Genomic DNA, 57,671 nt, shown 5'->3' on the forward strand with positions numbered 1-57,671 from the left:
TTATCTTTGATAAGTTTTTATATAGAATACTTAAAAAACAATGTTAAGAGCAAGTTCTAATACAAACTCTACTTGAAAGATTTCTATGAAACTCTAAATATTATCTATATTCAAAGTCTTCTTAAAAACCTTAACAAGGAAGTGATGCTTTATTAAAGATAAGCCAAACGCTCTATTAGTACTGGTCAGCTAAAGGACTTTCATCCATTACACACCCAGCCTATCAAACTAGTAGTCTTCTAGAGAGCTTAGAGAAGATTCATCTTAGAGTTGGCTTCACGCTTAGATGCTTTCAGCGTTTATCCTTTCCAAACTTAGCTACGCTGCGATGCTCTTGGCAGAACAACAGCTACACCAGTGGTTTGTTCAACCCGGTCCTCTCGTACTAGGGTCAAATCTCTTCAATCTTCTTACGCCCACGGCAGATAGGGACCGAACTGTCTCACGACGTTCTGAACCCAGCTCGCGTACCGCTTTAAATGGCGAACAGCCATACCCTTGGGACCTGCTCCAGCCCCAGGATGCGATGAGCCGACATCGAGGTGCCAAACCTCCCCGTCGATGTGAGCTCTTGGGGGAGATCAGCCTGTTATCCCCGGGGTACCTTTTATCCTTTGAGCGATGGCCCTTCCACACAGAACCACCGGATCACTAAGACCGACTTTCGTCTCTGCTTGACTTGTATGTCTTGCAGTTAAGCTGGCTTATACCTTTATACTCTACGAACGATTTCCAACCGTTCTGAGCCAACCTTTGTAAGCCTCCGTTATTATTTGGGAGGCGACCGCCCCAGTCAAACTACCCACCAGACATTGTCCCACTTGAGGATAACTCAAGCTGGTTAGCTACCCAAATAAGAAAGAGTGGTATCTCAACAACGGCTCATATACAACTGGCGTCATATACTCAAAGCCTCCCACCTATCCTGCACATTCTTATCCAAGTAGCAGTGTCAAGCTGTAGTAAAGGTCCACGGGGTCTTTCCGTCTTGCCGCGGGTAGGAGGAATTTTCACCTCCACTACAATTTCACTGGATCCCTCTTTGAGACAGCTCCCATCTCGTTACGCCATTCATGCAGGTCGGTATTTAACCGACAAGGAATTTCGCTACCTTAGGACCGTTATAGTTACGGCCGCCGTTTACTCGGGCTTCGATCAAGAGCTTCGCTAATGCTAACCCCATCAATTAACCTTCGAGCACCGGGCAGGCGTCACACCCTATACATCCTCTTACGAGTTAGCAGAGTGCTGTGTTTTTGGTAAACAGTCGGGAGGGACTCTTTGTTGTAAGTTTCTTCGCTTTCGGAGTAAATCCTAGTACGAAGCTAACCACACCTTATACCGAAGATACGGTGCTATTTTGCAGAGTTCCTTAAAGAGAGTTCTTCCACGCGCCTTAGAATACTCATCCCACCCACCTGTGTCGGTTTACGGTACGGGCAACATTAGCTAAACTTAGAAACTTTTCTTGGCTCGACGGCATCAGGGGTTCTTCTATCCATCCGAAGACTTCAAAAAGCCTTTCAGTTCTCGGAGTGTTCTTATACGGATTTGCCTATATAAGCTCCTACGACCTTAGACTAGCACTTCCATCCGCTAGCCCCCTTAGCCCTAAGCGTCCTTCCATCGCACACTAATGTTGGTATTGGAATATTAACCAATTTGCCATCGTCTACCCCTTTCGGACTCGACTTAGGACCCGACTAACCCTACGATGACGAGCATCGCGTAGGAAACCTTGGGTTTACGGCGTTAATGATTCTCACATTAATTATCGCTACTCATGCCTGCATGCTCACTTCTATTCGCTCCAGCACTCCTTACCGGTATACCTTCGACGCAAATAGAACGCTCTCCTACCACTTGCACACAACTTAAACTACTTAAACTTTAAACCAAGAATATTTTTACTGATTTTACTAAGTTTTGTTTCTATCTTTACTCTATAAAAATCAGTAAAAATATAACTTAAAACATATAACTTAGTTTTTTATATTCTAAACTTAAATAATCTAAGTTGTGTGCAAGTCTACAGCTTCGGTACTTACTTTAGCCCCGTTATATTTTCCGCGCAAAATCACTAGACCAGTGAGCTATTACGCTTTCTTTAAAGGATGGCTGCTTCTAAGCCAACCTCCTGGTTGTTTAAGTAACTTCACATCGTTTTCCACTTAAGTAAGATTTAGGGACCTTAGCTGGTAGTCTGGGTTGTTTCCCTCTTGACGACGGATTTTATCACTCGCCGCCTGACTGCTGTGATTACATATAAGGTATTCGGAGTTTGATAGGGTTTGGTACATTGGTGTATGCCCTAGCCCATTCAGTGCTCTACCCCCTTATATTACGACACAACGCTATACCTAAATATATTTCGGAGAGAACCAGCTATCACGAAGTTTGATTGGCCTTTCACCCCTATCCACAAGTCATCCCGGGGCTTTTCAACGCCTATGGGTTCAGTCCTCCACTAGTTCTTACACTAGCTTCAACTTGCTCATGGATAGATCACTTCGTTTCGGGTCTGCAGCATCTGACTAAGCGCCCTATTCAGACTCGCTTTCGCTACGGCTTCGCGTTTGCTTAACCTTGCCAGACACCACAACTCGCAGGCTCATTATGCAAAAGGCAGTCCATCACACTGTATTGCTACATAGTGCTCTGAATGATTGTAAGCAAATGGTTTCAGGTTCTATTTCACTCTGATCACCTCAGTTCTTTTCACCTTTCCCTCACGGTACTTGTGCACTATCGATCTGGTATTAGTATTTAGGGTTGGATCGTGGTCGACCCGGATTCAGACAGGATTCCTCGTGTCCCGCCCTACTCAGGATACTGCTAGCTAAGCTTTGTTTTTCGCATACGGGACTATCACCCTCTATGGCTATACTTTCCAGAATGTTCTGCTAAACTCAGCTCTTGCACATTGCAGTCCTACAACCCCCAGTGCAAGCACTGGGTTTGCCCTCTTGCGCTTTCGCTCGCCGCTACTGACGCAATCTCTATTGATTTCTTTTCCTGAGGGTACTAAGATGTTTCAATTCCCCTCGTTCGCTCCTATATAGGTAATGTATATCTCTATACATTGGGTTGCCCCATTCGGAAATCTACGGATCAAAGCTTCTTGACAGCTCCCCGTAGCTTATCGCAGTCTAGTACGTCCTTCATCGCCTTTACCAGTCAAGGCATCCACCATTCGCTCTTAGTAGCTTACCTTTTGATGTTCTTTTAGCAGATGAGCAAAGCTCATCTTAAAGAACCAAAGCTAAAGGCCTACCCCGCCAACCTAAAAGATATTAGGCTTAAAACGAAATAAACTAAACATTCATTAAAAAATTAATGTAGATAAAGCTTCAATTCTTAATCACTAAAAAAACAATTTGCATAAAAGTTAGATATAACCTAACTTCTACCTTTTTTATTGATTCTAAAACGCATCACTTCCTTGTTAAAGTTTTTATGATAAGACTTCTTTATCTTAAGACGGAAAGCATTCAAACCTTAATATAGAAACTAAATGATTTAGTCTTAACTAAGCTGTGAGTTTGAAACTTGTCTTTAATTTATAAATCTTAAATCTAATATTCTCTTTATTTTAAAGATAAAGATAATTAAAAGATATAAGTTAAACCAAAGAAAAGATAAATAGGTTTTATCCTTTAACAAGTCCTGTAAAATTGTTTTTATTAAAACTTGCTTGTGACTCTTAACAATGATAATTAAAAAGAACATTTAGGTTTAAAACCTAAAGGAAGTATATATATTAATATAATCATTATAAATATAAATACATAATGTATATGCTACTTATATCTATTAAAGTATATTCTTTTATAGTTAAAGATAAAAAAATAAATCTAAGTATAGAGTTTATATTTTATATTTAATCTACTTTATATACTTGCTTTAGATTTTAAAGCTTTTTTATTCAAATCTTTTTTATGGTGGGCCTAACAAGACTTGAACTTGTGACCTCACCCTTATCAGGGGTGCACTCTAACCAGCTGAGCTATAGGCCCTTAATAAATGGTGGAGAATAGCGGGATCGAACCGCTGACCTCCTGCGTGCAAAGCAGGCGCTCTCCCAGCTGAGCTAATTCCCCATAAACAATTAGCTTTATCATCAATCTTTGAAATCTAAACAAGAATCAATTGAGTTTATATATTTGAAGTAATAGTGGTGAGACTTATTACTTTGTACTCTAGAAAGGAGGTGATCCAACCGCAGGTTCTCCTACGGTTACCTTGTTACGACTTCACCCCAGTCGCTGATTCCACTGTGGACGGTAACTAGTTTAGTATTCCGGCTTCGAGTGAAATCAACTCCCATGGTGTGACGGGCGGTGAGTACAAGACCCGGGAACGTATTCACCGTAGCATGGCTGATCTACGATTACTAGCGATTCCGGCTTCATGCTCTCGAGTTGCAGAGAACAATCCGAACTGGGACATATTTTATAGATTTGCTCCACCTCGCGGTATTGCGTCTCATTGTATATGCCATTGTAGCACGTGTGTCGCCCTGGGCATAAGGGCCATGATGACTTGACGTCGTCCACACCTTCCTCCTCCTTACGAAGGCAGTCTATTTAGAGTGCTCGGCCGAACCGTTAGCAACTAAATACGTGGGTTGCGCTCGTTGCGGGACTTAACCCAACATCTCACGACACGAGCTGACGACAGCCGTGCAGCACCTGTCTCTAAGTTCTAGCAAGCTAGCACCCTCATATCTCTATAAGGTTCTTAGGATATCAAGCCCAGGTAAGGTTCTTCGCGTATCTTCGAATTAAACCACATGCTCCACCGCTTGTGCGGGTCCCCGTCTATTCCTTTGAGTTTTAATCTTGCGACCGTACTCCCCAGGCGGTACACTTAATGCGTTAGCTGCATTACTGAGATGACTAGCATCCCAACAACTAGTGTACATCGTTTAGGGCGTGGACTACCAGGGTATCTAATCCTGTTTGCTCCCCACGCTTTCGCGCCTTAGCGTCAGTTGAGTTCCAGCAGATCGCCTTCGCAATGGGTATTCTTGGTGATATCTACGGATTTTACCCCTACACCACCAATTCCATCTGCCTCTCCCTCACTCTAGACTATCAGTTTCCCAAGCAGTTTAATGGTTAAGCCATTAGATTTCACAAGAGACTTGATAATCCGCCTACGCGCCCTTTACGCCCAGTGATTCCGAGTAACGCTTGCACCCTCCGTATTACCGCGGCTGCTGGCACGGAGTTAGCCGGTGCTTATTCCTTAGGTACCGTCAGAATTCTTCCCTAAGAAAAGGAGTTTACGCTCCGAAAAGTGTCATCCTCCACGCGGCGTTGCTGCGTCAGGGTTTCCCCCATTGCGCAATATTCCCTACTGCTGCCTCCCGTAGGAGTCTGGACCGTGTCTCAGTTCCAGTGTGACTGATCATCCTCTCAGACCAGTTAAGCGTCATAGCCTTGGTAAGCCATTACCTTACCAACTAGCTGATACTATATAGTCTCATCCTACACCGAAAAACTTTCCCTACTCAACTTGTGTTAAGCAGGAGTATAGAGTATTAGCAGTCGTTTCCAACTGTTGTCCTCTTGTGTAGGGCAGATTAACTATACCTTACTCACCCGTGCGCCACTAATCCACTTCTAGCAAGCTAGAAGCTTCATCGTTCGACTTGCATGTATTAGGCACGCCGCCAGCGTTCACTCTGAGCCAGGATCAAACTCTCCATAATAAACCTTCTTTAGCATCAAGGCAAAGCCTTGACTAAGAAGCAAGCTAAAGGCCTACCCCGCCAACCTAATATAGATAAACTACTTAGATTACATTAAAGAGATAAACCTTATTACTTTTATAGATAGTTTAATCTTTTTCTTCAAAGAAAAAGTTATAAAAGATTAAAAGAAAAGCTTTTAATCTTTTTAAATTAGATTGAATAGATTTTACATAATTGCTTATGCCTAAATCTTTCTGGCTCAATCGATCACTTATTTAGATTTCAAAGATTGACTAATAAGATTTGAATAACAATACTAAGTTAAAAGAACAAAACAAAAAATCATTTTTAAAAGAAAAGTTTTTAAATTAAAAACAAGATTTATAAAAAAGCTTTTTAGTTTTAAATTAAAAAATTAAGAAAGTTAAAAACTCAAATAATTTAAAAACTTAAAAAATCTAAAATAAAGTTAATTTATAAAATCTACTCAGTTAGTGAAACTTTATAATTTAAAAGATTTTAAGTCCTTTTTTCAAAAAAAGGAAATGAAAGTATAACCAATTAAACTTAAAAGGGGATTAAATAAAGGATTAAATAGTATAAATATTTGTGTAAGTATTTATATAAGTATTTGATGGGTTAAAAAATGGGGGCTATATTTTAGAGCACTCGTAATTTTTATTTTTTATATTAACAAATTGACTTTTAAGTGTTTTAAAATCTGGAATATAAGCATAACCGCTAAGCGTATCTATAACGATACAAAGAGCATGCTTTTTTGATAACAAACGTATAATGCAATCTGAATTATTCTTTGCTAAAGTTTTTTCATATGCATAATTGGCATTTTTTAACGGAGAATACACTCTGCCCATTTCATCAAATACTAATCTAGTAAATCCTGAACAAGATCCTTTGAATTCAACCTTTTCTATTCCAAATCTTTTTGTAAGATTAAATCTTTGTGTAGTTTTTTCATCATCTTTACTAATAACTCCACTTTGACCTGAATTCATTAATTTGTTATGATTGATTACATCAACAGCAATTTCTCTATCTATATTGATTTCAGTTTTACCTAAATTAGCATTTCCATCGCCATTTTTATCCAAGAAAATAGTATATGTTTGATCATAACCCGTGGCAGCTGATTTTATAAAATAAATCTGCCATTTACTTTTAAACCACTCTCTTTTTGCGATAGCCAACTCATCAACTCTTATACCTTCTTGCATCATGGCTAAATTTTGGGTGTATTGGATATCATTAAGAATTTGTATTGCACCTTCTAGTAGATTGTCTTTTTTTAAGTAAAGACTGCCTAAATTAAAAACTATACCTAAAATGAGAATTATAAACACAAATTCCAACAAACTGAAAGCTTTAATCATAGTTTAAAATCTGATATACTTTTTCATATTTTCCAAGTTTTACTTTAACAATTTTTTTGTCCATATCATGCTTATCGGCTTGTTTTAAAGCTTTTAAATAAAACTTATTGCTATTTTTTATTCCATAAAATCGCAATCTTTTTTGCAAACTTGGAGCTGTTGCAAGCTCTAAAACATCTTGTTTTTTTAATTCTAGCGCCAATTCTTTAGCAAAATGATAATTATTGGCAAAATGACGATTTGGATTGTTTATAAAATAATACAATAATTGATTAGCGACGATTAAAAAGTAACAAAATATCAAAAAAATTATAGAACATTCTATAAAGATTTTATACCTTAATCGAAAAACTGGCAATCTCACTCTATAACTTTGCATTAAAGTTTTTATAAGCAAAGGAGTGCAAATAACACAAAAAGGTAAAAAATCATCTAAAAAAAGTTTTTGTCTTAAAGAAAGCAACAAACAAAATACAAATGTTACGCTCATTAAAAACCATAATAAATTTTTATATTTTTGAAAAGTCAAACGATAAATAGTATAAAAAAAATACACAAAAACCAAAGGAGAAAAACATGCAGCAAAAATTCCTAAAGTATCTAAAAAATAACCTCTTGGGCGACCACCTGTATCAAAACCATAAAAACTGATACTCGCTCCAAACAAAACAAGAGATAAGGTAAATAAAATAACATTTCTTTTATAAATCCCAAAAAAGAAAAAAGTTAAAAATAAAATATTAAAAGATTTATCAACAAATAATACTATAATCAATAATATATAAAAAAGCCATTTTTTTTCATATTCGTAAGCACATAATATAGCAAGGGTTAAAAAAATCACCAAAGATGCGGCATTAACCAGTAAAGCACTTGCAACAGTACCCGGCAATAAAACAAATAACAATAAAGCAAAAAAAGCATCGATTTTAGTTTTAGTATATTTTAAAGCTAGCAAATACAAAAGTAAACAACTTAAAAAATGAAAAAATAAAAAAGGAAGCCTTAAGCCAAAATCATTTTGCCCAAAAATAAAAGTTCCAAAATGAGATATATAATAAAGCAAACTATGGGAAAAAATAAGTGATTTACCCTGCTCGCCAAAATAAATATCAGCTTCATCAGTACTAATACTCAGTGTTGAAATTCCATAAAGTAAAGCCAACAAATCAAGACTAAGTAAAATGATGATAAGTTTATAATTTTTGATTTTTTCCATAATGAAAATTTTACAAAATTAAACTTAAAATATCAATGCAAATCATATAAATATCAAATATCTTAAAAATTAACATCAAATTGATTTTAGTTTTTATAAGTATAATGTTAAACAAAAAAGGCAAAAATGCAAACTATTGATCAAATTTTTCAAACGCAAATCGATATTAAAAAATCTACTTTCTTATCTTTTCTTTGCCCTTTTAAAGATTTTAAATTTTTAATAGAAACGCTAAAAAAAGAGCATCCAAAAGCTATTCATTTTGTCTATGCTTATCGTGTTTTAAATGATTTTAATCAAATTGTAGAAGATAAAAGCGATGATGGAGAACCTAAAGGAACTTCTGGAATGCCAACTTTAAATGTTCTAAGGGGCTATGATCTTATCAATGCGGCTTTAATCACTGTAAGATATTTTGGCGGCATAAAACTTGGTACAGGGGGACTTGTAAGAGCCTATAGCGATGCGGCAAATGCCGTGATCAATAATTCTTCTTTACTTTCATTCGAATTGAAGCAAAATATAACCATTGCTATTGATTTAAAAAATTTAAATCGTTTTGAACATTTTTTAAAAACTTATTCTTTTAATTTCACAAAAGATTTTAAGGATTGCAAAGCTATATTACATATCAAATTAAATGAAAAAGAGGAGCAAGAATTTAAAATTTTTTGTAAAAATTTTACACCTTTTGAAATAGAGAAATTATAAATTCTTGCAAGTAAATACAAAAGCTCCAAAATGGAGCTTTTGATTAAATTGCGTTCAATAAATCATTTAACAAAGTATTATTCTTACTTTGTTCATTTGCACCTTGTTGCGCAAGATCATTGTGAACGCTAGCACTTTGGGCTCTCATAGACAACTCGCCTTCATTTTGTCTAAAACGATAAGCGTAAACATTTGACATTTGAGCATAATTACTTAAATTTGAATTTGAGTTTTGCGCATTGCTTTGAAAACTACTGCTAGAATTTAAAGCATCTCCGCTTGACTTCTCATCCGCCTTATTTAATATATCCATAAAATCAGAATTTCCAGATGAAGAATAATCTTCAACCTGCTTATCCACCTGTTTATACTGACCACTAATAGTATCGTATTCATACGAGCTGATCGTTCTATAATTTACCTGCATAGTTTTCTCCTTTCAAAATATGCAAAAACTATACAAGCAAAAAGTGTTCCTTTTTATGCAAAAATTAATGTTTTTCAATCATGATGAGTAGGCAAATGCTCCACATCAAGCTCATTGTTGGCTATAAATTCCTCCTTGGCTTTTTTACAGTTTTCATCACGCATTTTGCGGTATTCATTGCGAATGGTGATTTCTTTATCGCTTAGAGGTCTATCTTCTAAAAAACTGATATGAAAATAAGTATCATCGCTCTTTGAATAAGTTTTATAAAAATCTATATAATCAAAATAATCCTTGCCATTATCAAACTCTACCACTTCTTCTATATAAATCGTAGGCCCAAAACCCTTGTGATTTTGTGTATAATGCCCAAAACCTGCGCTGTATTGAATTCTAAATTTAGCCATCATTTTCTCCTAAAAATTCTTGATAAGTTCCACGAAAATCTGTAAGCTTACCATTTTCTAAATGCCAAATTCTATTAGCAAAAGCAGAAACTAATTCCCTATCGTGGCTGATACAAAGCACTACACCTTTGAAATTATACAAAGCCTCACCTAGTGCAATAATACTTTCAAGATCTAAATGGTTATCAGGCTCATCTAAAAGCAAGAAATTTGGACGCTCTAGCATTAAACGAGAAAGCATTAAACGGTGTTTTTCACCCCCACTTAAACTTGTTGCCATTTTTTCTTGATCACTGCCACTAAAAAGCATTCTACCTAAACACTTGCGGATTTCATCTAGATCTTTAAATTTTTCACTCATAAGCCATTCGTAAAGTTTCAAATTTTCACAAATTAAATTACTTGTATCTTGAGGAAAATATCCAAGCTCTATAGTTGCCCCAAGGTGCATAGATCCACTATCTGGACTTATAGCATGGGCGATGATTTTTGCCAAAGTACTTTTGCCCACACCATTTGCCCCGATCAAAGCGATTTTATCATTTTTTTCTATTTTTAGCTCCAAATTTGAAAACAATTGTTTATCATAAGCCTTGCCTATACCTTTAAATTCTAAAACTTCATTACCTATTTCACGATTGGTTCTAAAAACTATGCTAGGATCTCTACGGCTTGAAATTTTAATCTCTTCAAGCTCTAGTTTTTCAAGTGCCTTAGCACGGCTTGTGGCTTGTTTTGCCTTAGAAGCATTTGCGCTAAAACGGCGAATGAAATTTTCTAATTCTTCTCTTTCTTTTAAGGTTTTATCGCGTTTAAGCTCAGCTTGTTTTGCCAAAAGCGTTGAAGCCATATACCAATCATCATAATTTCCCGAAAAATCACGAATTTGTTTAAAATCCACATCCAAAATTCTTGTGCAAATTTTATTTAAAAAATGCCTATCGTGAGAGATGACAACTAAAGTTCCTTCATGTCTTAAAAGTTCATTTTCAAGCCAAGAAATCGCCTCTAAATCAAGGTTATTTGTAGGCTCATCCAAGAAAAGCACATCCGCACCTAAAAACAAAACTTGAGCTAACAAAACTTTAAATTTATCCGCACTTTGCAAGGTGCTCATTAAAGCATCAAAATCTTTAATCTTTAAAGAACTTAAAATTTTTTCACAACGTGTTTCACAATCATAATTTGGATCTTCTTCAGCCGTTATTATCTCAAGCTCACCTAAACGCTCATTGATCTCATCTGTAAATTCCTCGCTCATATAAAGCTTTTCTTTTTCTTTTAAGGCCTCATATAAACGCTTATTTGCACACATCACTGCATCTTTGATGGTGTAGTTTTCAAAAGCAAATTGATCCTGTCCTAAAACTGCGATTTTTAAACCTTCATCAAATACTATTTCACCACTACTTGACTCAATTTCTCCTGAAAGAATTTTTAAAAAAGTCGATTTTCCCGCACCATTAGCACCAATAAGTCCGTATCTTTGTCCTCTAACAAGCTTTAAATTAACATTTTCAAATAAAAGCTGATTTGCAAAACGCATAGTAAGATTTTTTACTTCAACCATGATTTTCCTTAAATTTTTTATTTATAAAAATTTTTAAGAAATTGTATCAAAAAAAGACTTGAAATTAATTGAGTATAAAATATTAGTAAGCCATGAAATTAATTCTATTGACTTACTTTAATAAAAATATTATTGGAAATCTCCATTGATATAAGTTATATCTGTAATTTTCACTTGATTTATGTTAGAAACCTTATAAACAACACTCCAAAGACCTTTTCTCTGTTCCCCTTTTAAGACAGCATTAATCGTAGCCATACAAGAATCAAAATTAAGATCAAAATTTGAAATGGAATTAATTTCGATCATATCAGTGTAATTTACCATTCCATCATGCTTGGCCATTTCTTTGAGGCCTTTTGCATAATCTTCATAATCAATCCCTTGGGCTTTAAGTCCGGATAATTCATAAAGATTTTTAAAAATTTCACTAGGAATTTTTTCTTTAAGATTTAAAACAACTGCCGTATTATCACATTTGTCTAATGAGTTGGCTTGAAGCAAGGCAAACCCCATTAAGAAAAATAAAATTACTTTTTTAAACATATCTAAACTCCTCTAATTTTTAGGTTTTGCTACTAAAATACCATTTTTATATTCTTCTTCTCTTACAATCTCTCCTTTTTTATATTCTCTAAAGACTCCATTTTTAAGTCCATTTTTATAATTTTCTTCGTCTTCTAAGGCACCATTTTCATCATAACGCTTTTGTACTCCATCAAATTTACCTTTATTATCAAAATTATAATCACACATTAAAGTTCCATTTTCATAATATTCCTTGTAATTACCTTCAAATTCTGGCATACCATCTTCATTATAGCCAAGTAGTTTTCCCTTTGCTCTCATATTTCCATTCTCATAATAGCTTGCAAAATCACCATATCCGCGATTATCTTTAAAATGCACCTCCTCAAGCAATTGCCCATTTCTAGAATATTCCCTGCTAATTCCATCTTTTTTTCCATTTTTATAATTTTCTTCAGCTCTTAGCTGACCATTGTCATAAAAAGCTCTTTTTAACCCATGTATTCTTGAATCTTTATTATAGGGAATTTCTTCTTTTAAATTTCCATTTGGATATTTGTTTTGCTGAACTCTAGCCACATCGCTAGGTTGTCCAGGAAAATCACTTCCACAACCACTTAACAACATCGCAATTAAACTACAAATGCTTAAAAATTTTGTCATTTTTTCTCCTATTTCTCATTTTTTTCTTTAATAATAATAGTTTGCTTAAAACTTCCCGTAAAAGACCATATTAAACAAACAAGCCAAACAATAATAGTCCAACCAAAAAACAAATTTAGCAAAGAAATTATCAGCCAATTAGAATGCTTTCTGCTCAAACCAATAATAGCGGGCAACATGTATAATACAAACAATAATATTGTTACAAAAATAGACCCGCCACTTGCACCTTCCATGTAATTCTCCTTAAATAAAAATTTTATAAAAACTATTATTCCATACTATAACTTAATTAATATTGAAATATTAAATATATTTTATATAAAAGATTGAATATTTCAAGTGTTTTTAATAAAGAAATTTTAATGTAAAATTTTTCAAAGGCTAAATTTTTAAGGTAAAAAATGACAAAAAAGAGCAAGCGTGATATGGCATATGAACTAGACATTGATGTTAGCACTTTATATAATTGGAGAAAATATAAACCCAATTTATATCGTATTGTTATGCTTGGCTTTAAATTTGATGAACTTTTAGAAAATAGTAAAAAAACTCATGAAGAATTGCTTCATATAGAACAAACTATACAAGATGAAATTGCTAAATTTAAATAAAGTCCACTTTTAAGCTTTTTTCTATACAATTATCACTTTTATTAAAATCAAGGATTTGAAATGTTTTTATTAGATTTTTTAATATCATTGAGTTTTATTTTTGAAATTTCAGCACTTGTATTATCCTTTTACTTTAAAAATTCAAGAATTTTCTTTTTAACTTTAGTGCTATTAGGAGCTAAGTTGCCTTATTTTTATACAAGTTTTTTTCAAGCTAATTTATTTGTGGCCTTGTTTTTACCTATGATTTTTACTCTATTTTGCCTTGGAAAACACCATGCTTTAATTTTAAGTAAAAAAAATATCGCTTCAATTACAACCCTTATTTTTATAGGCGTTTTAAGCATCATTTTACCTAGAAATACTACTTTTAATAGCGCTGGTTTAGAATTCCATTTTATTGCATTAGATTTTTTTAAGCCTGTGAGTGAATTAGGATTTTTATTTTTTTTAGTCGGCTTAATACTCATTTTTATCAAAACCTTTAAAACTAAAGAATATTATCTTATTATCGCATTTTTTGCTGCATATTTTCAGTTTTTATTCCAAGAAGGAGCAGGAATAAGGTATTTTGAATTTGCAAGTTTAGTTTTTTGTTTTTATCTTTTAAATCACGCTTATAGATTGGCTTTTTTTGACACCTTAACAAAACTACCTAATGAAAAAAGCCTTACACGCTTTACAAAGGGAAAAAACAACTATATCATTGCCTTGCTTCATTTTAATGAACTAAAAGACACTAAAGAAAGCTATGCCAAACTCATCTTAAAACAAATTGCAAAAATTTTAAAACGCTTTAGAGCAAAAATTTTCATCGTAGACAATGATTTTATTTTAATTTTTAATGATAAAAATCAAGCTTTAAATCATCTTGCTTTTTTAGAATCCACCTTAAAAAATACGGAATTTAATTTAGAAAATGAAAATTTTAAACCAGATTTTAAATTGATTTGGCAAGAAAGTGAAGAAAATTTGGATAAAAATTTACAAAGTCTAAGAGCAAGACTCTTAGACTAAAAAATTATTTTTCGTTTGCTTCAACTTCGATATTTAAATTAATATCATCACTTAAAGTAATAGTTGAAGTACTTGCTGCAAATTTAAAATCAGAGCGTTTGATTTTTCCATTTAAAGAAAAGCCTATTTTTTCTTTTCCATCTTTGCCTTTAGCTACACCGCCGATTTCAGTATCTAAAACGATATCTTTAGAAACTCCAGCTATAGTTAAAGTTCCTGTCATTTTGCCTTTTTCATTATCGATTTTTTCATATTTTTTCATTGTAAAAGTCATATCAGGATATTTTTTTGCTTTGAAAAAATCATCTTGTTGTAAGTGATTATCTCTTGTTTGATTTTCTGTATTTACAGATGCGATTTTTACAGTTGCATCAAGCTTTTTAAATTCAGCACTCGCAGGATCAAAATCAATCATCGCAGAATAATCTTTGAAATTTCCTTTTACATTGCTAATTTGTAAATGTTTGATTTTAAAACCTACATCTGTATGTGCTTTATCTAAAGTATATTCTTTAGCAAACAAACCTGTGCTTAACAAAGACACCGCAACCAATGAACTTAATAAAACTTTTTTCATTTTTTTCCTTTTTTATAGTAATTTTCAATATAAAAATTTTATTAGATAAAACATAACAAATCATTAATAAAAATTAAAAAATTTTACTATTTAAAAATTTTACAAATTCTTCAAATTTAGGCAAATCAAGCTTTATTGCTTCTCTTTGCTGTTCTCCCCACATACACTCTGGAAAAAACGCATCTTCTTTAAATCTTGCCATAACATGAAAATGCACCCTTGGCACATAATTTGCAAAAGAGGCGATATTGATTTTTTCAGGTTTGTAAAATTCTATCATAGCCTTTTCACAAAGTAAAATTTTTTCAAAAAGTTCCTTTTGCAACTCTAAAGGACAATCGCTAAATTCTTTATAAATTTCTTTAGTAAAAATTTTAAGCCAAGGCACTTGAGCCTCCTCTTTCTCTATGTAAATCAAATCATTTTCATAAATCATTACATTCCTTTGAAATTGTATTTATGATTATTTTACAAAATTTATCAAATTTTTAAGTCAAAATGCGTTAAAATTCCTAAAATTTAAAAAACAAAAAGGAGGATAAATGCAAATTAGTTCAAGTTATAACTCTTATGATTACTACTCTAGCAAACCTTCTTTTGATAAAACAAATCAATCTGATTCCACTCAAAAAGATGAAAAAAATCTTAGTGAAAATAAAGATGATAAAGAAAAAAATGGCGAACAAACCCAAATGGTTAATGGCGTAGAGCTAAGCCAAAAAGAAGTAGCTCAAGTTCGCGAACTCCAAAGTATCGATAGAAATGTAAAAGCTCATGAAGCTGCACATCAAGCAGCGGGCGGCGGCTTAGCAGGTGCTGCAAGTTTTACTTACACAAGAGGCCCTGATAATCAAATGTATGCTACAGCGGGCGAAGTTCCTATCAGCATGCAAAAAGGAAACACACCAGAAGAAACTATAGCCAATGCAAGACAAATCGCAGCAGCAGCTATGGCTCCTGCTGATCCTAGCCCACAAGACTATAAAGTTGCAGCAAATGCTGCAAAAATGGAATTTGAAGCAAGAGCTGAAGCAATGAAGCTTAAAGCCCAAGAAGCCAAAGAAAAAGAAGAAGAAAATAAAGAAAAAGATGACAAAAATTCAGAAAATAGCTTAGAAAAAACAAATAAAGATTCAAAAAACAACGATAAAAATTCAAATTTTGATAAAGATTTTAAAAATTTCATAGCCAAAACTTATCAACAAAACTCGCAAAATAACGACATTAAATTCAATATCGCATCTTAAAATTCTTAATTTAAATAAAAAATTTATGCCAATCTTCCTTATAAATAAAGCTTTTTTAAAACTAAACGGACATGTCTAAAAATTTATCTTTTTTATTATCTGCTTTATCCACATTTGTAGTATTACTTTGCTCTTCTTTTTTGGCTTCTACTTTTTTGTATCTTCTTGCTGTTCCATAAGCTTTAAAGTATCATATATTTGATGAACTTCCTTGGGCATACATTTATGGAAACGATGACTTGAATTTGCATGTAAAATATTTAACATTTTTTATCCTTTTTATAATTTAAATTTTTGCATTTTCAATACTTTCATCTCTAATTTTAGTAAGTGTCTGCAGGGGATTATTTCCAAAATATCTATTAAAAGAACTTAAAGTAATCATCTTGCATACCACCCTCCAAGAGCAGACTCCATTTGCCTTTTTGTATAATTATAGTTTGAATAAGAATTTATACCATTAATCATTTTTGCCTTCCTTGATATTATATACTATATCGGAAGAAAATTAAAAATTTATAATCTTGAGAGTTTTCAAAAACTCTCAAGTTATTATCAAGCTAAGCTTTTTCCACTTTTATGATATTTTAAAATACCTTCAGCACAGCGATAAGCCAAAGCTCCTACAGTATCAGTTGGATTATATCCACTATTGTGTTGGAAATTTCCTGCTCCTACAACAAAAAGATTATCCGCATCCCAGTGTTGTAAATAAGTATTAACCACACTAGTTTCTCTATCTGCGCCCATGGTTGTTCCACCTGTGTTATGAGTAGATTGATAAGGCACAACGCTATAATCCTTAAGATAAACACCTTTTTTGATTGATTTTACTCCTTGCATTCTTTTTGCTACCTCAGCTGTTTTATCTGTAATAAATTTATGCAAAGCTCTATCTTGATCGGTGAAATTATAAGTTAAGCGTAAAAGTGGCATACCAAATGCATCTTTATAAGTTGGATCAAGACTTAAATAATTATTCTTATGAGGCAAAGAAGCACCTTGCCCTCCTACTGTAATAGCTCTTGTGAAATTATAGTTTAATGCTTTTTTAAATTCGGCACCCCAAGTTGGAGCTCCTGCTGGAAGTGGGGCTGATTGTATAGGGCGAGTTCCAAGCTGAACGCTATAAATCATAGCTCCATGAAGGAATTTTTCCTTAGAATGATCAAAATTATCTCCGTTAAAATCATCACTCGTAGTTCCTAAAGCACCTGAACCCATAAAGGTGTTAAATTGCTCATCAAAGAAAGCTGTTGTGCCCATATTCATTTGGTAACAATAATTTCTACCTAAAGTTCCTTTACCTGTTTTTGGATCGTATTGCTCACCTATGTTGCTTACCATTAAAAGCTTAGCATTGTTAAACATATAACTTGTAAGTACAACTATATCAGCAGGCTGAATATACTCTTTCATCGTTCTAGTATCGACAAATTTTACCCCCGTTACTTTTCCGTCTTTTTTAAGAATTTGCGTTACATTACTATAAGTGCGTATGGTGTATTTACCTGTGCTCATAGCCTTTGGAATTACTGTGTTTAAAGGACTTGCTTTTGCGCCATACTCACAACCAAAACGCTCACAATACGCACAGTATTGACAAGGAGCTAAATCTTGACCATCAGGGTTTGTATAGCTACCTTTAGAATTTGAAGCTGGCAAACGATAAGTGTGTAAATTTGAACTTTTTGCTGCACTTTCAAATCGTTTAAGCATTTTAGTATTTTCAAGAGGTTCTTGTGGATAAGGACTGGATCTAAAAGCTCCCATTTTTTCCGCTAAAGGATTTGGCTCACCTGATACCCCACAGGTTTTTTCAAATCTATCATAATAAGGCTCCATATCCTTATAAGTCACGCCCCAATCTTGCAAGGTATAATCATTACCTAATTTATTACCATATCTTTGTTTGCTTAGGGTTTGAATTTCAAAGTCATAAGGCATAAACCTAAAAGTCCAACCATTCCAATGCACCCCTGCACCGCCAACATTATTACCCAATAAAAACGAACCCATTTTACGATAAGGTAAGGCTAAACCACTAGGATCATGGCGAAAAGTCACAGTGTCTTTTGAGCAATCTTGCATCAAACCATAATTAATCCCATATCTCCACTCATCATGGATAAAATTAAAATTTTCAGTACTTTGCATATGTCCGCGTTCTAAACTAAGTACATTCAAACCTGCTTTAGTAAGCTCTGCAGCCACTATACCTCCAGTCCATCCTGCTCCAACTGTTACCACATCTACTTTTTTTAATACTTCAGCCATTTTAACTCTCCATATCTGCTAAACCCATAGGTTCAATGTTAAAAAATTCATCACTTGCAATTTTATCCACATAGCTCATTTGTGCGCCTGGATATTGCATCATTCTCCAACCATTTTTATTATCATTTCCGCCATAAATTGGATCAGCTAAAACTCCAGCTACTGTCATATCTCTTAAAAGTGTGAAAAAATAAGAAGATTTAAAACCTGTAGTTTGAATTTTTCCTTTTTCAAAATCGCTTAAAATTTTATCCTGATCTCCACCTTTAAGCAAAGAAAAAGATTTTTTATAACGCTTTTGAGCATTTTCTTCAAGAGCATGCACGCCTTCTAAAAAAATATCTTTGCGTTGCATAGGGGTTTGATAACCTTGTTCGGCTTTGCCCTCCATGAAAGGCCCTTGCATATATTCTCTATCATTATAACCATAAGCACTAGCTAGCTGATTATCGATAAAATAAGGCACGCCTAAACCTATAGCTCCTTCTCCTTGCTCATCTTTAGGATAAATTCTTTCACAGGCTGCACTTAAGGTATCAAATTCAGTTTGAGTTTGAAAAAACATTCTACCTCTAATTTTATTTGATTTTCCTTGTGAAGCTTGATGCGAATGCGTAAGTTCTGCTGCCTTTAAAACAGCACCGCCACCTATAGTGCTAGCTGCTACTACAGAACCACCTAGAAGCCCTAGTTTAAAAAAGCTTCTGCGATCAATAATATTGTCTTGCATTACTTCTCCTTGATAATAATTTAAACAAGACTATATTAGTCCTATTAATATAAATTTAACTTTAAAAAGCGATAAATTTTGTGTTATTCTTAATTTTATTTAAGTATATCTTTGAAAGTAATGAAAATAGAACTTTTAATAAAGCTCTATATCTTTAGAATTAAGTTCTTTATAAGCTGCACAAGCTTCTTGATGTTTTTGATCACAAGCCATACCAAAATATCTTTTTGCCTTTGTTAGATCTTGTTTTTCTAGTTGATTATAGCGTCCTAACAAATAACAAGCCTCACTAAAACCTAAAGTGCAAGATTTAGAATAAAAAGCAAGGGCAGATTTTACACTTGCCTTAACAAGCTCTCCTTTATCATATAAAGATCCTAACTGATAACAAGCTCTTGCATTTTTTAAATCACAAGATCTTTTATAAAAACTTGAAGCCATTTGTCCATCTTTTTCTTTTTCATAAAATAAAGCTATATTATTACAACTTAACGATTCTCCTAAAGCACAAGCTTTATTAAAAGCCAAAAGAGCTTCATTTTTATAACCTTGATTTTGCAAAAGCAAAGCCATATTAGAACACGCATTTGCTAAACCCAATTTACAAGCTTTATCATAAAATTTATAAGCTTGATTTAAATCCTTACTCACACCCTTAGCACTCTCATGCATAAAAGCTAAAGAAAAACAAGCTTTAGAAATATCTTTTTCGCAAAGATTCTTAAAAATTTCATAAGCTTTATCAAATTTATTTGCCTCGTAAAGTTTTAAACCCTCTTCTAGCTCACTTAATGCAAATAATGAATTAAAAAATAAAAATAAAGCTAAAAATATTCTCATCAATCTTCCTTTATATTTTCTCTAACATTTAAAATCTGTGCTCTTCTTTTTTGAAGTTCTGCTTTTTTAAGATCTAAAAATTTATTTTTTTCTTGGATTAAATTTTGACTTTGTTCTAAGAAATTTTTTGCAATTTTTATCAGAATAGGCTTATTAATAAGCAAAGCTTCAAACTCATAAACATTTAATTCATTTAAAACTCTTTCATAAATTTCGCTTTTTTTAGGATAAAAAAGTACAAATTCAGAACTATCAAGCTCATAAAGAACACGGCTTTCATTGATTTTACGACTAAAAAATGCAAGGCTTAGTTTTGTAGCATTTTCATAATTTGTAAAAGCCTTAAGATTTAATTTTTCAAAAAATAAATCAAGCTCTAAAATACTTTTAAATAAAAGCTCTTTAAAATCTTTCAAAAAGTACTCATCGCTTGCATTACAAAAAGCTCTTAATTCACTAAAATTTTTATCACTTTGGAAAATGTGATCTTTTTGTATGTTTGAAAATTCTGCTTTAAAAAGCAAAATTTCTCTTTCAAGTATGTTTATAAAATCTTTTAATTTCATCTTGATTTCTTCAAAAGATTTATAAAGTTCATTTTTGATTTTTTTAAACTCTTTACTCATCACATCACTATTATAAAACATCGCCAAAAAAGCATCGTCGCTTGAAATATAAGGCGCTTTATAATCATATCTTGTGTATAAATCTTTCTTTAAAAATCCTTTGCTTTCTTTGTAAAAATAAGCATCTTTTTCCTTAACACTTGCAAAAATTTCACTAGAAATTCTTTCGCTAATGCTTTTAAGCTGTTCTAAAATCTGATGGTTTAAAATTTCAATCTCTTTTAAAAAATTTTCATACGCTAAAAGTAAATGCTTTTCATAACTTTGAAATTGATTTAATAAACGATCAAAAATACCTACAAAAAGTTGGTTTTCATCTTCTAAAATTTCGCATAAATTTAAAATTTTTCTTTTAACAAATTTTTCTTTTAAAGCTGTTGTATCTAGCTGAGTTAAAAAATCAAGCAAAGATTGAAAATTAGATTTTTCATAGCTTTGCTCATCTTTGGCTTCTTTGCAAGAAATAGCAATAAGCTCATTAAAATATTTTAAAAACACACTTTTTGCATAATTTAAAACATTATCTAGCTCTTCTGTGTTTAATTTATCTTTTTGATTTAATACACAAATGCTATTTTCTCCTAAAAGTTCTAAATTTGCTTTTATGGCATCTTCTTCACTTTTTTTACCCGCATTATCAATCAAACTTAACCAAATCGCCCCATGAATATTTTTAAGCTCATCAAGAGTTGTTAAAGTATCATTTTCATTTGCATTTAAACCTGGAGTATCTACAAGAGTGATTTTTTCAAGTAAAGGAATGGGTGCAAAAATATGCAAACTTTTTGCTTGTTTTACTTCATTTCTTTGATCCGTATAAAAGGCTAATTTTTCTATATTTGTGATAATATCACTTCCATCTTCAAATTCTACTCTTAAAAAATATTCTTTTGCATAGCGTAAAAAAGTAGGTTTAAAAGTAACAGGAACAACACCCGTAGGCAAACAATCACACCCTAAGATCAAATTTAGCAAACTTGATTTACCACTTGAAAACTGCCCTATAATAGCGATATTAACATTCTTATCCAAAGAAAACACAAGCTCTTTTAATTCATTTTCTAAAGCATAACTTGCGTGCATAAAAGGCTCGTTAAGTTCCTTGCAAAGCTCTTGAATACGCCCTTTAAAGCTATCATCAAAACTCACACTATAAGTATTTTCATAGGCTTTTATAAAATCATTTAAAAGATTAATCTGCATTTAAAAGCCCCATTTCAAGTTGTTTTAATTTTTCAATTTTTTCTAAATTTTCTTCAAAAGAATTTAAAATATTAATATCTTGATTTTTCAGACTCTGTAAAACTTTTTCAAGACTTTCTAATTTTGATTTTTGATTTTTTTCATAATGTTTTAATTTATCATTTAAAAACTCAAAAAATGCTTCATTGATATTTAAAGAGTTTAAAATTTCGCTCATTTTAAATTCTTTAAAAGTATCAAAAATAACCGTATCTAAATTCGTTTCAAGCTCATATAAATCTGATTTTAGATTGCTTAATTTTTCAATTTTCAATCTTAAAAGTGCAAATTTTTCGCTTTGAAAAATACTATCTATATTTTTTGAAATTCCATCTTTAAAACCTTCAAAACCATTATCAAAATCATCTTTTAAAAAATCATATTTTAAAGATAAATTTGTTTTAAGCTCCTCGATTTTTTTAATATTTTCAAATTTAATTTCTCTTAAAATATCATTAATTCCATCTTTTGTAGTAATATCAACTATATTTAAAATACGAGAAAGATTAAGCTTTTGTGCATTATTTTTCAGATATTTAAACTCATCTATCAAGCGTTCTTTTAATTTTTTAGCCAAAAGTAAAACAAGATTATCTATGCCACTATCTATATTTTTAAGTTTTGCAATGGAATTTGAAATTTCATCTTGTGCTTCTTTTAACAAGGTATTTTGCTTTTGAAGTTCAAGTAAAAGCTTTTGATTTTCTTCACTTACACCTTGTTTATTCTCCTTAATAAGACGATTTTGCATTTCATATTCGCTTAGAATATTTTTAAGCTCTAAATGTAATTCTTTTTTGTAAGCTCTTAAGGCAATCTTACTTTTTTCTCCTGCATAAAGCTCGTTAAAAAGATAGTTTTCAAATTCTTGCATACCACTTTTTTGCAAACTTTCCTTAGGCGCTAAACCCTTATAAAAATCACTTGCCATTTTAGCACTCACACATAAAAAATCAATCTTTTCCACCAAATTTTCATCTAAATCCACAAGTCTTGATTTTAAGCTTTCTTTGGTATAAACAATGACTTCTTCTAAATCCTTTTTGCTTAACAAATCCGCTTTAGTTAAAACAATTAAAAACTTACTCAGCCTTGAGTTTAAAAGACAATGCACCAAAAAGTCCGCATCCTTTTGAGTCAAGCTTTGAGAAGCATTCATTAAATGAATTAAAAAATCACTTTCTCTAAGATACTCATTTGTAACAATTTCTCTTTGAACTACAACATCATCAAGCCCTGGAGTATCAACTATAGAAATATTATTTTTTAAAAAATCTAAATGACTTTTAATTTCTATTTTTTTAATTAAAGCTGAAATTTTATTTTTAGCTGAACTGAAATTTTTAAGCTCACAAAGTGCGATATTTTGTATTAAAGGTTTATCTTTGATAAAATCCTCTATATTTACACTCTTATCCAGCTTGTCAATAAATTCTTTTAAATCTGCATTAAAGTGCGAACTTTCAAGTATATTTTGCCATTCTTTTTTATCCCAAAAATATATCCTTGCTTCTTCACTCTTACCATAGCTTAATACTGTTAAATTAGCTGTTTCAGGTATGTTTGAAACCCCTAAAAAATCTTCTTTTAAAAGAGCATTTAAAAGACTTGATTTTCCTGCATTCATCACGCCAGTGATGGCTATATTAAACTCTAAATTTTGAATTTTTTCCAAAGTTTTTTGAAGTCTTGATTTTAAATTTTCATCAAAACTTAGCTTTTGAAGCTCCAAATTAATGGCGTTTAATTCTTTAAAATCATTTTGAAATAAAGCTTTTTGATCTATACTTTGAACTTTTTCTTGTGAAATAAAATCAAATATTTCAGTATTTTTTGAAATTTTTTCTAAAATTTTTAGAGCCTTAAGCAAATCTTGCTTTGAAATAAAACCTGATTTAAAAAGATTTAAAATACAAATTTGAGCATTTTGTATACTAAAAATATCCACTCTTAAATCAATTTTTTTGCAAAGCTCTTGAAATTCTTTTAAGAGAAAATATCTTTCATAATTGTCTTTATTGACACTTAAAATAATCGCACACTCGGCCGTATCAAGTTTGCTTTTATTTTGAAATTTAGCATCAAAATTTAAAAATTGGAGTTCATTTTGCCAAATTTTTTGGAATAATTCTTTCATAATCTTCCCCTTAAAAAGGGGAAAGATTTATTTATTTCTTTGAGCCACAAGTTGTCTTCTCATATAAGCAATTTTACTTTGCAAAGGTAATTCTTTAGGGCAATTATCTTCACAAGCAAGCAATGACATACAACCAAAAACACCATCATCATCGCCCACTAATTCATAAAAATCTTCCACACTTCTATGGTCATGCGGATCTTGTAAATATCTAGCTGTTCTTAAAAGTCCTGTAGCAGCTATGAAATTTGGACGCATAAGTTTAGTTGCACAAGAAGCTACACAAATTCCACACTCTATACAACGATCAAGTTCAAAAGTTTCATCCGCAACCTCTGGCTCAATGCGTTCTTCAAGTTTAGAAATATCAGTTTCTTTTTCATTATGCACCCAGCTTTCAACACGCTTACACATGTCTTCAAACCACTCGCCTGTATTCACGCTTAAATCTTTAATATGTCTAAATGCAGGCATAGGCATAAGCTCTATCACTCCATCAGGATAATCTTTAGTTAAAGTTTTGCAAGCAAGTTTTGGCACTCCATTAATCATCATTGCACAAGATCCGCAAATCCCTGCACGACAAACAAAGTCAAAACTCAGATCCGCATCCATTTTTTCACGGATCAAAGTCAAACATACAAAAACTGTCATAAAAGGAGTTTCTTCAAGCTCATAAGTCACAAAATGTGGTTTAGAAATTTTGCTTAAAGGATTATATTTAAATGCCTTTATTGTCAATTTTCTACTCATAATCAACTCCTATTCTTTGGTTTGGTGCTTTATATTTAGCTTGCAATTCATAAGGCATTAAAGCATTTTGAATTTCATAACGACCTTTGCCTTCAGCTTCCATTTTTTCACGGATAGCATCCACTTCAGCTTGGCGTTTTTCACTTAAAGGATTTTCTATAATATTTCCTTTAGCTCCATATCCACGGAATGCTGGTGGAATTTCCATTTTCATAATATCAAGCTCTTCGTATTCTATGCGTGGTAAGGTTTCGCCTTCTACCCAAAAAGTATTGGTTCTTTTCATCCAATTTAAATCATCTCTTTTTGGATAATCTTCTCTATAATGCGCCCCACGACTTTCTGTTCTTAAAAGCGCTCCATAAGCTACACAAAGTGCTATTTTTAACATTCTTGGCACTCTATACGCTTCTTCAAGCTCTGGATTTGCACAATCAAGTTCTTTACAATGTACTTTAACGTCTTGAGAATCTTTATAAAGTTTTTCAAGTTCATCTACTGCTTCTTTCAAACCTTCACCTGTTCTAAAGATGGCCACCTTATCCCACATGATTTCTTTCATTCTGTTTTTGATTTCAAAAACATTATATTTACCTTCTTTATCTACTAAAGATTTTAAATATTGATACTCTTTAGTTAAGAAGTCTTTTACTACATTTGTGTCAATTACTTCACCATTATTTTTACAATAATCTGCAAAATAATCTCCCACTATCATACCTGCTACAACAGTTTCAGCACATGAATTTCCACCTAAACGATTAAATCCGTGCATATCCCAGCAAGCTGCTTCTCCACAAGCAAAAAGTCCGTTTAACCATTGACTTTCACCTGTTGGTTTAGTTCTAATTCCACCCATAGAATAATGCTGCATTGGAAGAACTGGCGCCCAACCTTTTGGACCTTCATCTGCTGGATCAATACCATTGAAAGTTTTGCAAATATCTTGTACATCACGGAGATTTTTTTCCACATGAGCACGACCCAATATAGAAATATCAAGCCATAAATGATCCCCATAAGGGCTTTTTACACCTTTGCCTTTACGAATATGTTCCATCATTCTACGACTTACCACATCACGACTTGCAAGTTCTTTTTTCTCTGGTTCATAATCAGGCATAAAACGATATCCATCCACGTCACGTAAAATTCCACCATCACCACGACAACCTTCAGTAAGCAAAATACCGCTTGGTACAATAGGAGTTGGATGAAATTGCACTGCTTCCATATTTGAAAGTCTGCAAAGCCCTGTTTCAAGAGCAATGGCTGCGCCCGTTCCTTCACAAATTACTGCATTTGTAGTTTGCTTATAAATTCTACCATAGCCCCCTGTTGCTATCATGGTTCCTCTTGCAATATAAGCAATAAGTTGTCCATTAGTTAAATCTCTAGCGATCACACCTAAGCATTTTTTACCATCATGGATAATTCTTACTGCTTCCATTCTATCAATAATTTTTACTTGATGTTTAATAGCTTCATTTGCTACACCATAAAGCATACAATGCCCTGTTGCATCTGCGATATAGCAAGTTCTCCATTTTTTAGTTCCACCAAAATCTCTAGCATTAATAAGCCCGTGCGCTTCTTCTTTTTCTTCAATCACAGTTTTTTGTGCATTGATTACAACAGTTCTTGGACCTTTGGTAACTCTAGTCCAAGGCACACCCCAAGCCGCAAGCTCACGCACTGCTTTTGGCGCAGTTTGAGCAAACATTCTTGCTACTTCTTGATCACAGCCCCAATCACTTCCTTTTACTGTATCTGCAAAGTGAAGATCTTCATTATCACCCTCACCTTTTGCCCCATTTGCTAAACTTGCCTGCATACCTCCTTGCACCGCTGCAGAGTGAGAACGCTTCACTGGACAAATACTTAAAAGTGTTACACTTTGGCCACTCTTTGCTACTTCAATAGCCGCTCTAAGACCTGCTAATCCTCCGCCTATTACTAAAGCATCACTATATTGTATATTCATAATTTGCTCCATTGTAGTTTTTTATCATCGCAGTAGTTTGGGTTTGATTTTGGTAGTTTTCATAACCTATCTTTATAAATGCTGCAAGACTTAACACACCTAAAACTAGGAAGAAAATACTGATTATCCATTTAGCAGTTTTAAGCTTTTTACGACTTTCTTTTACATTTTTTCCTTCAAACCAACCCCATTTAACACAAAGTCTATAAAGCCCTATACTTCCATGAAGCTCAACACACACTAAAAGAACAGCATAAAAAAGCCACATAAAATGACTTACAACCCTATCTCCTGACATATCACCACTAATTTTATCTGCATTGGTTACAATAAAAATAAGATGAGCAGAACCTAAGAAAAACATAATAAAACCTGTAAAAGCTTGAACCCACCATAACGAAGTATCGCTGTGATTCATTTTTTTACTGTGTGTTCTTAGTATTTGATACTGACGGTAATTAATAGGAAATTTTCTCATTGCAAGTAAAGCATGAACGAAAAAAACCACTAAAACACAGGCAGCCAAAAATGAAGTAAGATAACTCATAACAGGATTATCGTAAACAAATTTTAATTCTAAAAAATGTACCACAGAATTAAAAAAATCCTCACTGACTAAAATTGTAGAAACAAAAAGCATATGCACCCACATAAAAAGACCTAAAAAAAGCCCTGAGGCGCTTTGGATAAAGTCTAATTTCGCAGGCATTTTACTTTTTTTGCCCTCAATGCTCTTACCCAAATAACCTTCGATAAGCTCACGCATCTTTACTCCTTTGTAAAAAGAAATTAAAAAATCCATTTCATTATATTACAAAAGTCTTTAAGATAGATTAAATATTTACTTTTTTAAACTTTATACAAATATAAACTAACAAAGCTGTTATAAACATTATAAAACTTAAAATTTGTCCCATACTCATACCCCATAAAACAAAACCCATACCAAAATCAGGCTCGCGATAAAATTCACATATAAATCTTGCCAATGAATAAGCACCAGCATAAACAAGAATCAATTCCCCTTGAAAACTTTGCTTAAATCTTGCTAAATAAACTATAATAAAAACAACAATACCTTCTAAAAATGCTTCATAAAGTTGCGATGGATGACGCAATACTCCATCAACATAAATTCCCCAAGGCACATTTGTAATGCGACCAAAAAGCTCTTGATTTAAAAAATTTCCTATACGACCAAAAACATAAGCCAATGGAACACTTAAAGCAACCAAATCAAGAAAAATCCAAGGATTTGTTTTATATTTTTTACAAAACAATAAAGTAGCTATCAAAAATCCTATAATTGCTCCATGATAACTCATACCTCGAATACCTACAAATTCACCATTAATATAAGGATTAAAAATTTGCCAAGGATGAGTAATATAATACATAGTATTTGCATCATAAATCAAAATATATCCAAGCCTTGCACCTAAAATAACCCCTATTTCAACCCATATAAAATAACTATCCAAATGTTTTTCATTAATGTCTAGTTGAAATTTTCTTACAAAAAATTTAGCCAAAAGCAAAGCCAAAAGCAAAGCTATAACATACATAATGCCATACCAATGCACCTTTAAACCAAAGATGCTAAAAGCTATAACATTAAAATTTGAATAAATATGCTGCCAAAATTCCATATATCTTTCCTAATTTTCTTTTATAAAAATATAACAAAAAAACTTTAACTTGCTATAATTAACACAAACACATTAAATAAAGGTAAAAAATGAAAAAATATATTTTACTTGCTAGTAGTATGTTAATTTTAGCAGCTTGTGGGGGTACAAGTAGTAATTTTGTCAATGTTTCTATGCCAAATTTTAAACCCCAAGTTCCAACAAAGGTTGAACCTATTGATTCTGGAGTAAGCATTGCTCTTGAGCCTATTAATATAGAACAAAATAACAATTATTCTGATTATTTTGAAAATTCAGTGCTTAAAATTCGCATAGAAAAAGAAATTGATCTTTTAAAACAAAATTTAGAAGAGCAGATCAAAACCATCGCTCAACTAAAAGGCTATAAAATAGTTACTACTAATCCAGACTACACTCTTAAAAGTTCAATCAGTATTTATACAGAAGAAAAAAATGCACAAAAAACAAGCAATTTTATGAGTGGAGATTATGTAAAATCCAATTTAGGTATAAATTTTAAAGGTAAAATAGATTTTATAGATGCACACAATCCACAAAATTCAACCAATCTTTCAAGCAGCACCAAACTGGATTCTTTAGTTGCGCTTAACTATCCTATTAAAAATGATGATGGGGTTAATATGTTTAAAACTACTATCTCCACCGTACCAACTCAACTCAATAAAGGTTTGGAGCAACCTGCTTTTGAAATTGATAAAAGTTTTTTAGCTTTTTATAAAAATACATTAAATACACTTTATAACAATCTTCCAAAAGCAACAGACATAGGCAAAACTATACCTAATACAAACAGTAGTTTTAATAGTTTCGATGGCGATGCTACCTTTGAAGAAAGCTTACCTCAAACAAATTTTAATCAAAATAATACAATTGAAAACACACCTACGCAAAATATTCTTACAAATCCATCTTCAACAAATCAAAATAATCAAAGTAAAAATCAAGATGGGGTAGAAATATTTGAATGATAAAACTTGTGAGAAAATTAAATTTTCTCATACAAAAAAATAACTATCATTCTACTTTAAAATCAATGCTTGTTGCATTGCATTTTTTATCATCTCTCTTTTATCTTGTATTTCAAAAAAAAGCTCAAAAGCAAAAACCCCTTGCCATAAAAGCATATCAAGTCCATCTTTAATTTTTAAATGATACTCTTTACACAATCTATAAAAAGGTGTTTCTCTGCCATAAATTACCTCAAAAGCAAATTTAGCTTTAGGTAAAATTCTATCTAAAAGCTCCCTATCGCAAGGTAAATTTTCATCTTTTAATCCAGCAGAAGTTGAATTTATAACCAAATCAAAATCAAAATCTTGCAAGTCTTTATAAAGATAAGTTCGATAAGCTAAAAAATCTTTAAATCTTTCTTTGCTGCGATTAGCTATATACACTTCTATGCCTTTTTGTTTTAATGTATAAGCAAGTGCCAAAGCTGTACCTCCAGCACCTAAAATCAAAGCTTTTTTTATATTATCAAAATCCTTAATAGCTTCTAAAAAACCTAAAGCATCAGTATTATAAGCGTAAATTTTGTCTTCTTTTAAGCATAAAGTATTTGCAGAGCCAATATTTCTAGCAAAATCATCCTTCACATCAGCAATATCTAAAGCTTTTTCCTTAAAAGGCAAAGTAATATTAGCTCCACTAAGTCCTAATTTAAAAAAATCTTCTCTTAAACAGTTAGCATTTCTTAAATGATAGCGTGTATAAATACTATCAAGCCCTAAGGCTTTAATAGCATTATTATGCATTCTAGGCGATTTAGAGTGAGAAATAGGATCGCCTATAACTGCTAAAAATTTCATTTTAAAGTAAAAGAAAAAGCATCTTTTGCAATATCCTTACGGATTTTAGCAAGTTCTACTGCAATATTTGCCTTTTCAAATGGTCCTATTAAAACCTTAGTAATTTCTTTACCTCCAACTGTAGTTTTATAAAGTTTATAATCATAACCTTTTTGTTTTACAGAAGCAAGTTCTTTTGATTTTTGATCCAAATTACTTACTGAGAAAATTTGCACATAAATACCCGATGCTAAACCACTTGGATGTACAGGTTTAGCATCAACATTTTTAAATAAATCATTTGCATTTTGTTCTTTTTTAGGAGTTTGTTTTGTGCTTTCTTTTTCTTTTTTTACAGCTGTTTGTTTTTTTACTTCTTCTTTAGGTTTTGCAGTTTGTTTTACTTCTTGTTTGGGAGCACTTGCTTGCGGAGTGGTATTTTCTGAAGTAGTTGCTGTTGGTTCTGCTGGAACTTCTTGATCAGGCATAGCAAAATTTGTAGTATCATTGTTATTTGAACTAGAGGTTGTTGTATTTTGAGTTGTATTTTGTTCATCTTGAAATTGTTTTCTTAATGCCTCAAATTGATCTTCTGCTGAAGTATTATCTGTAATTGGCATACTTTCAAAAGAAGTATCATTGTTATTGTCTTGAGTTGCTATAGGTTCACTTGGTAATACACTTTGATTTTGCGTATTTTCATCACCACTACCATTAATAAGTTTCATAACTATCATGATAGCTAAAAACAAAATAACTAAAGCAATAACTCGTAAAAGAATTTTTTTTACTTTTTCACTTTTATTACTTTTTTCTAAAATAATATCATCAAATTCATTTTTTTGATTTTCCATAATTTGTCCTTTCTTACATGTGCTTAGACCAAGAACTTCCTCGTTCTTTTTGATAAACCTCATAAGGCAATATTAAAATATTAAATTCTCTAGGTACATCCATACTAGGAAACACCTTCCATTCTACTGGCATTTTACTTGCAAACATCATTGAAAGTTTAGACGCTAAAGAATAACCTTCGTTTAACGCCGTGTGTCCTTTGTGAATATAAAGATGTAAATGTCCTGGAGTTTTAGTCTTATAGGCTGTGAAATTTATAAAACCTTCTTCTCTTAAAATAAGTTGTGCACGGTGATAAAATCTTTCAGCATTAAAACCATTATAATCAAAGACAATATTTTCTACTTTATTATCTTTTGTTATTAAATCATGAGCGACAACAATTTTTTTAGCAGCGTGTTCTCTCATGACATTTAAATTTAAAGGAGCATCAACTCTTTCAAATTTATCAAAAAATAAGCGACCTCTATGTGTAGTTTTATTTACAATTTTATCGCGTCTTATATAATAATGATCGCCAATTATTTTAATTAGCGACATATCCATTGGTGAAATCAAAACATAGCCCTTTCATAAATAATAAAATTACTTGCAAGTTTTTTTAATTCTTGTTTAATATTCTCTTGTAATTTTTCATTATTAATATCATCTAAAATATCTGCAATATAATTTGACACAGTTTCCATTTCTTTTTCTTTAAAACCTCTGGCAGTAAGGGCTGGAGTTCCGAGTCTTAATCCACTTGTGATAAAAGGACTTCTAATCTCTCCTGGAACGGTATTTTTATTTGCAGTAATACCTGCATTTCCAAGAGCTAAATCTGCATCTTTTCCACTAAATTCACGATCTAAAAAACTCATTAAAACAAGGTGATTATCTGTTCCATCGCTAACAAGTTTAAATTTTCTATCCATTAAAACATTAGCTAAAACCTGAGCATTGGTTCTTACTTGTTTTGCATAAACTTTCCACTCATCGCTAAGATTAAATTTAAATCCTACTGCTTTTGCAGCAATTACATGCATCAAAGGACCACCTTGAATACCTGGAAAAATCGCAGAATTAATTTTTTTAGCAAGCTCTTCATCATTTGCCATAATAATACCACCTCTTGGACCACGCAAAGTTTTATGTGTAGTTGAGCTCACTACATGAGCGTGCGGAAAAGGACTTGGATGTTCGCCTGCTACAACAAGGCCTGCAATATGAGCTATGTCAGCAAAAAGATAAGCACCTATTTCATCGGCAATTTCTCTAAATTTAGCAAAATCAATCACTCTTGCATAAGCACTAGCTCCACAAACTATAAGTTTTGGCTTTTCTTTTTTAGCAATTTCTCTTACTTTTTCATAATCAATTCTTCCATCAAGTTCTACACCGTAAAAACAACTTTCGTACATTTTACCTGAAGAACTTACTTTTGCGCCATGAGTTAAATGTCCACCATGACTTAAATCCATTCCTAAAATTTTATCACCTGGATTAATCAAAGCCGCATAAACACCTTGATTAGCTTGAGAACCCGAATTAGGCTGAACATTAGCAAATTTACAATTAAAAAGTTTTTTACATCTTTCAATGGCTAGAGTTTCAATCTCATCAACAAATTCACAACCACCATAATATCTTTTACCCGGATAACCTTCTGCGTATTTGTTCGTCAAGATACTTCCCATAACTTCCATTACTTCAGGTAAAGTGAAATTTTCACTCGCTATCATTTCAAGACCTTCGCATTGACGCTCTAACTCTTTGTTTGTTAAATCAAAAATTTCTTTATCAAACATTTCTAAACTCATTCTTTCTCCTTTAGTTCTGATTTTAATGGACGCATTGCAGGAAACAATATCACATCACGAATGGATTTTTTATTTGTCAAAAGCATAACAAGTCTATCTATACCTATGCCCTGCCCTGCCGTTGGAGGCATTCCATAACCCAAAGCATTTACAAAATCTTCATCCATTTCACAAGCCTCTTCATCGCCTGCATTTTTAGCTTCAATTTGTTTTAAAAATCTCTCATATTGATCAAGAGGATCATTAAGCTCATTAAAACCATTTGCCAATTCTCTTCCGCAAATAAACAACTCAAATCTCTCAGCAATCTGAGAATCCTCATCGCTACGTCTTGATAAAGGACTTATGGAAATAGGAAAATCAATCACAAAAGTAGGATTGATCAATTTTTCTTCCACATAATTGTCAAAAAGTTCAGCTTGCAAATGTCCAAGTTCAAGCTTTTCATTCGCTTCAAAACCATCTGCTTTTAATTTAGTAAGAATTTTTTCCTTATCTTCGATTAAATCCCTATCTAAACCACCATACTTACAAAGTGCGTCTTTATAGGTTATTCTTTCAAAAGGTTTGGAAAAATTTATCATTTTTCCATCAAATTCTATTGTTTTTCCTAAATTAAGTTTATCCAAAAGTAAAGCAAAAAGTTCTTCGGTTAAATCCATTAAATCTTTATAATTATGATAGGCCCAATAAAATTCTATAGTTGTAAATTCGGGATTATGAGTTAAATCCATACCTTCGTTTCTAAAACAACGATTGATTTCAAAAACCGCCTCAAAACCACCTACTATAAGTCTTTTAAGATAAAGTTCTGGAGCAATTCTTAAAAATCTTTCTACGCCTAAAGAATTATGAAAAGTTACAAAAGGCTTAGCGTTTGCTCCACCTGCAATCGGATGCATCATAGGAGTTTCTACTTCTAAAAAGCCTTTATTTTCAAAAAAATGACGGATTAAACTCACCACTTTAGAACGCACTAAAAAATCTTTTCTAACTTCGACATTCATTATCATATCAACATAACGTTTACGATATCTTTGCTCAATATCTGTTAATCCATGATATTTTTCAGGTAAAGGAACAATAGCTTTTGTAGCGAGTTTTACTTCGCTTGCATGCAAACTAAATTCACCTGTTTTAGTTACAAAAGGAAAACCTTTAACCAAAACAATATCACCCACCTCTAAATTCTTTTTTAAAATCGTATAAAGCTCTTCGCCTACGCTATCTTTACTAAAATAAATTTGTAAATTTGTATCCTCATCTTCAATGTTTGCAAAAATTGATTTCCCAGCTATACGCAAAAGTTTCAAACGTCCTGCAACAACAGCATTGACACTTTCATCTCTTTTTTCAACTTGCTCTAAAATATAAGAAAATTTATCCTTAAAAGTCTTTAAAGACATTTCCTTTTCTAAAAAATGAGGATAAGGATTAATCCCTAATTTTTTTAACTCTTTAGCTTTTTCTATTCTTTGCTGCTCTAAAATATTATCAAACATTTATATTTTTACCTTTGCTTTTTGATTATTACAATCACCACAAACACCATAAAGCTGCATCAAATGCCCTGTAAGTTTAAAACCATGTTCTTTTGCAATCAAGGCTTGCTGTCTTTCTATAATAGGATTTTCAAACTCTATAATTTTTCCGCAATTTTTACATATCATATGATCATGGTGAGGTTTATTAGCAAGCTCATATTTTTTACCTGCTGAACCAAAAGAAATGGAAGTTACCATTTCTGCTTCTTCAAGTAAATTTAAAGTACGATAAACAGTTGCAATTCCTACATTTAAATCAGGTTCAGCTTGTTTGATTTCCATATATAAACTTTCGGGTGTGTAATGAGTATCACTGTGATAAAGAGTTTTTAAAAGTACTTCTCTTTGCTTGGTATATTTAAGTCCGCCTTGTCTTAATATTTTTTTAAATCTCTCAAGTAAAACATCATATTCCACATTTTCTATCAGCATATCACTCCCCTTTTTGAGTATTGTTTAAATCACTTACAATATCTTGCAACTTTTCACTAGCATGATCTAGACTATTTTCTGTTAAAGGTTGATTCATAATAAAAGATCCCGTTTCTTTAAGTAAATTTAAAGTATAGCTATTTTTAGCAAAATTATCTAATTTATCATTTAAAAAATCAATTCTTGCCACACAAAAAACTAAAATTGCAAAAATTAAAAAGATTTTTGCTCCACCAAATATAAAGCCACCAATACGATCTAAAAAACCTAGGCCACTTAATTTAATCAACCTAGAAAGAAAATTACCCACCAATAAACAAACTATCCAAAAAATAATTAATATGGCTAAAAATCCAGCAAATCCAGCTAAGCTTTGATTTTCTATCTTATAAAAAGTACTTTGTATAAATTCAGCTGCTTGAGTTGCATATTTTGAAGCAATAAAAACACCACCAATAATACCCAAAAGTCCAAAAATTTCTTTTATCAAACCATTGATAATACCCTTAAGCCCTAAAAGCAAGGTAAATCCTAAAATAAAAGCATCAAACCAATAAAAATTCATTTCAATCACTCTCTGATTTTTTTTGTTTTAAATTTATTCTACAAATAAGCACTAAATGCTAAGTTAATCATTCTATGATTTTAGGAACAACAAAAAAATGTTCTTGTTTTTTTGGAGCACAATCTAAAACCTCATCAATAACATTGCTATTTCTTATCTCATCAATCCTCAAAGGAGCTCCACCTTTTATAGTACTCACAGTAATCTCTTGGGAATCTAAATCAAGTTCGTTTAATTTTTCAACAAAATTCACAATTTCACTTAACTGTGCAATAGTTTCATTTCTGTTTTTTGTTATTTGTAAAGCACTTAATTTTTCAAGCTTGCTTAATAATTTCTCATCTATTTGCATTTCTTAAACCTTAATAAAAAAGTTAAAATTTTGAAAATTATATCATAAAAAGCTTTAAATTGTTTAGGATATTTTGCAATTTATATGATACAATATCATAATTTTTCTATACAAAAATAAAAATATTTTTTCAAGGATAAATTTTGGGACTAAAAGATAATTTAAAAGCTGTTAAAAATGAACTTAACACAGAAGAACGATTTATAGAAAATTTTATCAAAGGAGAGAGATTTATACGCAAGTATAAATTTTATATATCTGCTGTTGTGATAATTTTAGTTGCTTGGTTTGCTGGAAATTTTATAATCTCAAAAATAAACGATTATAAAACAAAAGAAGCAAATGAAATTTATGCCAATCTAATACAAGATCCTAGCAATAAAAATCTTTTAGAACAACTTAAAAATAAAAATACTAATCTTTACACTATCTTTTTACTAAAAGAAAATATTAATGATCTTAATAATACAGCCTTTCAAAATGAACTAAAACAAATTTATAATAATGCTCAAACAAACACTTTACTTAAAAATATTATTGCATTATCTTTAGGAGATAAATCAATATTTTTAAAAAATTATGATAAATTATTAGAAGCTTACAAACTTTTAGAGCAAAATAAAATCGAAGAAGCTAATGTTTTACTTTCTCGGATAAAAGAAAATTCAAGTTTAAATCAAATAGCTAAAAACCTCAAACATTATCAAGGCATTACACAATGAAAAAAATATTTTTAACACTATTTTGTTTAATATTTCTATGTGCTTGTGGCACCAAAAGACAATATTTTGAACCAAAACAAACCGATGGAGATTTAAGTCATAATAGCAATTTAAAAAGTAAAATCGTTGATTGGAATCTAGTTTCTGCAAAACTTAGCAATAATACAGCTATCTTAAAAAATAATATCTCCATAGACAAGTTTAAACTTCCTAAAAATTATATGCTTCTAGCTTATCAAGATGGGGAATATTTTACTGCAGATAATAATGGAAATTTAAAAATTTTTGACAATTCTTATAATGAAATTTATAATTTTCAATTTGACGCTAGTGTTGTAGGAGTAGCTTCTAATGGAGATGATTTAGCCCTTGTACTTGCAAACAATACTATAGTTCTTGCAAATCGTTCTTTGGGTATTAAATTTAGTCAAACCCTAACCTCAGCTCCAGCTCAAGACAGTCGTACCGCTAATCCTATATTTTTAGACAATATCATCGTATATCCAACGCTAGATGGCAAAATTTTAATTCTTTCAAGAAACAATCTTCAAGTCATTAAAGATGTGGTTATTTCAGCAGAAAATTTTTTCAACAATGTAATCCATCTAAGTGTAATCGGAGATAAACTTATAGCAGCAACAGCTAAAAAAATCATTGTTGTAAGCCCTGCTAGAACTCTTTATCTTGACGCTGACATAAAAGATGTTGCACTTAGTGATGATGGTATTTTTATACTAGAAAAAGATGGCACTATTATTAAAACTGATTATAACTTAAGAAAAATTGCAGAAAAAAAATTTGAATTTGCTATTTTTGTAAAAAGCAATATATACAATAATTATTTATACATTTTTGAAAAAACAGGCTATCTTATCAAAATGAATCTAAATTTAGATAATACACAAGTATTTAAACTTTCAGAAGCTGTTGATAAAATTTCTTTCATGGGGAATGGTAAATTTTACTACGGAGATAAAATTTTAGATTTGCTATGATAAAAATTTTAGAACAAACAATAAAGTCTTTAAAATTAAATTTAAAGCCCTATGACTTAAGTATGTTGACTAGAAAAAAAAGTTATATTTGTGCTAAAGATCAAAATAACATTCTTTTTATGTATACAGGAAAAACAAAATTTTTAATGAAAGATGCCTTATTTTTAGAAAATCTAGCACAGCAAATTAACATAAATAACAAATATTTTTTTAGTATGGCTTCTCTTTGCTCTAAAGCAAAAAATCATCTAGAAATGAAAGGATTTAATATCTATGTTGCTCTGTGATATTGGGAATTCAAATGCTAATTTCCTAGATGATAACAAATATTTTACTCTTAGTATAGATCAGTTTTTAGAATTTAAAAATGAACAAAAAATTTTTTATATCAATGTCAATGAACATCTCAAAGAACATTTAAAAAATCAAAAAAAATTTATCAATCTTGAACCTTATTTTTTATTTGATACAATTTATCAAGGATTAGGAATCGATCGCATAGCAGCTTGTTATACTATTGAAGATGGAGTTGTTGTAGATGCAGGTAGTGCTATTACAATTGATATTATTTCTAATTCTATACATCTTGGTGGTTTTATCTTGCCAGGTATTGCAAATTATAAAAAAATTTATAGCCATATTTCACCACGATTAAAAAGTGAATTTAACACTCAAGTTAGTCTTGATGCATTCCCACAAAAAACCATGGATGCTTTAAGTTATGGTGTTTTTAAAGGAATTTACCTACTGATAAAAGATACCGCTCAAAATAAAAAGCTTTATTTCACTGGTGGAGATGGGCAATTTTTAGCAAATTATTTCGATCACGCAATTTATGATAAACTTTTAATCTTTCGAGGAATGAAAAAGATTATAAAAGAAAATCCCAATTTACTTTATTAAAAATGTTACAAAAATTCTCATTGATATCAAACCTTAATGAAATTTAACTTTTTGTAAAACAAATTCAATTAAACTTCTATTTAGAAAAAAGTTTATTAAAATAAAAAAAGGAAAAACAATGAGCCAACAAGAATTTGATGTGCTTGTCATCGGAGCTGGAATTTCAGGAGCAGCATTATTTTACGAGCTTGCAAGATATACAAATATTAAAAATATTGCTTTGATAGAAAAATATAATACAGCTGCAACATTAAATTCTAAGGGAACGAGTAATTCTCAAACCATTCATTGTGGAGATATTGAAACCAATTATACTTTAGAAAAAGCGCGAAAAGTAAAAAGAACAGCTGATATGATAGTTAAATATGGACTCATGCAAAATGCGCAAAATAATTTCATGTTTTCTCATCAAAAAATGGCTCTAGCTGTTGGAGATATAGAATGTGATTATATGAAAAAACGCTATGAAGAATTTAAAGAACTTTATCCTTATATAAAATTTTTCGATAAAGCAAAAATCAAACAAATTGAACCCAAGGTTGTTTTAGGAGAAGATTGCAATCAAGATAGACCTGAAAATATCTGCGCCATGGGTGTTGAAAGCGGCGAGGTTTTTACAACTGTAGATTTTGGGAAAATGAGTATAAATCTAATAGAACAAGCCCAAAAACAAAATAAAAATACTTTCGTTGCCTTTAATCAAGAAATTATTCACATAGAAAAAAAGGATGATATTTTTATATTAAAAACCTCAAATCATCAAGAATACCATGCCAAAAGCGTAGTTGTCAATGCTGGAGCGCACTCTTTATATTTAGCACATAAAATGAACTTAGGTATGGATAAGTCTTGTTGGCCTGTTGCAGGAAGTTTTTATTTAACCAAACAAAAACTTTTAAATGGCAAGGTTTATATGGTGCAAAATCCTAAACTTCCATTTGCAGCTCTTCATGGAGATCCTGATTTACTTGCTAATATGAACACTCGCTTTGGACCTACTGCACTTGTTATTCCAAAACTAGAACGTTATCATGGTCTAAAATCAGTTCCAGAATTTTTTGAAGCACTAAAACTTGATAAAACTGTTTTAAAAGTAACTTTTAATATGTTTAAAGATGCAACAATTAGAAATTACATCTTTTATAATTATCTTTTTGAACTACCTTTTATTGATAAAAGCTTATTTGTTAAAGATGCCAAAAAAATAGTCCCAAGTCTTAAAGCAAGCGATATTTATTATGCAAAAGGTTTTGGAGGCGTAAGACCACAAGTTATTGATAAAACTAAAGGAGAATTAATGCTAGGTGAAGCAAGCATCACAGAAACCCCTGGTATTATTTTCAATATGACTCCAAGTCCTGGAGCAACAAGTTGTCTAGGAAATGCTGAAAGAGATGCAAAGCTTGTATGTAATTACCTAGGAATGGAATTTAACGAAGATAAATTTTCTTCAGAATTATTGTAATCATTTTGTTTCTATTTTTAGCTACAATAATTTCAAAAGGAGTTTACCATGCTTAAAAAAACAAAAATTGTAGCCACAGTAGGTCCAGCAAGTGAAAAGGAAGAAATTCTACGCCAAATGATTATCAATGGTGTAAATGTTTTCCGTTTAAACTTTTCTCATGGAACACATGAGTATCATAAAAAAAACTTAGATACCATAAGAAGAGTAGCTAAAGAATTGCATACTCGTATTGGAATTTTACAAGACATTAGTGGTCCTAAAATTCGTACAGGTGAACTTAAAGAACCATTTGAATTAAAAAAGGGTGATAGACTTGATTTTTATCGTGAAACAATTTTAGGGGAGAAGATTGCTCAAAATCATTATAAAATCAGTATCAATCAAAAATCCATTTTAGATATGTTAAAAATTGATGAATATATTTATCTGTATGATGGATCAATTCGTGCTAAAGTACTAAATATAGATAATCAAAAAATTGAAACCATTATAGAAAATGATGGTTTTTTAAACTCAAATAAAGGTATTAATTTTCCGAATACTAAAATCAATATTGATGTTATTACACAAAAAGATAAAAATGATTTACTTTGGGGTATAAAAAATGAAGTAGATTTTTTAGCAATATCTTTCGTGCAAAATGCGCACGATATTGATGAAGTTCGTGAAATTTTAGCACAAAATAACGCAAAAATATCTATTTTTGCAAAAATTGAAAAATTTGATGCAGTAGAAAATATTGATGAGATTATTAAATCTAGCGATGGTATAATGGTTGCAAGAGGAGACTTAGGTATTGAAGTACCTTATTATAAAGTTCCTAATATCCAAAAAGAAATTATACAAAAAGCAAACAATGCCTCTAAGCCTGTTATTACTGCGACTCAGATGCTTTTTTCATTAGCCAAAAGCAAAACCGCCACAAGAGCTGAAATTTCAGATGTTGCAAATGCTGTTTTAGATGGAACAGATGCAGTAATGCTAAGTGAAGAAAGCGCCGTTGGTATAGATCCTGCAAACGCTGTTGATATAATGTGCCAAACTATAATAGAAACAGAAAAACGCTATCCATATAACAAATTTAATGATTTTAATGATTTAGACAATACAGATAAAATCATGCGTTCTTCAGCTCATCTTGCAACAGATCTTAACTCTGATGCTATTTTTTCTTTAACAAGTAGCGGAAAATCTGCTATTAAGATTGCAAGATATCGCCCAAATATAGAAATCATAGCAGTAGGGCATTCTGAAAAAACCTTAAACTCTTTAAGTATAGTTTGGGGAGTTAATCCTGCGATTTTGGTTAACAAGAGTAATGAACTTACAGAATTATTAAAAGACTCTGTAAGATCAAGTGTTGAAAAAGGTTTTATGGATGAAGACAAATGCTATCTTCTAACTGCAGGCTTTCCAACAGGAGTAGAAGGTACTAGCAATCTTATCCGCATTCTCAATAAAGAGCAAATTGCTTATTATCTACAATAAAACATTAAATTCCTTTGAAAATAAGGAATTTAATGTTCTTATAAATTTTTTAAGTCAAAAGTCGATATAAATTAAAGCCTCACACAAAGGAGCAAATATGCAAGTGAATACTTTTTCAAATATCGCTAGCATGGCACAAACACAAGTTAGCAATAAGAAGGCAGATGATGCTAAGGAAAACACAAAAGACAAAAATGTTCAAAGTGCTAATTCTAGCAAGGATGTAGATAAAAATACCCTTGAAAAATTAAATGCACTTGGTGGAAAGGGCATTACACAAATTTACCTAGTTCAATTTCAACAGCAAACAATGAATGCTGTAATAGGTTCGAGCAATGCCCAAACTGGACTAGATAGTCTTTTAAATGGTGCCAATTTAGATACTGCGAAATCTATACTTACAAATATTGATTTTGCATCCTTAGGCTACAGTGGCAAAAATCCACTTGATATGAATACAGATGAACTTCAACAACTTGTAAGTGAAAATGGTTTTTTTGGAGTGGAAAATACAGCCAATCGCATCGCGGATTTTGTTATTAAAGGCGGTGGCGACGATGTTGAAAAATTGAAAAAAGGTCTTGAAGGTATGAAAAAAGGATTTGAGCAAGCAGAAAAAATGTGGGGCGGAGAACTTCCTCAAATCAGTCAAAATACAATAGATGCGGCACTTAAAAAAGTTAGCGATCGCATTGATGAACTAGGCGGAAAAACTCTAGATCTTCAAGCTTAACTAAAAATGCTTAGAAATTTCTAAGCATTTTTAGTTGTTATTAATATCAAAAGTAAAAAATTCACTCTTAAAATTATTAGGTAAAGTTTTATACTGAGATATCGCAGCTTCATAGTTCTTTACTTCTTGATACAACATACCAAGAGCTGCTTTACTCTCTTTGTTATTTTTATCTGTAAGTTTAGAAAGCTGCAAAAGCGCTATAGCTGAATTTGGATTATTTGCACCTACGGCTGCTACGGCTGCTAAAAATAAAGTTTTAGTATCTTTAGCTCCATAATCATCAATCAAAGAATTATAAAGCGCATAAGCCTCCTCGTATTGCTGTGCAAAAATATCCAAATAAGCTAAAGTTTGTAAAATACCCTCATCTTTTGCTCCTGAAACATTAATCAACTCTTTAAATTTCTGTCTTTCTAAATTTAAAAGCCCTGCAATATGCATTAAATTAACATAAAATTCCCTAGCTATATTTGGCCCACCAAAAACACTACGATAATCAAGTTTTAAATTTTTAAAATGAATTTGAGCATTTTGAGCATATTCTTTAATATTTAAATTTGAATTTAAAGAATTAAAATACAAGATATTTGTCAAAATATCTTCAGGCAACTCTGAACGCAATTTAGCAATTTTCACATCTACTTGATTATTAAGGTTATTATTTTTAGCAACAATAGCTTCAAAAATCAAACTCAAAGGCGTGTCTTTTTTTGTTTCATCTAAATAAGGAAGCATAGAAATATAATTATTATTAACTAAAAACAACATACTTTTTTGCATATTAGCTTTAAAATTAGAATCAGCAGCTATATTATCAAGAATTTCATTGTAAAGTTTAGTTGTATCAATATCAATTAATTTTGCACAAAACATAGCAAAAGCACCTGCTAAGTAATTTTTAGGATTAAGATGATATGAACTTGAAAAATGCTTATAAGCAAGTTCATAATTTTGCATTTGGGCATAGGTTAAAGCCAAATTATAATGTAAAATACTATGTTCTGGATAATCCTTGATAAGTTTTTGAAATTCTTGGTTAGCAAGGCGTAACTTCTGATTTAATGCATAGTTAATAATATTGGCAATTTTTACATTGGTAGATGAAAGAGCTTTGCTTGCATTAAGATAAATTCCCGCATCAGTACTATCATCTACGAAATCTGTAACATTAGCTTTTTTAATATACAAAGCAGCCTGCTTACTATCAAACACTTGATAAGGTGCAAAATAAAAAAGTAAATCGAATTGATCTTTTTGTTTTTTTAACAAATCTTTTGAAAAAGAATTTTGAGCAACTGCTATATTAAAAAGATCCTTATTTAAACGAACTTGAATTTTATAAGTATCTAAAATCTTATATCTATCTTTATCATTATCATAAGAATTTTGCAAGCGTGCTAACATATCTTGATAATTTCCTGTTTTAATATCAACCAATGTTAAAGCCGCTAAACTTTGATTAAAATCTCTTTCAATTTTCATCGCTGTACTTAAAGCGACTTTAGCTTTAGCATATTCTCCTATTCTAGCGTATAAAAGACCTAAAGATAAACTAGATTCAAAATTGCCTTGAGAATTTAATTGCTGTATAGCCTTGGAATCAAAGTCCATTTTTGCATAAATTTTAGCAGACAAATACTTTGCAACATCAGAATACGGCTCCACATCTGTTCTTTGTAACATTTGTAAAGCCTCAGGGTAATATCCTTTGTAATAATTAATCAAGCTTAAATAATAATCATATAATTTTGATTTTCCTTCTTTTGGAAGATACACTTGAGCTAAATCAATATAATATCTAAATTTTTCCTTATCATTAAGCTTTAAAGCACAAACAGCAGCATTGATAGCAGCTACACTTTGATTTTCTCCATTGGCTATAGCTTTCTTGAAGCTTTCAAAAGCTTCTTGGAATTTATTCTCATTCATTTGAGAAACGCCTAAATTATAATTAGATAAAGATTCGTTATATACGGCAACTTGCTCATAAACTTTTAAAGCCTGTTCAACTTCACCCTTTAAATATAAAGCATTTGCTTTTTGGATCATACCATCAATTCTTTGCATATCATTGTATTTATATGATTCATCAGGCATAACAACAGGTTGTTCTAAAGGCTTAGAAGCTATAATATCTGGTTTAATTTTTCCTTCACTAAAAATTAAATAAAAAAGTGTAAAAACTAAAATACAAATAATCCCCAAAGATAAACCCACAAGAGACATAAACTTACGATCTTTATACCAAGGCGTAGGCTCTTGACTTTCAACTTCTTCAAAAGTTGATACATCTTCAGGCGCACTTTCTCTTGTAAATTTAAAACCACTATCACTATTTTCTTGAGGTAATTCTTCTGGCAATGATGCAAATTCTTCATCTTCTGGAGCTTGCCCCTCTTGCCCTTTAAATCCCTCTAAACTCTCATCAAGTCTTGGTTGATTTAAGCCATCTTCGGGTTTTTCTAGTATTATATCTTCTTGTTCAGCCATCTATACTCTTTAAAAATATTTTTTCAAAGCATCAGGAATATGAATTTTTCCTTCTTTATCTTGATAATTTTCCATAATCGCTACCAAGGTTCTTCCTACTGCCAAAGATGAGCCATTAAGAGTGTGAACGAGTTCATTTTTTCCTTGTTCATTTTTATAGCGAATTTTAGCACGTCTTGCTTGAAAATCACGACAATTTGAAACCGAGCTGATCTCACGATATTTATTTTGTCCTGGAAGCCACACTTCAAGATCCACAGTTTTTGCTGCACTAAAACCCAAATCTCCAGTGCAAAGCATCAAATGTCTATGCGCTAAACCTAAAGAACTCAGCAAATCACTTGCACACTCAAGCATTTCATTAAACACGCTATCACTTTGCTCAGGTTTAGTAATACTTACAAGCTCTACTTTTTCAAACTGGTGTTGTCTTATAATACCTCTTGTATCACGCCCTGCACTGCCTGCTTCTTTTCTAAAACAAGCGCTATAACAAGTCATTTTTATCGGTAAAGTTTCACTCGCTAAAATTTCTCCACTATAAAGATTGGTTACTGGAATTTCAGAAGTTGAGATCAAATACAAATCCTCATCATCTACCTTATACATATCTTCTTTAAATTTTGGCAACTGACCTGTCCCAAACATAGTAGCACCATTTACCAAAAAAGGCACATTAACAAATTCAAATCCACGACTTCTATTAAAATCTATCATATAATTTACCAAAGCGCGGCTTAATAAAGCTCCTTCGTTTTTAAGCACACAAAAACGACTTTGTGAAATTTTTACCCCACGCACAAAATCAAGCCAATTTAAACTCTCACCTAATTCAAAATGTTCTTTTGGAGTAAAATCAAAGCTAGGTGGATTTAAAACTTTTTTAAGCTCCACATTTTCATCTTCGTCTTCACCCACAGGCACACACTCATCAGGGATATTTGGGATGGCATGAGCAATTTCTTCAAGCTCATTTTCTAAAGCATTTACTTTAGTGCTTTGCTCATTAATTTTGCTTTTATTTTCGCTTAATTTTGCTTTTAAACTTTCTTTATCTTCGGCTGTAGCAAGCTCTTTACTGAATTTATTTTGAAAAGCTTGAAATTCTTCTAAAGCTGTTTTTTCTTTTTTTAAACTTGCAAAAAGTTCAGCAAGTTTTTTTAAGATATTTTCATCAACTTTTTTATTTTTCAACTTTTTAGCCACTTCATCAAAATTATTTTGCAAATTTTTTAAATCTAGCATTTTCTACTCCTTAAAGTCCGATTTTTTCATAAATTTTTTGCATTTTTTCTTGGGCGATTTTTCTTGCTTTAGTCGCACCAAAATCCAAAATTTCTTTCAAATGCGAAGGCTTTTCTAAAAGCTCATTGTATTTTTCTCTTGCTTCTTTAAAATAAGCATTTACAAGCTCGTTTAAATACATTTTAAAATGTCCATAACCCTCACCACCTTTTTCATAGCGTATTTGTAATTCTTTTTGCCCTAATTCATCTAAAAAAAGCTTTGCGATTTTAAAAACATTGCAGCTTTTAAAATCTTTTGGATCTTCTAAAGCGGTACTATCGGTTACTATGGAAGAAATTTGTTTTTTTAAGGTTTTTTCACTGCTAAAAATATCTATAGTATTTTGATAAGATTTACTCATTTTTGCTCCATCAGTACCCACAACTACAGCTACTTCTTCATTCACTCTTGCTTCTGGAAGGGTAAAAATTTCTCCCCATTCATTATTAACTTTTAAAGCAATATCACGTGCGATTTCAACATGTTGGATTTGATCTTTTCCCACAGGGACAATTTGCGTATCAAAAAGCAAAATATCTGCTGCCATTAAAACAGGATAAGAAAAAAGTCCGTGTGAAGCACTAAGCCCCTTAGCAACTTTATCCTTATAACTATGCGCACGCTCTAATAAACCCATAGGAGTAAATTGCGATAAAATCCAATAAAGCTCCATAACTTCCTTAACATCACTTTGCAACCAAAAAACGCTCTTTTGCGGATCTATACCAAGGCTTAAAAAAGCCGCAGCAGCTTTTAAGGAATTTTGTTTAAGTTTTTCTCCATCTTGAGAAGAAGTCATGGCATGATAATTAGCAATAAACATAAACATTTGGCTTTTTTCTTGTGCATCTACCATTTGCTTAATCGCACCAAAATAATTACCTATATGCAAATCGCCACTTGGCTGAAGGCCTGTTAATACTCTCATTTTACCACCTTTTTAATCTCGCTTAAAAGCTCATCTATATTTTTATTTTCTATATTTAAAATAAAATTTGCCTTTAGTTCATACTTGCTTAAACGCTCATTATATAATTTTTTTGCTTTAATTTCATCATAAAATAAAGGTCTTTTAGAAATTTCATCTTTGTCTAAACGCTTTTTTAAATATTCAAAACTTGCTTTTAAATAAATACAAAAACCTACTTTTTCTAAATTTGAAACATTAACAAAACCCCCGCCTGTAGCAATACAAGTTTTCTCACAAGAACTAAAAAAATCAGCCATTTTTTGCTCTTGTTCTCTAAAAAAAATCTCGCCTTTTTGTGCGAAAATTTCACTGATTTTTTGATTAAATTTTTGTTCTATTAAAAAATCACTATCTAAAAAAACAAGATCTAAATCCTTAGCCAAAGCTCTTGCTAAAGTGCTTTTTCCAGAACCCATAAATCCTATAAAAACGATATTTTTAGCTTTCATCATTTTCTTTACTGCCCTTTTTACGCGAAGCAATCACTAAAGGCACACCTTCGAAATTAAATTCTTTTCTGATTTGATTTTGTAAATAACGCTTATAGCTAAAATGCAAGGCCTTAGGACGATTCATAATAAGTGCAATTTTTGGCGGTGCTAAGTCATATTGTACTGCATAATAAATTTTAACCAATTTCCCATAATCATGCGGCAAAGGATGTGCTCTTGTGGCATTTTCTATCAAAGTATTAAGCTTAGAAGTTTGGATTTTTTGAGTGAAATTTTCAAAAATTTGCAAAATTTTATCGAGTAAAACATGCACCCTTTTTCCACTTAAAGCTGATACACTAATCACAGGTGCGTAAGCTAGAAATTTAAAACGATCAAGACGCAATTCTTTTACAGTCTTATCAAAATCCATCTCACTTTTATCCCATTTATTTAAAACAATAATCACACCCAAATAATGCTTAGCCACAAGCCCAGCAATGCGTTCATCAAGCTCGTTAAAGCCCTCATGCGCATCTAAAACCAAAAGTGCTATTTGAGAATGAGATAAAATTTTTTCCGTGCGATTTAGGGCAAAGCGTTCGAGTCCTTGAATTTTACCCCTTTTTCTAATACCTGCAGTATCAACAAATTCTATCACTTTATCTTTATGAACTACACTTTCATTAACAGGATCTATAGTAGTTCCTGCGATAGAACTTACAACACTGCGTTCTTGTTTAACCAAAGCATTTAAAAGACTTGATTTTCCAACATTTACACGCCCTACAATACCCACTCTGATATGATTTTGATCGACTTCTTTAAATTGAAATTCTTTTCCTTCTTCATAATGCTCTAAAAAATCTTCTAAATTTTCTTCTTCATCGGGGATTAAAAACTCTTCATGTAAAAATTTTTCAAGCCATTCATAAAGTTCATCTAAGCCTACATTATGGGTTACTGAAAGATTAAAGATTTCCTTTACGCCAAAATTTGCAAACTCCCAAGCCCTTTCTTCATCTTTTTTATTATCTACTTTATTAATCACTAAGGCTATAGGTTTTCCAAGTTTTTTTAAAGAATAAAAAAACTGTCTATCCTCATCATCAGGCGCTAATTTTCCATCAACTAGATAAAGTATGATATCGCTTTCTTTGGCTACTTTTAAAGTGTTTTTTTTCACATTTTTAAAAAGTTCATCACTTTCATCAAGCCCTCCACTATCAATAAGCATGGCTTTTTTTGAATGAATATGAATTTCTGTTTTATTTGTATCTCTAGTTGTACCTGAAATATCACTTGTAATAGCTATTCTTTGTCTTGCCATTCTATTAAAAAGACTTGATTTACCAACATTTGGCTTACCTATAAGTATGATGCTTTGCATTTTTTTCCTAGAAAATTATATTTTTAAAATTATATAAAATTTGGCTTAATATTAAGCAAAAAAAGACTAGAATTAACCCAGATTTTAGTCAAGGAAAAAAAATGCTAAAAGTAATCAAGCATAATTTAGGAATTTATTTCATGATTTTAGCATGTTTGGACTTTGCACTTATGGGAGCTTGTGCAAAAATTCTTAGCAAGGAAATGAGTTCTATAGAAATTATGTTTTTTAGAAATATTATAGGAATTTTTTTCATAGTCTATCTTTTAAAACGATCTAAGGCACATAAAGAAGGGGGACATTTTTGGCTCTTGGTATTTCGTGGAGTAGTAGGCACGCTTTCACTATATATGTTTTTCTATAATGTTTCAAATATTACACTAGGTGGAGCTTTTGCTTTTCAAAAAACCGCTCCTATTTTTATTACTTTAATAGCTTTTGTTGTTTTTAAAGAAAATATTGGCATCAAAGGCTGGATAGGAATTTTAATAGCATTTGGTGGAGTGCTTTTAATCGCTCAGCCTTGGGCTCATAATTTAAATCATTCAGGCTTTGATTTAAAAAATTCAGTTATAGGCATCACGAGTGGATTTTTAGCCGCTTTAGCTCTTACAAGTGTAAGAGAACTTAGAAAATCTTACACTACAGAACAAATTGCCTTTTCTTTTATCCTTTTAGGAACCTTAATGCCTTTAATTTCTATGATCAGTGCTGAATTTTTTGAACCACAGCATCTTGATTCTTTACATTTAGATTTCATTCTAGCACCTTTTGTGATGCCAAGTCTTACAGCTTGGCTTATCATTGCCATTATGGGAACTTTAGGCACCATTTATCAAATTCATGTCACTAAAGCTTATGGTATCGCTAAACAAGCAGGAGTGGTTGCCGGAGTTAGTTATCTTGATGTAGTATTTAGCATGATAGTTGGGATAATTTTAGGAGATAATTTACCAAGTACTATGGTTTTTTTAGGTATAATAGGCATTATTTTTGGTGGATTAATTTTAGTTAAGAACAAAGGAAAAAAATGAAAAAAATGATACTCATTGCTGGTCCTTGTGTGATAGAAAGCAAAGATTTGATTTTTAAAGTTGCCGAACAATTAAAAAATTTTAATGAAAATCCAAATATAGAATTTTATTTCAAATCAAGTTTTGATAAGGCCAATCGCACAAGTATTAATTCTTTTCGAGGTCCTGGCCTTGAAGAAGGATTAAAAATTTTACAAAGCGTAAAAGATGAATTTGGTATGAAAATCTTAACCGATATACACGAAAGCAATCAAGCAAACCCTGTAAGTGAAGTAGCTAATGTCTTGCAAATTCCTGCTTTTTTATGTCGTCAAACCGATTTACTTGTAGCCGCAGCAAAAACTAAGGCAAAAGTTAATATCAAAAAAGGACAATTTTTAAACCCAAGCGATATCAAATACAGCGTTAAAAAAATTCTACAAACCCGTGGCATAGAAGATGAAGGCTATGAAGCTGCTCAAAAAAATGGTGTTTTTGTAGCTGAAAGAGGAGCTAGCTTTGGCTATGGAAATCTAGTAGTAGATATGCGTTCTTTAGTTATCATGCGTGAATTTGCTCCAGTTATTTTTGATGCTACCCATAGTGTACAAATGCCAGGGGCTGCAGGTGGAAGTAGCGGAGGAAAAAGCGAATTTGTAGAACCTTTAGCAAGAGCGGCAGCAGCCGTAGGCATAGATGGCTTTTTCTTTGAAACACATATTAATCCTTGCGAGGCTTTATGCGATGGACCTAATATGCTTGATCTTACACGCCTTAAAAATTGCGTTAATACATTACTAGAAATACAAAATATCATAAAGGAAAACAAATGAATATTATTGAAGGAAAATTAAATTTAGACTCAAATACAAAAATTGCTATCATTAATGCAAGATTTAACCATATCATCACAGATCGCCTTGTAGAAGGAGCAAAAGATGCTTTTTTAAGACACGGAGGCAAAGAAGAAAATCTAAGCCTTATACTTGTTCCTGGTGCTTTTGAGCTTCCGTATGCGTTAAAAAAAGCTATAGAAAGCAAAAAATTTGATGCAATTTGTTGCGTAGGTGCAGTAATTCGTGGCTCAACTCCGCATTTTGACTATGTTTCAGCAGAAACCACCAAAGGCATAGCCAATGTGAGTTTAAATCATAATATCCCTGTAAGCTTTGGTGTTTTAACTACAGATACAATAGAACAAGCCATAGAAAGAGCTGGAAGCAAAGCAGGCAATAAAGGCTTTGAAGCTATGACAACTGTAATCGAGATGTTAAATTTAAGCAAGGAGCTTTAATGGCAACGCGTCATCAAGTTCGCCAAAGCGTCATCTCCTTACTTTATGCTTTTGAATTAAATTCTCAAAACAACGTTTTTGTAGATGAAATTTTAGATGAAAAAAAAATACGCAATGAACAAAAAAATTTTACTTTAAATTTATATCATGGAATTTTAGATAATTTAAACAATATTGATGAAACCTTAAATTCATTTCTAAATGATAATCAAATTACAGCTTTAGGACATGTAGAAAGAGCTATACTAAGACTTGGAGCTTATGAGTTACTTTTTACCGATACTCCTAGTGCCATTGTTATCAATGAAGCTATAGAACTTGCCAAAGAACTTGCTAATGATAATTCTCCAAAATTTATAAATGGAGTTTTAGATGCCTTAATAAAGGCTAAAAAATGAAGCTTTGTGTCGCACTTGATCTTTCTACAAAAGAAGAATGCTTACAACTTGCTAAAGAATTAAAAAATTTAGACATATGGTTAAAAGTAGGTTTAAGAGCATATTTAAGAGATGGTTTTAAATTCATAGAAGAACTTAAAAAAGTTGATGATTTTAAAATATTTCTTGATCTTAAAATTCATGATATTCCCAACACTATGGCAGATGCTTGCGAAGAAATATCAAAACTTGGTGTTGATATGATCAATATCCACGCAAGTGCTGGAAAAATAGCCATGCAAGAAGTTATGACACGGCTTAGCAAATTTTCAAAAAGACCATTAGTTTTAGCAGTTTCTGCTCTTACGAGTTTTGATGAAGAAAATTTCTTTAGTATTTATAGACAAAAAATCGAAGAAGCTGTAATTAATTTTTCAAAAATATCCTATGAAAATAGACTTGATGGTATGGTATGCTCTGTTTTTGAAAGTAAAATCATCAAAGAACACACCCAAAGAAATTTCTTAACTCTCACTCCAGGAATTCGTCCATTTGGAGAGAAAAATGATGATCAAAAACGCGTCGCTAATTTAACAATGGCTAGAGAAAATTTAAGCGATTTTATAGTAGTTGGACGCCCTATTTATAAAGATAATAACCCTAGAAAAATTTGTGAAAAAATTCTACAAGAAATTTAATAATCATTATCTTTGTTATATTTTAATAATAAAAATTTTTAATAAGGAAAAATTATGATTATAACTCCTGAGAATTTATATAAAAAAAGAAGAGATTTTTTAAAACTTGGAGCAGGTGCTTTAATAAGTTCAAGCGTGCTTACTTCTAAACTATCTGCTTTAAATTTCACAAACGATACTAATCCAAACAAACTTGAAATCAGCGATGAAGAACTGGCTACAAATTATGTTAATTTTTATGAATTTTCAACAGACAAAAAAAAGGCTGTATCATTAGCACAAAATTTCAACACTCAAAATTGGAAAATCGATATCAGTGGAGAAATAGAAAAACCTTTAACTCTAAGCATGGAAGATATTTTAAAATTCCCTCTAGAAGAAAGAATTTATCGTTTTCGCTGTGTTGAAACTTGGTCTATGGTGGTACCTTGGGTAGGCTTTGAATTGCGTCGTTTGATTGAAATGGCAAAGCCTACAAGCAAAGCAAAATTTGTTAAATTTACCACTCTTTTAGATAAGAGTCAATTTCCCGATCAAGACGCTTTATTTCCAACTATAGACTATCCTTATGTAGAAGGACTTCGCATGGATGAAGCTATGCATCCTCTTACCTTGCTTGCAGTAGGAATGTATAAAAAAGCCTTAAAGCCTCAAAATGGCACTCCAATACGCCTTGTTGTTCCTTGGAAATATGGCTTTAAAAGTATTAAATCCATAGTTAAAATAGAATTTACCAAAGAACAGCCTAAATCCACTTGGGAAAGTTACGCTCCAAACGAATATGGTTTTTATGCCAATGTCAATCCTAATGTCTCTCATCCTAGATGGTCTCAAGCTAACGAGAGGACTTTAGGAGATTTCTTTACCAAGCCTACTTTAATGTTTAATGGCTATGAAAAAGAAGTAGCAAGTTTATATAAAAACATGGACTTGAAAGTGAATTTTTAATGCAGACAAAATACTTTAAATTTCTTGCTTATTTTAGCTTTATCATAAGTTTAATCTATGGCTTTTATCGCATCATAAAAGCCTTTGATTTTGTAAAAGAAGCCTATATTTACACCGGAATATTTGCTTTGATCTTTTTAAATTTAAGTCTTTTATTTTCTTTGCTTAAATTTAAAAAAACAAAAAATTATCCTAAAATTTTAGGTATTTTTGCAGCTTTTTGGGCGATTTTGCACTTTTTAAATTATTTTATTTTTGATAGAAATGCTCAAATTTTAAGGCTTTTCGATGATATTTCACATCGTTTATTAGAAGCAAGTGGATTTATCGCATTTTTAATCATATTTTTAATGCTTTTAAGTTCTTTTAAAATCTTTAAAAAACTTAGTAAAATCAGAAAACTAGGATATTTATGCTTAGTTTTGGCAAGTTATCATTATTTTTTAACCCCAAAAATTCCTATGTTTTGGGAATGGAGTGCTTTAATTATAGCTTTGTTTTATTTTATAGTTCGCTATACAAAAACATTAAAAAAGTTAAAATCCAACAATCTTACTTTTATCAAAACTTGAATTTAATTCTTTTTGTATGCTTTCTATAAAATCTTGCATTTTAAAAACCCCATCTTGTGATACAGCTACTTTCAAAGCTGTATTCTTCACCACCATTAAAATTTGTGCTCCACTTAATTCATAATTTGATAAAATATTTATATCAAAATCTTTTTCAAATAATGCTTTTTTAGGTAGAAATTTTTCCCAAATTTTAAGCCTATCTTTAAAATCAGGTTTTTTAAATTCTATCTTATAATCAAATCTTCTTGAAAATGCACTATCTAAGCTTTCTAAAAAATTTGTCGTAGCGATAATCACACCACTAAAACGCTCAATTTGCTCTAAGAATATATTTTGCATTTGATTATGCATTTTATCACTACCACTACTTCCATCTACACGCGTACTTAAAAACTGATCGGCTTCATTGAGAAGTAAAATAGGACTTTGTTTGCAAGTTTGCACGATATTTTTATAAGTATCAAAAATTTTTCTTACATTTTGTTCACTCTCTCCAACCCATTTGCTCAAAATTTTAGAACAGTCAAAACTAAGAACAGATTTTTTCATTGATTTAGCCATAGCTAAAGCTGACATAGTTTTTCCAGTACCAGCAGGACCATAAAAAATAATTTTAGCTTCTATATTTTTATTACTCTTTATACCCCAAGAATGAAGTCTTTCTAGGACTTTTTTATCTTGTTGTTTTAAAATATTTTCTAAAAGCTCTTTTGTATTTTCAGGCATAATAATATCATTGATGTCAGTGCTTGGTTCTATAAGCTCGAAAATATCTTGATCTTTTAAAACACTTTCAATTTTGATTTTTTTACTTTGTTTTGGTTCAAAATTTATAATTCTTTGTAAAATTTCATCAATAATAAAAAAACTTTTAGAAATATCTCCAAAAGCATTTAAATATTCATCATACTCGATTAAGTTTAAAAGAGGAGCATTTTCTTGTAATAGTTTTTTATTTTTATGCCTTTCTAAATCATTTTCACTGATTAAAGAAAGTAAAGAATTCATTTCTCTAGAAATCGAACTTTCATTACTTAAGGCGTATTCTTCTTTTAAAAGTGCTAGAAAAATAATTTGTTCTTTATGTTCAAGATTGTATTCTTTAAAAATATCAGCCAATACATTATAAAATTTACTTTTTTTTAATCTTTCTTTGATATGTTTTTCATAAAGTTTAATTTGATTTTTTATTTCACTATTATAAGCACTTTTTTGTATAAAACTTAATCTTTCGTATAATTGAATACGCACAAATTCATCTTTTAAATATTCTAAATAATCTGCATAAGCCTCTTGTTTCTCAAAGTTTAAACGAGGTTTTGCTTCTAAAAATTCTAAAAAATATTCACTTAGACTAAGCTCACTTTGCAATAAGGCAAGAGTTAATGTTTGAGTTTTATTATTTTCTAAACTTTTAAAAAAACTCGAATTTTGATTTACAAAACCTCTTTCGATAAGTTTTTTTAAATCCTCCAAAGCATCAAGATAAAGATACTTATCATTTCCAAAAATTGTCGATAATAAAGTAAAGGCATTGATAGAAGAAATAGAAACGACATAATTTCTACAAAGTTCTCTAAGAATCAAAGCCTCATTTTTAGCACACTTAAGCTCTTTATAAATTTGAGTATCTTCTATATTTTTTAAACTTAAAAAATTTTTTAATTTTTCCATTATTTTTTAAATTCCTTAAGCTCATCTTCGTTAAATTCTACGCAAATATTTTCATCTAAAAAATGACCTTCAAAAGGTAGATAACAAATTTTTAGTTTTCCATTATTAAACAAAAAATTATTATTAAATTGTAGATTTTGCAGATCTTCAAAACACTCATCACATGTATTTTTAAGCTTCTCATGTAAAAGATTTTGAAATTTTTGATTTTCAGTATTATACAAATCATTTAGTTTTACAAATGCGTGAGCATTAATATCATAAACAAAATTATTTAACTCTAAAATAGCACGACTCATACCATCTTCATAAAAATAATACCATTCTTCAAAACTAATTTTTCCATCTTGTAAAAAAATAGGTTTTTGGCGAATTTGTTCAAAACTAAATACACCCTTATGAACAGGATGAAATTCTTTAAAATCATCATTAAAACCTATAAAATCAAGACTACGCTTTATACGAATGCCATCTTGCGTTTCAATAAGTTCTAAAGTAGTCGTTCCTAAATTTTCTCCTTGAAAATTTTTATTATCATATGTAAGCATTTTAGAAGAATTGATTTTATATTTTTTACGCTCATCCTGCCAAAAATCATTTGTCTTAAAGAGTGGAATCTCTAAATTTCCATTTATATCATCAACAATTAAAAAACTAGAACTTGTTTGATTTTTATCCCTGTCAAAAAGTGGAGTCATAGGTGCATTATCATAAACTATGGCAAAAATTTCTTTATCTTGCAAATGATAAAAATACAATTCACCTTTATAAACTTGTGCTAAAGCTAGATTTACAAAGCAAAATACCAGTAAAAAAAATTTCAAACTCTATCCTTCAATTTTGAATATGCGTTAAGATAATTTTAGTATGTGAAATTTTATCAAAAAAACTTACTTTATTATCACAAACTTGATAAAAAATTTCATAATTTTTTGCTTTTAAATTTTGCTCAAAACCACAATCAGTTTTTTCTAAATTTTTACCCTGCCATAAAGCATTTGCCTTTAAAATATCACTTAAAATATCATCATAATATACATTTTTAAAAAATTTTTGATTAAACACTTTTTTATCATAACACACTGCATTGATGCAAATTTTATCCTTGATTTTGAGTTCAAAAAAAGCTTGCCCTAGTTTATAAACTTCCAAATTTAAAGCATTATTTTCTTTTTTTAAAAAAGCTGCATCATTGATTTTTATCATAGGAGAAGCAATCAAAACCATCAAGCTTTGACTTGAAAAATTTTGATTTTTCACACTACAAGCACAAAGAAAAAAAACAAAACATAGAGCTAAACAATGTTTCAAATTTAACCTTATTTGAGATTTTTAAAACTGATATTTAACTCTAAATCAAGCTCTTTTACAAGCTTCATTACAGCTTGTAAATCATCGATTTGTTTTGCTACAACACGAATTTCTTCACCACGAATCGAAGAGTTAACTTTAAGCTTGCTATCTTTAATAGCTTTATTGATTTTTTTAGCATTTTCACTATCAATAGCATCGTTTGCTTTCAAATTTAAACGAAACATTGCTCCACTTTCACGAGAAAGCTCTTTAATAGCATTAGGATTAATTCCTCTTTTGATAAGTTTAGAAATCACTATATCTTTTAGAACATCAAGTTTTCCTTCACTAGAAGAACTGAGTTTAAAAATACTCTCTTTTTCGCTTAAATCAATCTCACACTTAATTCCTTTTAAATCATAACGACTATCAAGTTCTTTTTTAGCTTGTTCAAAAGCATTTTTTAACTCTTGCTTATCTAAAGCTGCTGAAATATCAAAACTATGTTCACTTGCCATTTTCTATCCATTCTTTTAAATTATTATAAACTATATCCATTAAAGCATTTAAAGCTTCCTTACTCGCCCATGCAACATGAGGGGTGATAATAAGATTTTCTTTATTTTTAATGCTTAAAAGCGGATGATTTTTCATCATAGGTTCAATTTCTAAAACATCGAGCCCTATACGAATATTTTTTTCATCTATGATTTTAGCTAAATCATTTTCATTGATAATCCCACCTCTTCCTACATTAATCAAAATCGCATTATCTTTTAAAAGCTTTAATTCTTCAAAGGTGAGTAAATTTTTAGTTTTTTCATTTAAAGGTGCATGGATACTTATAATATCGCAAGTTTTCAATAAATCTTTTAATTCCAAATGTACAAAATCTGCGTTTTTATTAGCTCCACTCGTAGAATAATAATAAATTTCGGCTCCAAAAGCCTTTGAAATTTTTGCCACTTCTTTACCTATGGTTCCTAAACCTATAATACCATGTTTTTTACCACTTAAGGTGTTTAAAATTCTACTATAATCTGTAAAAATAGAACTTTCACACCATTTACCCTCTTTGCTCCATTTGTCATAATAAAGCACTTGATTTAAAAAAGTAAACATAAACGCAAAAGTATGTTGTACAACGCTCATAGTAGAATACCCAGCAGCATTTTTTACAATAATACCTTTTTCTTTAGCATACTCAATATCGATATTATTAACCCCTGTAGCAGTTTCTAAAATGAGTTTTAAATT

Annotated in this window: 55 protein-coding genes, 2 tRNA genes, 2 rRNA genes and 3 pseudogenes (1 of these 62 running past the window's edge); 19 read left to right on the forward strand and 43 right to left on the reverse strand. The window is 31.1% G+C overall.

Translation table 11 applies throughout. The annotated features are described in order from the left end of the window. Positions 1–154: 154 nt before the first annotated feature. The 6 genes from AJ939_RS04565 to AJ939_RS04590 all read right to left on the reverse strand — a co-directional run bounded on the left by AJ939_RS04565 (position 155) and on the right by AJ939_RS04590 (position 8,308). Positions 155–3,213: ribosomal RNA gene (locus AJ939_RS04565) — 23S ribosomal RNA — on the reverse strand. Between the two features lie 726 nt (positions 3,214–3,939). Further along, a tRNA-Ile gene (locus AJ939_RS04570) sits at positions 3,940–4,016 on the reverse strand. Positions 4,017–4,024: 8 nt separating this feature from the next. Next, a tRNA-Ala gene (locus tag AJ939_RS04575) sits at positions 4,025–4,100 on the reverse strand. Positions 4,101–4,203: 103 nt separating this feature from the next. Then, positions 4,204–5,716 (reverse strand): 16S ribosomal RNA (locus AJ939_RS04580). Together the 16S and 23S rRNA genes with 2 tRNA genes alongside form the textbook arrangement of a ribosomal RNA operon. A gap of 635 nt (positions 5,717–6,351) precedes the next feature. Next, a complete protein-coding gene (locus AJ939_RS04585) occupies positions 6,352–7,089 on the reverse strand; it encodes a hypothetical protein (RefSeq protein ID WP_044778549.1) in 738 nt (245 codons plus the stop codon). Further along, on the reverse strand, positions 7,082–8,308 hold the full coding sequence (locus AJ939_RS04590; protein WP_070233617.1) for a hypothetical protein: 1,227 nt from the start codon (positions 8,306–8,308) through the stop codon (positions 7,082–7,084). Before AJ939_RS04590 ends, AJ939_RS04585 begins: the two co-directional genes overlap by 8 nt. Positions 8,309–8,434: 126 nt before the next feature. Between AJ939_RS04590 and AJ939_RS04595 the strand changes: the two genes are divergently transcribed. Continuing rightward, complete coding sequence (locus AJ939_RS04595; protein ID WP_070233618.1) at positions 8,435–9,019, forward strand: IMPACT family protein; 585 nt, start codon at positions 8,435–8,437, stop codon at positions 9,017–9,019. A gap of 43 nt (positions 9,020–9,062) precedes the next feature. Here AJ939_RS04595 and AJ939_RS04600 read toward each other — a convergent pair whose 3' ends face one another. The 6 genes from AJ939_RS04600 to AJ939_RS04625 form a co-directional block, all read right to left on the reverse strand. After that, positions 9,063–9,446, reverse strand: coding sequence for a hypothetical protein (locus AJ939_RS04600; RefSeq protein WP_070233619.1), 384 nt, complete (start codon positions 9,444–9,446; stop codon positions 9,063–9,065). A 74-nt stretch (positions 9,447–9,520) separates the two neighbouring features. After that, on the reverse strand, positions 9,521–9,856 hold the full coding sequence (locus tag AJ939_RS04605) for a hypothetical protein (protein ID WP_002859498.1): 336 nt from the start codon (positions 9,854–9,856) through the stop codon (positions 9,521–9,523). Continuing rightward, positions 9,846–11,423: an ABC-F family ATP-binding cassette domain-containing protein gene (locus AJ939_RS04610; RefSeq protein ID WP_070276431.1), complete on the reverse strand. Its 1,578-nt coding sequence runs from the start codon at positions 11,421–11,423 to the stop codon at positions 9,846–9,848. Before AJ939_RS04610 ends, AJ939_RS04605 begins: the two co-directional genes overlap by 11 nt. Positions 11,424–11,552: 129 nt before the next feature. After that, complete coding sequence (locus tag AJ939_RS04615) at positions 11,553–11,969, reverse strand: hypothetical protein (protein ID WP_070233621.1); 417 nt, start codon at positions 11,967–11,969, stop codon at positions 11,553–11,555. A gap of 12 nt (positions 11,970–11,981) precedes the next feature. After that, the gene (locus AJ939_RS04620) at positions 11,982–12,614 is read right to left on the reverse strand and encodes a toxin-antitoxin system YwqK family antitoxin (protein WP_002818736.1); all 633 of its coding nucleotides are present in this window, start codon (positions 12,612–12,614) and stop codon (positions 11,982–11,984) included. Positions 12,615–12,622: 8 nt separating this feature from the next. Further along, entirely contained in the window at positions 12,623–12,850 is a 228-nt protein-coding gene (locus AJ939_RS04625) for a superinfection immunity protein (protein WP_002855619.1), read from the reverse strand. A gap of 168 nt (positions 12,851–13,018) precedes the next feature. Between AJ939_RS04625 and AJ939_RS04630 the strand changes: the two genes are divergently transcribed. Then, positions 13,019–13,228 carry a transcriptional regulator gene (locus tag AJ939_RS04630; RefSeq protein WP_002778401.1) on the forward strand — a complete coding sequence of 70 codons (210 nt, stop codon included), beginning with the start codon at positions 13,019–13,021 and terminating at the stop codon, positions 13,226–13,228. A 60-nt stretch (positions 13,229–13,288) separates the two neighbouring features. Beyond that, positions 13,289–14,245: a hypothetical protein gene (locus tag AJ939_RS04635; protein WP_070276429.1), complete on the forward strand. Its 957-nt coding sequence runs from the start codon at positions 13,289–13,291 to the stop codon at positions 14,243–14,245. 4 nt (positions 14,246–14,249) lie between these two features. Here AJ939_RS04635 and AJ939_RS04640 read toward each other — a convergent pair whose 3' ends face one another. After that, complete coding sequence (locus AJ939_RS04640; RefSeq protein ID WP_070276427.1) at positions 14,250–14,822, reverse strand: YceI family protein; 573 nt, start codon at positions 14,820–14,822, stop codon at positions 14,250–14,252. Between the two features lie 73 nt (positions 14,823–14,895). Beyond that, positions 14,896–15,258 (reverse strand): HIT family protein, encoded by a 363-nt coding sequence (locus AJ939_RS04645; RefSeq protein WP_070276425.1) that lies wholly within the window; start codon positions 15,256–15,258, stop codon positions 14,896–14,898. A gap of 106 nt (positions 15,259–15,364) precedes the next feature. Here AJ939_RS04645 and AJ939_RS04650 point away from each other — a divergent pair, with 106 nt between their 5' ends. Continuing rightward, a complete protein-coding gene (locus AJ939_RS04650; protein WP_070233623.1) occupies positions 15,365–16,069 on the forward strand; it encodes a putative metalloprotease CJM1_0395 family protein in 705 nt (234 codons plus the stop codon). A 61-nt stretch (positions 16,070–16,130) separates the two neighbouring features. Here the strand turns inward: AJ939_RS04650 and AJ939_RS11305 are convergent. The 11 genes and pseudogenes from AJ939_RS11305 to lgt form a co-directional block, all read right to left on the reverse strand. Further along, positions 16,131–16,336, reverse strand: a pseudogene (locus AJ939_RS11305) (hypothetical protein). Positions 16,337–16,367: 31 nt separating this feature from the next. Continuing rightward, positions 16,368–16,454 (reverse strand): annotated as a pseudogene (locus tag AJ939_RS11140) (hypothetical protein); the annotation flags it as partial. A 170-nt stretch (positions 16,455–16,624) separates the two neighbouring features. Next, entirely contained in the window at positions 16,625–18,346 is a 1,722-nt protein-coding gene (locus AJ939_RS04665; RefSeq protein WP_070233624.1) for a GMC family oxidoreductase, read from the reverse strand. Position 18,347: 1 nt separating this feature from the next. Next, positions 18,348–19,076, reverse strand: coding sequence for a gluconate 2-dehydrogenase subunit 3 family protein (locus AJ939_RS04670; RefSeq protein WP_002857555.1), 729 nt, complete (start codon positions 19,074–19,076; stop codon positions 18,348–18,350). A gap of 135 nt (positions 19,077–19,211) precedes the next feature. Next, positions 19,212–19,916 carry a tetratricopeptide repeat protein gene (locus AJ939_RS04675; RefSeq protein ID WP_044780457.1) on the reverse strand — a complete coding sequence of 235 codons (705 nt, stop codon included), beginning with the start codon at positions 19,914–19,916 and terminating at the stop codon, positions 19,212–19,214. Continuing rightward, positions 19,916–21,745, reverse strand: coding sequence for a dynamin family protein (locus AJ939_RS04680; protein ID WP_070233626.1), 1,830 nt, complete (start codon positions 21,743–21,745; stop codon positions 19,916–19,918). The genes AJ939_RS04675 and AJ939_RS04680 overlap by 1 nt, the downstream gene beginning before the upstream one ends. Then, the gene (locus AJ939_RS04685) at positions 21,735–23,921 is read right to left on the reverse strand and encodes a dynamin family protein (protein ID WP_070233627.1); all 2,187 of its coding nucleotides are present in this window, start codon (positions 23,919–23,921) and stop codon (positions 21,735–21,737) included. The genes AJ939_RS04680 and AJ939_RS04685 overlap by 11 nt, the downstream gene beginning before the upstream one ends. Positions 23,922–23,948: 27 nt before the next feature. After that, positions 23,949–24,674, reverse strand: coding sequence for a fumarate reductase iron-sulfur subunit (locus AJ939_RS04690; protein ID WP_002854302.1), 726 nt, complete (start codon positions 24,672–24,674; stop codon positions 23,949–23,951). Then, on the reverse strand, positions 24,667–26,658 hold the full coding sequence (locus AJ939_RS04695) for a fumarate reductase flavoprotein subunit (protein ID WP_002861159.1): 1,992 nt from the start codon (positions 26,656–26,658) through the stop codon (positions 24,667–24,669). The genes AJ939_RS04690 and AJ939_RS04695 overlap by 8 nt, the downstream gene beginning before the upstream one ends. Continuing rightward, positions 26,642–27,424 carry a fumarate reductase cytochrome b subunit gene (locus AJ939_RS04700; RefSeq protein ID WP_002854660.1) on the reverse strand — a complete coding sequence of 261 codons (783 nt, stop codon included), beginning with the start codon at positions 27,422–27,424 and terminating at the stop codon, positions 26,642–26,644. The genes AJ939_RS04695 and AJ939_RS04700 overlap by 17 nt, the downstream gene beginning before the upstream one ends. Positions 27,425–27,491: 67 nt before the next feature. After that, positions 27,492–28,307, reverse strand: coding sequence for a prolipoprotein diacylglyceryl transferase (gene lgt / locus AJ939_RS04705; protein WP_070233628.1), 816 nt, complete (start codon positions 28,305–28,307; stop codon positions 27,492–27,494). 89 nt (positions 28,308–28,396) lie between these two features. On the opposite strand from lgt, the gene AJ939_RS04710 reads away from it, so the two are divergent. Beyond that, complete coding sequence (locus AJ939_RS04710) at positions 28,397–29,296, forward strand: membrane lipoprotein lipid attachment site-containing protein (RefSeq protein WP_070233629.1); 900 nt, start codon at positions 28,397–28,399, stop codon at positions 29,294–29,296. A gap of 51 nt (positions 29,297–29,347) precedes the next feature. Here the strand turns inward: AJ939_RS04710 and AJ939_RS04715 are convergent, their stop codons facing one another. From AJ939_RS04715 to gatC, 8 genes are all read right to left on the reverse strand, one after another. Beyond that, positions 29,348–30,136 (reverse strand): shikimate dehydrogenase, encoded by a 789-nt coding sequence (locus AJ939_RS04715; RefSeq protein ID WP_070276423.1) that lies wholly within the window; start codon positions 30,134–30,136, stop codon positions 29,348–29,350. Then, positions 30,133–30,969, reverse strand: coding sequence for an SPOR domain-containing protein (locus tag AJ939_RS04720; RefSeq protein WP_004313898.1), 837 nt, complete (start codon positions 30,967–30,969; stop codon positions 30,133–30,135). The genes AJ939_RS04715 and AJ939_RS04720 overlap by 4 nt, the downstream gene beginning before the upstream one ends. Before the next feature lie 13 nt (positions 30,970–30,982). Further along, positions 30,983–31,528, reverse strand: a complete 546-nt coding sequence (locus tag AJ939_RS04725; RefSeq protein ID WP_002870803.1) for a DUF1882 domain-containing protein — start codon at positions 31,526–31,528, stop codon at positions 30,983–30,985. Then, on the reverse strand, positions 31,525–32,769 hold the full coding sequence (locus tag AJ939_RS04730) for a serine hydroxymethyltransferase (protein WP_002870802.1): 1,245 nt from the start codon (positions 32,767–32,769) through the stop codon (positions 31,525–31,527). Before AJ939_RS04730 ends, AJ939_RS04725 begins: the two co-directional genes overlap by 4 nt. Continuing rightward, entirely contained in the window at positions 32,766–34,271 is a 1,506-nt protein-coding gene (gene lysS, locus AJ939_RS04735; RefSeq protein ID WP_002869930.1) for a lysine--tRNA ligase, read from the reverse strand. Before lysS ends, AJ939_RS04730 begins: the two co-directional genes overlap by 4 nt. Then, positions 34,272–34,745, reverse strand: a complete 474-nt coding sequence (locus AJ939_RS04740; protein ID WP_002854230.1) for a Fur family transcriptional regulator — start codon at positions 34,743–34,745, stop codon at positions 34,272–34,274. It abuts the gene before it with no gap. Position 34,746: 1 nt separating this feature from the next. Next, positions 34,747–35,310, reverse strand: coding sequence for a CvpA family protein (locus AJ939_RS04745; RefSeq protein WP_002869932.1), 564 nt, complete (start codon positions 35,308–35,310; stop codon positions 34,747–34,749). Between the two features lie 67 nt (positions 35,311–35,377). Next, positions 35,378–35,662 (reverse strand): Asp-tRNA(Asn)/Glu-tRNA(Gln) amidotransferase subunit GatC, encoded by a 285-nt coding sequence (gene gatC, locus AJ939_RS04750; RefSeq protein WP_002858734.1) that lies wholly within the window; start codon positions 35,660–35,662, stop codon positions 35,378–35,380. A 143-nt stretch (positions 35,663–35,805) separates the two neighbouring features. On the opposite strand from gatC, the gene AJ939_RS04755 reads away from it, so the two are divergent. The 7 genes from AJ939_RS04755 (at position 35,806) to AJ939_RS04785 (ending at position 41,971) form a co-directional block, all read left to right on the forward strand. Next, a complete protein-coding gene (locus AJ939_RS04755; protein ID WP_002895444.1) occupies positions 35,806–36,384 on the forward strand; it encodes a hypothetical protein in 579 nt (192 codons plus the stop codon). Next, positions 36,381–37,379 (forward strand): hypothetical protein, encoded by a 999-nt coding sequence (locus tag AJ939_RS04760; protein ID WP_002869933.1) that lies wholly within the window; start codon positions 36,381–36,383, stop codon positions 37,377–37,379. The genes AJ939_RS04755 and AJ939_RS04760 overlap by 4 nt, the downstream gene beginning before the upstream one ends. Further along, positions 37,376–37,666 (forward strand): hypothetical protein, encoded by a 291-nt coding sequence (locus tag AJ939_RS04765; protein WP_002859475.1) that lies wholly within the window; start codon positions 37,376–37,378, stop codon positions 37,664–37,666. The genes AJ939_RS04760 and AJ939_RS04765 overlap by 4 nt, the downstream gene beginning before the upstream one ends. Continuing rightward, a complete protein-coding gene (locus AJ939_RS04770) occupies positions 37,653–38,282 on the forward strand; it encodes a type III pantothenate kinase (RefSeq protein ID WP_070276421.1) in 630 nt (209 codons plus the stop codon). Before AJ939_RS04765 ends, AJ939_RS04770 begins: the two co-directional genes overlap by 14 nt. A gap of 118 nt (positions 38,283–38,400) precedes the next feature. Further along, on the forward strand, positions 38,401–39,747 hold the full coding sequence (locus AJ939_RS04775) for an FAD-dependent oxidoreductase (protein WP_070276419.1): 1,347 nt from the start codon (positions 38,401–38,403) through the stop codon (positions 39,745–39,747). A gap of 48 nt (positions 39,748–39,795) precedes the next feature. After that, the gene (pyk, locus tag AJ939_RS04780; protein ID WP_070276417.1) at positions 39,796–41,238 is read left to right on the forward strand and encodes a pyruvate kinase; all 1,443 of its coding nucleotides are present in this window, start codon (positions 39,796–39,798) and stop codon (positions 41,236–41,238) included. 97 nt (positions 41,239–41,335) lie between these two features. Then, complete coding sequence (locus AJ939_RS04785) at positions 41,336–41,971, forward strand: hypothetical protein (RefSeq protein ID WP_070276415.1); 636 nt, start codon at positions 41,336–41,338, stop codon at positions 41,969–41,971. A 30-nt stretch (positions 41,972–42,001) separates the two neighbouring features. Here the strand turns inward: AJ939_RS04785 and pflB are convergent, their stop codons facing one another. From pflB to der, 5 genes are read right to left on the reverse strand one after another with little or no spacing between them, the layout of a single operon-like run. After that, a complete protein-coding gene (gene pflB / locus AJ939_RS04790) occupies positions 42,002–44,464 on the reverse strand; it encodes a motility protein PflB (protein WP_070276413.1) in 2,463 nt (820 codons plus the stop codon). 9 nt (positions 44,465–44,473) lie between these two features. Next, entirely contained in the window at positions 44,474–45,709 is a 1,236-nt protein-coding gene (gene serS / locus AJ939_RS04795; protein WP_002882722.1) for a serine--tRNA ligase, read from the reverse strand. 10 nt (positions 45,710–45,719) lie between these two features. Continuing rightward, positions 45,720–46,679 carry a tryptophan--tRNA ligase gene (gene trpS / locus AJ939_RS04800; protein WP_002922505.1) on the reverse strand — a complete coding sequence of 320 codons (960 nt, stop codon included), beginning with the start codon at positions 46,677–46,679 and terminating at the stop codon, positions 45,720–45,722. Beyond that, positions 46,676–47,173: a shikimate kinase gene (locus tag AJ939_RS04805; protein WP_079264319.1), complete on the reverse strand. Its 498-nt coding sequence runs from the start codon at positions 47,171–47,173 to the stop codon at positions 46,676–46,678. The genes trpS and AJ939_RS04805 overlap by 4 nt, the downstream gene beginning before the upstream one ends. Continuing rightward, on the reverse strand, positions 47,160–48,542 hold the full coding sequence (gene der, locus AJ939_RS04810) for a ribosome biogenesis GTPase Der (RefSeq protein WP_002922512.1): 1,383 nt from the start codon (positions 48,540–48,542) through the stop codon (positions 47,160–47,162). Before der ends, AJ939_RS04805 begins: the two co-directional genes overlap by 14 nt. A 101-nt stretch (positions 48,543–48,643) precedes the next feature. On the opposite strand from der, the gene AJ939_RS04815 reads away from it, so the two are divergent. From AJ939_RS04815 to AJ939_RS04845, 7 genes and pseudogenes are all read left to right on the forward strand, one after another. After that, positions 48,644–49,576, forward strand: a complete 933-nt coding sequence (locus AJ939_RS04815; RefSeq protein WP_002877515.1) for a DMT family transporter — start codon at positions 48,644–48,646, stop codon at positions 49,574–49,576. Then, a complete protein-coding gene (gene kdsA, locus AJ939_RS04820; RefSeq protein WP_053872456.1) occupies positions 49,573–50,388 on the forward strand; it encodes a 3-deoxy-8-phosphooctulonate synthase in 816 nt (271 codons plus the stop codon). The genes AJ939_RS04815 and kdsA overlap by 4 nt, the downstream gene beginning before the upstream one ends. Continuing rightward, the gene (gene ribE / locus AJ939_RS04825; RefSeq protein ID WP_002854278.1) at positions 50,385–50,849 is read left to right on the forward strand and encodes a 6,7-dimethyl-8-ribityllumazine synthase; all 465 of its coding nucleotides are present in this window, start codon (positions 50,385–50,387) and stop codon (positions 50,847–50,849) included. Before kdsA ends, ribE begins: the two co-directional genes overlap by 4 nt. Then, on the forward strand, positions 50,849–51,247 hold the full coding sequence (gene nusB / locus AJ939_RS04830) for a transcription antitermination factor NusB (RefSeq protein WP_002854405.1): 399 nt from the start codon (positions 50,849–50,851) through the stop codon (positions 51,245–51,247). Before ribE ends, nusB begins: the two co-directional genes overlap by 1 nt. Next, a pseudogene (gene pyrF / locus AJ939_RS04835) lies at positions 51,244–51,921 on the forward strand (orotidine-5'-phosphate decarboxylase); the annotation flags it as partial. The gene nusB and the pseudogene pyrF, both read left to right, overlap by 4 nt. A gap of 57 nt (positions 51,922–51,978) precedes the next feature. After that, entirely contained in the window at positions 51,979–52,872 is an 894-nt protein-coding gene (msrP, locus tag AJ939_RS04840; RefSeq protein ID WP_044794002.1) for a protein-methionine-sulfoxide reductase catalytic subunit MsrP, read from the forward strand. Next, positions 52,872–53,444, forward strand: a complete 573-nt coding sequence (locus tag AJ939_RS04845; RefSeq protein ID WP_053872455.1) for a sulfite oxidase heme-binding subunit YedZ — start codon at positions 52,872–52,874, stop codon at positions 53,442–53,444. The genes msrP and AJ939_RS04845 overlap by 1 nt, the downstream gene beginning before the upstream one ends. Here the strand turns inward: AJ939_RS04845 and AJ939_RS04850 are convergent. The 5 genes in view from AJ939_RS04850 to AJ939_RS04870 are tightly spaced (at most 10 nt apart) and all read right to left on the reverse strand, a layout consistent with a single transcriptional unit that may run on beyond the window. Next, the gene (locus tag AJ939_RS04850) at positions 53,409–55,121 is read right to left on the reverse strand and encodes an AAA family ATPase (RefSeq protein WP_002861139.1); all 1,713 of its coding nucleotides are present in this window, start codon (positions 55,119–55,121) and stop codon (positions 53,409–53,411) included. The two genes, AJ939_RS04845 and AJ939_RS04850, sit on opposite strands and share 36 nt — an antisense overlap. Then, positions 55,121–55,945: a hypothetical protein gene (locus AJ939_RS04855; protein ID WP_070276411.1), complete on the reverse strand. Its 825-nt coding sequence runs from the start codon at positions 55,943–55,945 to the stop codon at positions 55,121–55,123. Before AJ939_RS04855 ends, AJ939_RS04850 begins: the two co-directional genes overlap by 1 nt. Before the next feature lie 10 nt (positions 55,946–55,955). Beyond that, on the reverse strand, positions 55,956–56,432 hold the full coding sequence (locus tag AJ939_RS04860; RefSeq protein ID WP_002861137.1) for a hypothetical protein: 477 nt from the start codon (positions 56,430–56,432) through the stop codon (positions 55,956–55,958). An 8-nt stretch (positions 56,433–56,440) separates the two neighbouring features. Then, entirely contained in the window at positions 56,441–56,932 is a 492-nt protein-coding gene (locus AJ939_RS04865; RefSeq protein ID WP_002854188.1) for a YajQ family cyclic di-GMP-binding protein, read from the reverse strand. Beyond that, positions 56,922–57,671, reverse strand: the 3' portion of a protein-coding gene (locus AJ939_RS04870; RefSeq protein WP_070276409.1) for a D-2-hydroxyacid dehydrogenase. The gene runs 186 nt beyond the window's last position; 750 of the gene's 936 nt are visible here — the last part of the coding sequence; its start codon lies beyond the right edge, outside the window — the gene reads right to left on this strand; its stop codon occupies positions 56,922–56,924. Before AJ939_RS04870 ends, AJ939_RS04865 begins: the two co-directional genes overlap by 11 nt.

It is taken from the genome of Campylobacter sp. BCW_6889, from assembly GCF_001762535.1.
In the GTDB taxonomy this organism is placed as follows: Bacteria; Campylobacterota; Campylobacteria; order Campylobacterales; family Campylobacteraceae; genus Campylobacter_D; species Campylobacter_D jejuni.

What these genes read in the sequence shown, in the direction of transcription:
- AJ939_RS04850 (WP_002861139.1), bottom strand. Translation starts at nt 55,121, where the DNA reads ATGGAAAAATTAAAAAATTTTTTAAGTTTAAAAAATATAGAAGATACT.
- pflB (WP_070276413.1), bottom strand. Translation starts at nt 44,464, where the DNA reads ATGGCTGAACAAGAAGATATAATACTAGAAAAACCCGAAGATGGCTTA.
- AJ939_RS04730 (WP_002870802.1), bottom strand. Translation starts at nt 32,769, where the DNA reads ATGAGTTTAGAAATGTTTGATAAAGAAATTTTTGATTTAACAAACAAA.
- AJ939_RS04650 (WP_070233623.1), top strand. Translation starts at nt 15,365, where the DNA reads ATGCAAATTAGTTCAAGTTATAACTCTTATGATTACTACTCTAGCAAA.
- AJ939_RS04815 (WP_002877515.1), top strand. Translation starts at nt 48,644, where the DNA reads ATGCTAAAAGTAATCAAGCATAATTTAGGAATTTATTTCATGATTTTA.
- AJ939_RS04805 (WP_079264319.1), bottom strand. Translation starts at nt 47,173, where the DNA reads ATGATGAAAGCTAAAAATATCGTTTTTATAGGATTTATGGGTTCTGGA.
- ribE (WP_002854278.1), top strand. Translation starts at nt 50,385, where the DNA reads ATGAATATTATTGAAGGAAAATTAAATTTAGACTCAAATACAAAAATT.
- AJ939_RS04760 (WP_002869933.1), top strand. Translation starts at nt 36,381, where the DNA reads ATGAAAAAAATATTTTTAACACTATTTTGTTTAATATTTCTATGTGCT.
- AJ939_RS04680 (WP_070233626.1), bottom strand. Translation starts at nt 21,745, where the DNA reads ATGCAGATTAATCTTTTAAATGATTTTATAAAAGCCTATGAAAATACT.
- lysS (WP_002869930.1), bottom strand. Translation starts at nt 34,271, where the DNA reads ATGTTTGATAATATTTTAGAGCAGCAAAGAATAGAAAAAGCTAAAGAG.
- AJ939_RS04740 (WP_002854230.1), bottom strand. Translation starts at nt 34,745, where the DNA reads ATGCTGATAGAAAATGTGGAATATGATGTTTTACTTGAGAGATTTAAA.
- AJ939_RS04585 (WP_044778549.1), bottom strand. Translation starts at nt 7,089, where the DNA reads ATGATTAAAGCTTTCAGTTTGTTGGAATTTGTGTTTATAATTCTCATT.
- AJ939_RS04685 (WP_070233627.1), bottom strand. Translation starts at nt 23,921, where the DNA reads ATGAAAGAATTATTCCAAAAAATTTGGCAAAATGAACTCCAATTTTTA.
- AJ939_RS04605 (WP_002859498.1), bottom strand. Translation starts at nt 9,856, where the DNA reads ATGATGGCTAAATTTAGAATTCAATACAGCGCAGGTTTTGGGCATTAT.
- AJ939_RS04590 (WP_070233617.1), bottom strand. Translation starts at nt 8,308, where the DNA reads ATGGAAAAAATCAAAAATTATAAACTTATCATCATTTTACTTAGTCTT.
- gatC (WP_002858734.1), bottom strand. Translation starts at nt 35,662, where the DNA reads ATGCAAATAGATGAGAAATTATTAAGCAAGCTTGAAAAATTAAGTGCT.
- AJ939_RS04845 (WP_053872455.1), top strand. Translation starts at nt 52,872, where the DNA reads ATGCAGACAAAATACTTTAAATTTCTTGCTTATTTTAGCTTTATCATA.
- pyk (WP_070276417.1), top strand. Translation starts at nt 39,796, where the DNA reads ATGCTTAAAAAAACAAAAATTGTAGCCACAGTAGGTCCAGCAAGTGAA.
- AJ939_RS04640 (WP_070276427.1), bottom strand. Translation starts at nt 14,822, where the DNA reads ATGAAAAAAGTTTTATTAAGTTCATTGGTTGCGGTGTCTTTGTTAAGC.
- AJ939_RS04865 (WP_002854188.1), bottom strand. Translation starts at nt 56,932, where the DNA reads ATGGCAAGTGAACATAGTTTTGATATTTCAGCAGCTTTAGATAAGCAA.
- AJ939_RS04625 (WP_002855619.1), bottom strand. Translation starts at nt 12,850, where the DNA reads ATGGAAGGTGCAAGTGGCGGGTCTATTTTTGTAACAATATTATTGTTT.
- AJ939_RS04720 (WP_004313898.1), bottom strand. Translation starts at nt 30,969, where the DNA reads ATGGAAAATCAAAAAAATGAATTTGATGATATTATTTTAGAAAAAAGT.
- AJ939_RS04645 (WP_070276425.1), bottom strand. Translation starts at nt 15,258, where the DNA reads ATGATTTATGAAAATGATTTGATTTACATAGAGAAAGAGGAGGCTCAA.
- trpS (WP_002922505.1), bottom strand. Translation starts at nt 46,679, where the DNA reads ATGAGAGTATTAACAGGCCTTCAGCCAAGTGGCGATTTGCATATAGGT.
- der (WP_002922512.1), bottom strand. Translation starts at nt 48,542, where the DNA reads ATGCAAAGCATCATACTTATAGGTAAGCCAAATGTTGGTAAATCAAGT.
- AJ939_RS04765 (WP_002859475.1), top strand. Translation starts at nt 37,376, where the DNA reads ATGATAAAAATTTTAGAACAAACAATAAAGTCTTTAAAATTAAATTTA.
- AJ939_RS04620 (WP_002818736.1), bottom strand. Translation starts at nt 12,614, where the DNA reads ATGACAAAATTTTTAAGCATTTGTAGTTTAATTGCGATGTTGTTAAGT.
- AJ939_RS04670 (WP_002857555.1), bottom strand. Translation starts at nt 19,076, where the DNA reads ATGCAAGACAATATTATTGATCGCAGAAGCTTTTTTAAACTAGGGCTT.
- AJ939_RS04630 (WP_002778401.1), top strand. Translation starts at nt 13,019, where the DNA reads ATGACAAAAAAGAGCAAGCGTGATATGGCATATGAACTAGACATTGAT.
- AJ939_RS04600 (WP_070233619.1), bottom strand. Translation starts at nt 9,446, where the DNA reads ATGCAGGTAAATTATAGAACGATCAGCTCGTATGAATACGATACTATT.
- nusB (WP_002854405.1), top strand. Translation starts at nt 50,849, where the DNA reads ATGGCAACGCGTCATCAAGTTCGCCAAAGCGTCATCTCCTTACTTTAT.
- AJ939_RS04615 (WP_070233621.1), bottom strand. Translation starts at nt 11,969, where the DNA reads ATGTTTAAAAAAGTAATTTTATTTTTCTTAATGGGGTTTGCCTTGCTT.
- AJ939_RS04700 (WP_002854660.1), bottom strand. Translation starts at nt 27,424, where the DNA reads ATGCGTGAGCTTATCGAAGGTTATTTGGGTAAGAGCATTGAGGGCAAA.
- AJ939_RS04665 (WP_070233624.1), bottom strand. Translation starts at nt 18,346, where the DNA reads ATGGCTGAAGTATTAAAAAAAGTAGATGTGGTAACAGTTGGAGCAGGA.
- kdsA (WP_053872456.1), top strand. Translation starts at nt 49,573, where the DNA reads ATGAAAAAAATGATACTCATTGCTGGTCCTTGTGTGATAGAAAGCAAA.
- AJ939_RS04695 (WP_002861159.1), bottom strand. Translation starts at nt 26,658, where the DNA reads ATGAATATACAATATAGTGATGCTTTAGTAATAGGCGGAGGATTAGCA.
- msrP (WP_044794002.1), top strand. Translation starts at nt 51,979, where the DNA reads ATGATTATAACTCCTGAGAATTTATATAAAAAAAGAAGAGATTTTTTA.
- AJ939_RS04595 (WP_070233618.1), top strand. Translation starts at nt 8,435, where the DNA reads ATGCAAACTATTGATCAAATTTTTCAAACGCAAATCGATATTAAAAAA.
- AJ939_RS04710 (WP_070233629.1), top strand. Translation starts at nt 28,397, where the DNA reads ATGAAAAAATATATTTTACTTGCTAGTAGTATGTTAATTTTAGCAGCT.
- AJ939_RS04635 (WP_070276429.1), top strand. Translation starts at nt 13,289, where the DNA reads ATGTTTTTATTAGATTTTTTAATATCATTGAGTTTTATTTTTGAAATT.
- AJ939_RS04745 (WP_002869932.1), bottom strand. Translation starts at nt 35,310, where the DNA reads ATGAATTTTTATTGGTTTGATGCTTTTATTTTAGGATTTACCTTGCTT.
- lgt (WP_070233628.1), bottom strand. Translation starts at nt 28,307, where the DNA reads ATGGAATTTTGGCAGCATATTTATTCAAATTTTAATGTTATAGCTTTT.
- AJ939_RS04715 (WP_070276423.1), bottom strand. Translation starts at nt 30,136, where the DNA reads ATGAAATTTTTAGCAGTTATAGGCGATCCTATTTCTCACTCTAAATCG.
- AJ939_RS04775 (WP_070276419.1), top strand. Translation starts at nt 38,401, where the DNA reads ATGAGCCAACAAGAATTTGATGTGCTTGTCATCGGAGCTGGAATTTCA.
- AJ939_RS04785 (WP_070276415.1), top strand. Translation starts at nt 41,336, where the DNA reads ATGCAAGTGAATACTTTTTCAAATATCGCTAGCATGGCACAAACACAA.
- AJ939_RS04675 (WP_044780457.1), bottom strand. Translation starts at nt 19,916, where the DNA reads ATGAGAATATTTTTAGCTTTATTTTTATTTTTTAATTCATTATTTGCA.
- serS (WP_002882722.1), bottom strand. Translation starts at nt 45,709, where the DNA reads ATGCTAGATTTAAAAAATTTGCAAAATAATTTTGATGAAGTGGCTAAA.
- AJ939_RS04770 (WP_070276421.1), top strand. Translation starts at nt 37,653, where the DNA reads ATGTTGCTCTGTGATATTGGGAATTCAAATGCTAATTTCCTAGATGAT.
- AJ939_RS04610 (WP_070276431.1), bottom strand. Translation starts at nt 11,423, where the DNA reads ATGGTTGAAGTAAAAAATCTTACTATGCGTTTTGCAAATCAGCTTTTA.
- AJ939_RS04690 (WP_002854302.1), bottom strand. Translation starts at nt 24,674, where the DNA reads ATGAGTAGAAAATTGACAATAAAGGCATTTAAATATAATCCTTTAAGC.